Genomic DNA, 57,671 nt, shown 5'->3' with positions numbered 1-57,671 from the left:
TATAAAGAGGGAGATGGCAATAATGAAGATGCTGACCCTCCACTAGCAACTCCCGTATTTGTTAAACCAGTTCCACTACCCAATTTTTGCTGCTGTATAGAATTATTTAACTGGCCAATCAACTTAAATTTTCGACTTGGAAAATAAGTCATCGTTGTATTGATGTTATAGCGAGAGTAACCGGTGTTTTGTTGAACACCAGATTCGTTGAAACCGCCCAATGCAACCTTATAGTTAAATGCGATATCGCCACCAGAAATACTTAAATTATGATTCTGATTATAGGTTGGTCGGTAAAAATAAGACTGCCAATTCGTAGAGTTGTTATAGTAAGCATTTAAACTATCCGAAAGAAAATCAATCCCATTTATCGCGTTAAGCGCATGATTTGCAGAGGTATCATTACCCAAAATTTGATTGATACGTGTTAATCTTTCCTCTTTACCGCCAATTACAGACCGTAACTGAGGTACTGTGCTTAAAAAACCAGAACCGTTATAGCGTACTATTGGAACTTTAGAATTACCGCGTTTGGTGGTGATTAAAATTACACCATACGCACCCCTTGAACCATATAATGCCGTGGCAGCGGCATCTTTTAAAACCTGAATGTTGTCAATATCTTCGGCAGGAATTTGCGAAGCTGGAGAGACACCAGGTCCTGCTTGTTGAAAGCCGTAAGAAAAAGTAGCGTTGTCATCAACCGGAATACCATCAATTACATATAATGGTGCAGTAGGCGTTAAAAAAGCATTGTTCCCAGCACCACTTGTATTGATGTTAGAAAGTCCTCTGACAGAGACATTGCCACGAAATCCTGGGGCACCCGTATTGTTCTGAACATTAAGACCCGCTACCCTCCCTTGTAATAAGGATATTACGTCTCCGGTGGGTGCGCCTTGTATATCTTCTCCAGAAATTGTGATAGAGGAACCTGTAGATAGCGTTCTAGTTTTCGAAATATAACCTTGCGTTTTAATTTCTACATCTTTTAAACTCTTAGAATCCACTTGTAAAGTAACATTAATGGTTTTGCGACCTGCAACCTTTATCGTTTGGGAAAGGAGTCCTACAAACGAAAAACTTATTTCAGCATTCGCATCCACCGTTATACGGAAGTTACCCTTAGAATCCGTTTGACCTAAGTAGCCCTCGTTCCCTGGTTTGTTTTGCCTGATAGTTACTCCCGGAACGGTTTCTTTTTTTGCGGTGCTGCCGTCAAACACCTTTCCAGTAACCACAATGCTTTGGGCTGAAGAGGTCTGGTAAAAACCACACACCAAAAGGGTAACGATTACATAAAAATATTTCATCTTAAACATATCTTAATTCCTTTAAAAATCTCGTTTTCATTAATCGTTCTCGAATTTAGGTAGCTCGGTAGTGAACCAAAAAATCACTTCCCAATCCCCCTCCTGATAAATATTATAATTCATACCCAAAATGGCTGACTGCAAAGAATTACCTGCTCCAATTCTATCAAATCTAAAAAGTGATGTTGCCTGGTCGCCCCCTAAAGTGGTATATTTGGTAGGGAATTTTGTTAACGGGATCGGGTAGGCAGCTTGATAGGTGACTTCTGTAGCTGTTTTAACCATATTAAAACCGTGCACAACCTCATTCCATTTAGTTTTGGCAAACTTGTTCGGATCTATCGCATTAAATAAAGTGTCCACAAATCGAAATGTGATACTATGACCTGTATTGCCAACCGCACCTTCGGGCTTAAGCTTAAACAATACTCGAACGTCGCCGCTATTTAAGAACCTGTTCGTTCTTTTTCCACGAATGTTAGATACGACAGCCGCAGGAACAGTGGTAGTGGTTGCTTGGCCAGTGGTAGCATCTAGTGTAGATGGTTCTACCGGACGCTCTCTAAAAGGAGTTAACTTGAAATTTTGAAAATATTTTCTTCCACCAGAGTTAGACATTTCTACATCGAATACATACCCAGAATCTGGTTGTGCTTTTACAAAACTGCTTTTGGCTCCCGCCCACATTACAAATTGGCCTGAGTGCTGACGAATTTCAAATAACTGATGATTCTCAGTCGTTCGCTTAGCTTCAATATCTGCCAATGAAGTTTCTGTACCATCATAAGACTGTTTCCAAACTTTTATAGGAAAAAAATCTCTTAACTCCGGCGCATCTTCTCCGCTAAATCTCCTCATATTAACGATTTTAAAATCGAGCGGAACGGAGGAACTTGCAATGTTAAAATTTCCCGTAAAAACTGTTGTTCTACCTAAAACTGGTTGATAAATATTTTGTGTAAATCGAGAATCAAGACCTAAGGACAATCTATCATCTGGTAGATTCTTTTTACAACCATATAGCGTAAGGGCGAAAGCCAAAAACAAATAAAATTTCTTCACGTTATTTAAATCAAATTTATACATTGGTTATTTGTTTAATCGGGTGGTAAACTCGTTGAAGCCAAAGTTATGTAAGGGGTTGAGCACATAAATAACGGCGTTACTTGTCCTGATATTCACCGCTGCCGTTTCGGTACGATCCCAATAAGCTCTTACGAATCCACTTTTAGTATCAGAATATTTTACCACTTGAGCTCCACCGCCTACATACCCAGACGCATTTTCTTTATTGTATTCTATGTGCATCTGTTCGCCTACTTTTACGCTGCTTACATAAATTCCGTCTAAAAAAGTTTTAAAGTCATCTGTTAAGTATTGCTTTTTCACAATATACTTACAGGTCATGGTATCAAGCTCAGCCAGATTTACATTGGTTAAATTAAGAAGTTGTTTGCCCTGTTGTTGCCGATAAAAATTTAAGCTTTTTAACGCAGCGATAAAGTTTTCATTGGTTGCTGCAAACAAGGTTACTTGCTGGTTCTGCAACGTATCTTTTAAATCTGGCAACCTATCTAACACCTTTAATAAGGAATCATAAGTAGGTGTTTGAGCACGTAAATAGTCGATTGCGTTGCCATTAAATTGTTGTAGCTCATTCTTCTTGTTGTAGAAGGGAGATTCTTTACTACAAGACAGTATGCTGAAAGTTACTAGGAGCAACATTGGCAGTACTAAAATATATTTGTTTTTCCTCATTTTCATATGATTGATGTTAAACTTATTGCCAAAAAGCATTTTGCGTAATAGATGGATTAGCAGTGATAACATCTTGCGAAACAGGCCAGTAAATTGCGCCAGCAGATTGTGCCTGGGCAAATGTTAGAGGAACGCCTTGTTTGTACATGAAGGGCCCAGAAGGTTTTTTGATTCTGTTGTATCGAATAATGTCATACCATCTCCAACCTTCACCCATCAATTCGCGTCTACGTTCAGCAAAAATTGCTGTTAATACATCTTTAGTAGATGATTCTAAGAACGGCGCAGTTCCTCGCAATTGCGCTGCACGGTTTAGCGCATTTATTGCATCGCTACGTTGGCCTAATACTGCTAGGGCTTCCGCACGCAACAACGTAATTTCTTCTAACCTTGTAAATACTATGGAAGAGGAATACATCAAGAAATTATCACTCGCTTTTGATGCACCGACGGATCTAATTTTACTAAAAATTGGTCTTTCTGAAGAGAAACTTGTGAAATAATACGGCTGATAGACGAGCGCTAACTTATCATTTCTCTGTGCGTCTATCGTAGCTACAGAATCTACACTAAACCTCAAATCTCTAGGGTCTGTAAATATAGTTCTGATACTGTCCTTTGGTATAAAAATTTCTGGTTTTGTTTTTGGAATAATAGGCTGTGCTAAAGTCAGTTCCTCTATATGGCCAGTAGTTGTTGCACTGTTGGCTCCATACTCAAAAGAAAAACCGATTAAATTTGTTTGTCTTTGGTAAACGAAAGGGTTCACCTCTTCAGAATCACCATCAGGAAAAGTTGCAGTGAGTTCGTTTATACCAAGATAGCGAATGGTACCATAGCCGCCGTTTCCTAATTTTGGATAGTTGTCGATAACAAATTTGGTGTAAACTTCACAATCTATATAATTCTGCTCCCAAGCGGCAACATGAGCTAACAAAGAATAGGCAGATATTCTTGTAAAAGCCGCACCTTGCCATTGTGCTAAATCAGCGCCGTAGTATAGTCCAGGTAAGATTGCATCTGTATCTCCATACCTAAAAGGTAGCACTTGCGCAGCATCCATTAAATCTGATTTACAAAAAGAAAGCACTCTGCTTTGAGAAGTTCGCGGCACTTTTATAAATTCGCCATCGTTTGATGATATGAGCAACGGAACATCTCCCCACGTACGCACTAAATAAAAATATGCCAGTGCACGGAGTGTTTTAGCTTGTGCAATATCTACCTGATTATTCAATTTTGTATACCTTGCATCGTTGGCTATAATTTCGCCAGAACGCTCTATGAAAATACTGCACGCATTGATTACCGCATAGAACCTTCTCCAATTAGAAAGTCGGTTGATGATTGGGTAAGAAGCATTCAAACGCCCCTCGATAATTGCGTTTAAATCCTGTCTACCTGTCGAAATAAAATCTCCTTTTCTTAAATCACCCATTAGCCACTGTGTATTGTCTGATGCGAGCGCCGACCTCATCAACCCGTACGCACCGAATAAATTTGTTCTACCATCTGCCGTGGTCTTCCAGTTTTGCACTTCAGTTTGTAAATGTGCTGACTGAACGTTGTCTATCTTTTTACAAGAAAAGCCCAATATCCCAGCTAATAATATTGCTACAGCTACACTGGTTTTGGCAAATTGATTATTATACATATTCTTATAAATCATAATATTCCTTATATCTATAAATCCAATTTAAAACCGAGCACAAACGTTCTTGGAATAACCATATTCGCCCCGTCGTAAATCCCGTTAAAGCCTACCAATTCTGGATCTACTCCCGAAAACTTTGTTATTGTTAATAAATTCATTGCGGTACCATATAGATAAGCACGCTTTACACCCACTTTCGTAAATACTTTAGTGAAATTGTAACCCAACGTTAGAGACCTTAATTTGGCATATGAGGCATCCTCCAAAAACAAATCTTGATCTTGTCTGTATGGAACTGCTGAACTAAAAGGATTGTATATTGGATAATCTTTAGCGTTATCGAAGGCTTGCCAGGAGGAAATCTCTCTAACGGCAGATATATCATTTGCTGCTTCTCTGTTTATAAAATCGTAACGACTCGCATCAAATTGATTAATGGCTTTCTGTCCGACGGCAAAAAAAACATTAACATTTAAGTCAAAATTCTTGTAGCTAACGGTATTGTTCCACCCTCCGGTTAATTTTGGAAGTCGATCACCCGTTATAACCTTATCATTTTCATCAATTCGATAATCGTTGTTATAATCCACCCACCTTGGATCTCCAGCTTGGAGCGCAATTCCTTTAAAAGTTGTTTTTTGTCCGTTTGATGGATTAGAAGGAATTTGCGCATCCGTATCGTATATACCAACATTTGAATATAGCCAATAACTTCCTACAGATTTACCAACTTGAATTTTATTGCCCTGATAAACCAATTCGTTTAAACCGTCTGGCAGCGCGGTAACTTTGTTTTGATTAAAAGCTAGATTTAGTCCGGTAACCCAGTTTAAGCCACTTTTGGCTTTAATTACATTTGCATTTGTTAACAGCTCTAGACCTTTATTGTTAACAGCTAGACCTGACCGATAGGAATTGGTATAACCAAGTTCTTGTGGTACAGGCGCGTTAACTACCTGCTGCCTATCATCTCTGTTGTATTGCAGTCAATGCCAAACTCAATCTTCCATCTAATAGTGTGGAGGAGAGCGTAATGTTTGTACGGTCTGCATATGGCAAAGGAAGCCCATATCCTACATATCCACTAGAATAGGGTCTATTTGCAGTAACAATGGACGCATAACCTGCTACTGTTGGTTCTGACGGCCAACCACCTTCTGATCGGAATTGTGGTCCGGCGGCAAATCGGTCATCTAAAAACGCACGAACAGTACGTCCCCAGCCAGCGCTCAAATCCAAAGTTTGTAAGGTGTTGTTGGAAGATAAAAACTGATTTCCTAAATGCCAAGCTGCACTAAACGCTGGAGTTGTAACCCAACGGCTATCTGGTTGTCCGTTTGAAGTTCCATCTCTACGTACTATTGCATCAAAATCAAATAAGTTTTTGTATTTATAGTTTGCACTGCCATAGACCGAGAACAAATTGCTCTCCAGATTGTCTAAAAACCTAAAGGCATAAAAATTTGGATAAGAATTTAAGTAACCGGTATTAACACTACCATCGTTATTGTACACGTTTCCTAAAACTTGGATAATCTTGATAAAGTCGTTTGGCCCATTATAACCTCTAGTGTAATTGTATTTATAATTATCGCCTTGAAATTGTTGACCAACCTGGGCTGTTAAGTGGTGGTTGCTATTCTTCAAATCAAAATCGTAACTCGCTACATTACTTATTAAAAGACGCTGATTATAGCCAAAATACGTAGATACAAAACTAGACCCTGCCATTAATGTTGAGGGCACGAAATAATCACGAACTCCTTCAGAATAATCAACAATGAAAGAAGAACTGAGCTTTAACCTACCCAAATTGGCAGCAACCGTTAGATTTCCATTTAATACGGTAGATCTATTTAGATCGGAGCTCTTTCCTACTTCTTTTAAATAATTTGAATAATTAGATGTATTAGGTGAAATAGGCACACGCAAATCAGGAATGTAACGCGCTTCCGCGAAGCGATCTCTTAGACTTCTATTTCTGTCTCTATCTAACCTGGCGGTACTTACAATGGTAGAGACAGTTAACCATTTAAATGGAGCCATATTTACCGAGACAGAAAGGTTGTATTTATCAAACCCAGTATTGTCTGCAGTTCCGGCATTTTTAGTTCCGCCGCCGAAAAAACGAAAATTAGCACGCTCTGTACCGCCTGAAATGCCCAAATTTACATTGTAAGACGGTGCGGCTTCGTAATAGAGGTCATTCCAGTTAGAAGATCCAAAATAGTCGCTATTGGTTTTATCTGATAAAAAAGTAGGATAATTTGCTTTATTTTCTGCTGTTGCGTACTTCTGATAAAATGGGGCCCTAAAATCGTTTTCAAAAGATCCATTTGTGGTATAAACACTTGGGGGCGTTACAAACCCGAAATACGAATTTACGCCAATACTTCTTGCGCCACTTTTGGCCTGCTTGGTAGTTATATATATAGCTCCGTTTACCGCATTAGGTCCTAGTTTAGCCAAGGCTACAGGATCTTTAACAACACTAATAGACTCAATATCATCAATATTTACTTGAGACAATAAGTTATTTGCCGGCCCAATTCTATTGTAATCGTATTGTTGAACGTCATACGCGAATGCATTGTCTTGCGCTAACGGAACACCATTTAAATAAACCACGGGCTGCAAAGCGGTAAAGTCCTTTTTATTGAACATCAAACCAGAAGGCCCTCTAATAATTAAACTCTGCTCGGTACCTGGCTCTCCAGTTGTTTCTTGTACATACACGCCAGCAAGATTCCCTTTAATAATTTGCTGTAGTGATAGGTTAGGAATTTGAGCTGATGTTTTGATATTGATTGTATCTCGCACCGATCTATAATTTTGCAATGCACGAACCATCCGCCCAATCGTATCTATTTTGATTGTGTCTGTTACCGATGGACGTTTCAAAGTGTCTTGGTAAGGAACCACATCCCTATAGGAAGCATAGCGTATATGCACACACTTACTGTGGGCGCAAACGCTAATTAATAGACATAGCAATGACACAAAAAAAACCTTTATAGAATTTTTAACCATTTTTGAAAATTATTAATAATTGATCTTAAAGAAATACCCTAATTTAATCCAGAGCGGGCTAGGTTAGGTATTGGACGGTAAGGTTTAAAAATTTCGGTAGTAGGGAGTAGTAAATTTGCATCATAGTCGTTTGGTTTGAGTTTTGGCAATGTCCTAATTGATAGTCAAATTTTTATTTTCGACCCCTTTTTTAAAACACATTTAGTTATTAGCACAAGATAGCATTTAAAAATTAAAATCAAATATGTTTACGTAAACATTTTTATAAAACGAGCAAGTAGTCGATCGTAATAAACTGTTCTTGCGTAAATTAACTCGATACTGATGCTTTACGACGAGTTTTTCTTGGTTTAAAATTATCAAGAATAAATTTGCTATAAGTGGCTTCAAATCAGACATCCTTTAAAATTTTAACTGCTCACTTAGTAAAACATAGATTTGTAACACCACAGACATTGGAAACAGTATTTTCTCAATCTTTTAGAAAAAAGAGTATGTTACCTAAAAAATAACTAAAGTTCTTTCTAGTTCAAATGTTTAGGAAGTTTAATCCGGTGTTAAGCAAGATATCATTTGTAGCTTTTAAACTAAGGTGATGTGTAGCTTCGCCTTTTGTTTACTATTAAAGAGATTTTGATTGCCATTAAAAACTTCCTTTATCCCAATATTTACAAAAGTTGGAAACATTGCTTCTTCGTGCTTAGCATGCAATCTATCGTCGGTCTATTTTCCACATTCCCAACTTTTAACCTGCCCCTACCGTCTAATTTATATTCTTGCGTATTATAAGATTTTGGAAACGTTAAAGCGTTAACGTTTTGAATGTCCTCGCCTTTTACGAGTATGTCAATCGTTTCACCCTTTTTATATTTTGCTCATCGGAGGTCAGTTTTATTATAATTGCAAATTCAGCTACTTCTTTAACTGACACTTTTATTACACCCTCTAATTGTGTGGAGACAATATGAACATCATATGCATCAATCGATTTATTTTGGTAAATCGCCGTAGTCGATCTATCTACTAGAATATGCATTGCCTATTTCCAGTCTAACATATTTCCTATAAGAAGTGAAGTCTTTCTGTCGATTTTCCTATCGCTGTCTATGAAGCAAGATATGGCACTTATACTTCCATCGATTTTAAGCAGTTAAAACGCTTTTCTACAACTGTAATAACCATAGGACTCTGCAATAGAAAAATTAGCAAAGCCTGCCGCTGAATTTTTTCTTAAAGTGAACGTCTTTCTTTTACTATCTCCTGCCTAATTAAAATCTGCAACATCGGTCCGGTTGGTGTGTATGAACTGTAAAGAGCTACTCCTTTTTTTTGCATACAGCGCTATAAGCATTTAGCGAATACTCAAATTATCCAGTTGAATAATTGCTTGAGGATCCATTAAGACAGCGAATGGGAGAGAATTTTCTCCACAATTGGTAAGCCAAGCTTTTTTCGTCAAATCGAATAACTTTGCCAACATGTGTCAATATTGATAACCTGCAGATGACGTTATTACGATACCTTGAATGGCATACTTTAAAGGACTAGATTTGGTTTTTCTATGGACATCTGCCTAAGCTAGGAGCTATCTTTCGCCACATAGAATCTTCTTTTTGCTAGAAGCGCAAATTTCCATCCAATCGGTTGGTGATCAAAATAATTTTTCTAATTATCTGTGTACCACATTGAGAATTTTTATCGTTAATTCATAGTTTCCAGGAATTTTAATCCTCATTGGAACACGAATTGAATAATCGAACTCTCCTAAAAGATATGTTCCTAAGTAGCGGGGATCGGCAGTACCTTTATAAAATTCGCCATTTGGGTTTGATGTCCAGGCATTTGTACTATCGATTTTTACGGCAGTAGTTTTAATATGGTAATACATGTTAAAACCATTACCTAAAGATGCAATTGGAAATGGAACGAGTGGATACTCTATTTTGATCGCATCATCCGTCGCTTGATATGTATCTGGCGCATAGTCTTGCAGATTCTGCAAAAAAGGCGGTTGAGGATCTAAGCCTGCTGCCGGTCTTTTAATTACTTCGCCTGTTTTCGGATTGAAAGCAACACCATTCCTATCCACAAATTTTAACGAAAATGTATTTGGAGCATCTCCAATTCTGTTAATGGAATATGAAACGAAAGGATTTTTATCTCCGTTAAAAAAGTATGTTACCTTAGAAGTTCCTGCTACAGCTCTTCCTGCAGCAAAGACGCCAGACTCTGGCGCTAGCTCTATGGCCGCTGCATCGACAAATTGTAATGCCATTGCATTTTTCAATAGCTGAGTCCCAACCTGGTTTTTCACCTCGATATCCATGGTATAGCTTCCTGTAGGAATATTAAAGGAGGCACTATTAGCTTCAATTACACCACTCGACGGATTAACTATAATTGGCTGTAAATCAGCAATTGTTCTTTTGGCAGCTATAGCGGCGAAGGTTATATCCGTCTTCGGATCATACGCTTTTGTCCAAACGCCTACTTTATAAGTTTTATTAAAAAAATCATCGACAATTTTTCCGGTTGCATCGTAAATATGCACCCATCTAACTTGTAATGGCAGACTAGACCCATCTGGAACTAAGCCATTCGATGCTCCTGTCTGCCCTTTCTTTATAACTAACAAAGATGGAGAATACTGTATTGTAGGACTAATAAAACCGTCTTGAATCTTTGTACAAGAAACGAATGACCCCATTGTCATTGTTAGAGTTGCGATGTATATGATATATTTTTTCATTTTTTTATCTAAAATTATCTTTCCCCGTAATAAAAAAGATTGTTAAAAGGTCTGAGTGAGTTTACCACCCCTGTTTTAGTAGTTATGAAAGCGCTTTGTACCAAGGTATGAATACCTACATCGTTTGGAACGTCTGCTGCCGTATTGTCCTGATCGATATTGTAGGGTTTCCATAATTGTGTAAAATACACGACTTGTGGCACTCCTGAAACCAAATTCGTGTAGCCAAGATTTCCATCTTTAGTGAATTCGTAAGAGACTGCCACTTTATTACCAGCCAACCCAGATTGATAAACCTTGCCGTTATTACTAAGCTTATCTGCCGTTAACTTTTCACCAGGAATAAAATACATCAGTAGGGAGTCTCTTGTTCCATTCTTATTGGTTTTTATATAATATTTTAAAGAATCTAAGGTAAACTTAGCGTTTGCGTCAAAATTTTCTTGAAGATAAAGTGTCCTTTGGTTTAAATAACTAAAGATTACACTGTTTGAAACGGCAAAAAGTGTTCCTGCCTCATTTATGTTGGCCTGCAAATTTCCGGCCTCGATAATCTGTGCTAGCGTATCAAACTGTTGTGTGCTTTTTAAATAATCAAAGGTAGTCACCTCTTTATATTTATCTACATTAGTAGGTTGCCCTCCTGTAATGTATTCTTTTTTACAGGAAAAAATACAGACTGCAATTATTAGAAAAGCCAAAATGATATTTGCTGAGTAATTCTTTTTTATTTTCATGAAATAAAAGTTAAGTTTCTAAAATTTTGATTTAAGTTAAGTCAATTAGTATCTTCCAGCATTGTTTTTCCACCATGGATTCTGAGTTAACAAATTATCATACGGAAACAAGGTATTCATGTCAATTGGCCAATAATAACCGCGATTTTCTACTGATACTCGATCCCTTGGATAACCTAAAAATTCTAACCACGTATGGGTATGTGGGCCGGCAGGTGGGTTCTCATTTCGGATTAAATCATAGAACCAAATGCCTTCTCCAATAAACTCCCTACCTCTTTCCTTAATTACCTCCTCTTGCATATCAAAAGGATTTGTAGGCACCGTGTAAGTATTTATTCCAGCCCGATCTTGGGTAAAAGCTAAATTCCTTCTTGCTCCTGCCAAGTCTCCTTTGTATGCCAAGGCTTCGGCATCTAAAAGGTACATGTCTGATAATCTAAACAATACTAAATTATTACTTATGTACGGATAAGACTTTGTGTCAGGAGATTGATAATTAAAGGTACTGTATTTTAAAAGCATGTAACCTTTGGGATCGCCGCCAGATGCGTTCATTAATTTTAGGGCCTTTTTGGTTCTTTCGTCTCTTACCGTGTCAAACAAAGTTGTTGCTGGCAAACTGTCTCGCGTTGAAACTGTCTTATCTTTAAAATCAATAAATGTTCCACTTGGTGCTATCCAACAGCTACTTCTAACATTATCTACAGCTGGCCCCTTTAAAAATCCTCCAAAGCCGGCAAAGGTAGCTTCAGCAAAACTACCTCGGTCTTTAAAATTCGGATCGTTTGCACTAAACTGCATAGGCATTTCAAAAATACTTTCTCGAGATACCTGACCTTTCCAAATATTCAAATAACTGCTCATTGGCTCTAGACTATAGCCTCCTTTTGTAATTACTTCTTGTGCATAATAATGAGCACTATCGTAGTTGTGTTTCCATGCGAAAATATGAGCCATTAATGCGCTTACACTTCCTCTATTTCCTCTTGTAGTCTGCTTTGGATCACCTCCGGAAAAAGAAAGAGCCGATTTTGCAGATCTTAAATCTCTTAAACAACTGTCTAAAACGGCAGATTCTAGAGAACGTGGTACAGGAGGAATTTTTCCATAATCTACATCATCGTAAGTAGCACCTACGTAAACAGGATCACCCCAAATTCTGGTAAGCGTAAAATAAGTGTATGCGCGAACGAATTTTGCCTCAGCGACATAGGAGTTTTGTTGGGCTTTACTTTGAAAAAGGGAGGTAGGCATCTCGGGAACTTTCTTCATAATTAGATTACATTGCGCGATCACCCTATAAAACCTAGACCAATTTTGCAGGTCATTCTCCCAATATGGAGTGTAAGAAAAATTCCAAGGTTTAGTACTTACTGAAGGAGTAGATGACAAGCCGTAGCCTAAAAAAGTATCTCCACCTGCCGGCTTAAATAAACCAGCCACAAGATCGCCAAATACAAAATAAGAAGACTCTCCCTGATCGGCTCCTAGAGAACCTCTTAATCCGTACCGCAGCTGCCCGTACATCGCAGCTGTTGCTTGTTCTACCGAGGCTCTCGAAGTCCAAAACTCAGATCCATAGGTAGAATCTATCGGCGGGGCATTCAATGCTTTCTTGCAACTTACTGAACAAATGGTCATAAACCCAATTGCAAGAACATATATCAATTTTTTCATATCGAAGGAACTTTTAAGTTTTTATTTTCATAATTTCCATAAACAGAAATTAAATAATATTGTACTAGTAAACCTTTGTTAAAATTTCACATTTAACCCTAACGTAAGCACTTTTGGTTGCGGATAAACATTGCCACTATAAACTCCAAATTGATCTACCAATTCTGGGTCAGGCATTGTGTTCAATTTATTTTTTATCGTAAGTATATTCGCCATTTGCGCACTTACACTTGCGCTTTTTATTTTAAGTCGCTCAATTAACTTAGCTGGCAATAAATAACTTAATGTTACATATTTAACCTTAAAGTAACTTCCATCAACATTGAACTGATTGGTGAAGGGAAAAAATTGATAGAAATACCCACCATAGGGAGTTAACGATGGGAAATTAGCTTTGTAATTTGGATCTAAAGCTTTTTTTGGTGTCCAATAGTCTAAACCTGTCAGATCTGGCAGTCTATTTGTCGCCAACGGGCTAACACCTCCGCCGTAAAAAATATTATCAATTTGGCTTTGAAAAAACGTATTGACTACCGTTCGTTTCCAACTGAAAACACTGGCAATAGAAAGTGAAAAGTTTTTGTAAGTAAAGTCATTTGAAAAACCGCCTGTAAACTTGGGGTTTGGATCACCGGTTGGCACCCTATCTCCAAACTGATCTCCATTATCCTCGCCGCTCCAAACATCACCATCGCCATTGGCGTCTATCCATTTCGGATAGCCCGGTTGTATCGGATTGTAACCCTTAAAGTAAGTTAGGACATTTCCTGTAATTGGATTAAAGGGAATCTCACTCTGATGATTGTACACGCCGGCATATTGCATTTGAAATAATGCATAGATAGGTTGCCCTACCTGATACAGACGAGAAATGCCATAATAATCATCCTGAGCAAACGTCCGATTCTCATTTGGAAGTTTAGCGATGCGGTTTCTATTAAATGTCAAGATTATTGTTGATCCCCATTGAAGCTTAGATTGCGAAGAAAGATTTCTAGTATTTATAGACAGGTCTATGCCACGATTGTCTATCCATAAATCTCTTGCATTAAACTTAACAGAATTATATCCTGTAAAAAAAGGAAGTTGAAAGTTATATATGCCGTCTCTATCTAACTTATCATAAAATTCTGAAACAATATTGATTCGACTATTAAATAGGTTTAATTCAATACCCAAATTTTTCTGAAGCGATTTTGTCCATGTTAGGTTGTTTTTTGTTAACCCATTATTAAAATCTGGTTGCACTGCTTGCTGACCATTGTAGGTACCAGATACATTGTAGCTGTTATAAGGTGCATAATAATCTGCCGCTTGGGTTCCTGATACCCCATAACTAAATCTAACTTTTAGAAAATTTACCACATTTTTAATTCCAGCCATAAACTTTTCGTCAGATGCTATCCAACCCACTCCAAATGCAGGAAAATAACCCCATTTAGTATTTGCACCGAAACGAGAGGATCCATCCCCCCTATATGACCCGTAGAATAAATATTTGCCATCATAGTCGTATTGTAACTGTCCAATAAAAGACAATAATGCATCTTTTTGATAAGTAGAGAACCCTAATCTATCTGACTGAGGAATACCTGAAACCACTTGAATGTTATTGGATGGCGTGTTGTAACCTCCTAAAACAGCTCCACTTGTTACAATACTATTAAATTGCTGAGTTAAGGTGGCGTTCAAATTATGCTTGTGCCCTGCTCCAGTTTCCAAAAGCTTTGAATAGTTCAACGTGTTTCCCAATAAATAGGTGTCGTAAGAATCCCTATTAGACTCTGCGTACGATGGGGTTGACGCCTCTGCATCTTGAGAAAATGCAACCGCATCTATATTTGATGGTCGAAAATAATCTCTGGATATGGTATGGATAATCGCAGAACCCTGTAATGTATATCTCAAACCCGGCAAAATATCATAATTTGCCATTAAAGAGCCACTGTAATTACTGTCTCCACTTAAATTTCTGAGCTTGCTAGACTGACCTAAATAGTTATTTATGTCGAACTCATTTAATCTATACAACGAACTTGGCTGCCTGTTGCCACTAAATGGGGTAACATTCAAATTATTTGCTTGATCTAGTCGGCTATAAAATTTTTGTCCTAATTGATTGTCTGCTCTACTAAGACCTAGAATTAATTGTGCATTAAATTTGGGATTAATTGTAAAACCGAAATTTCCTCTTACAGAATATCTTTGAAAACCTGTTTGCTTTATAATTCCATCTTCATTATAATAACCCATACTTACTCTATAATTCATAATGTCCGAAGCGGCAGACATGGTGGCGTTAATTTGCTTCGTTTGACCAGTTCTGTAAAATAGCCCCTGCCAATCGGTTGCATTGTTGTAATATGGATTTAGGCTATCTGCTAAAAGCTGCGGCAAATTTGCCAATTGGCTGGGTTGGGTGGCGTATTCTGTTAATAATTTAACTTTAGCTTCTCTTTCTGCAGCACCGGTAAGTGTGGGCAACAAAGGAGGTTTTGTTGTTATTCCGCTCTGCACATCCACATCAAAAATCGGGGTTTTAGAGGTGCCTTTTTTTGTGGTGATGTAAATTACACCATTAGCACCCCTAGATCCCCAAGCAGCAGTTGCCGCTGCGTCTTTTTGGACTAATACCTCTTGAATGTCATTAATATTAATTCCGGCTAAAAAATTTGTGCCCGTGTAAGTGAGAACGTTTGAGATGTCTGCAGGATCTATCGGCACTCCATCTATCACATACAATGGACCACTAATCGACTGGGCTTGAATTAAAGACGGGTCTCTATCGCCGATGTTGGTACCTACTTTCGAATTCCCCCTTACTACTATTGTGGGTGTAGCACCTGGTTGACCACTGTTAACCTGAACGTTCATTCCGGATACGCGCCCCTGAAGCAATACGTCTACACTTGCAACGGGTTTGTCTTCTATATCTTTACTGCTTATTCCCGAGATGGCGGCAACTGTATTTCGCCTGGTTTGGCGTTGCATTCCGATAATGACTACATCGTTCATTTGACTTGTTGACTCTAACAAGCTAACTAAAACAGAAGTTTCACTTTCATTAATCGTAATTGTTTTTCCTTGATAACCTATATAGGAGATCTGTAGACTAACTTTCCCAGCCGGAACCATCATTTCAAACTTTCCATCAGATTTGGTTTGGGTAGTTCGTTTTTCTGCCTTCAACATCACAGTTGCCCCTGGAATGGGAGAATCCGTCTTCGAGTCCTTTACTGTACCCGTTACCCTCCTTTGCGCTACTGCCGCAACAGACAGCAGCAAAATCAGAAATATTAGTTTTGGTTTTTTCATCTGTAATTGAGAATGATTTTGGTACTTTATAGAAAAGCCTTCACTTTTGTTACAGCTAAATTACGTGAGGATGACGAGAAAGAATTGAGCTATATTGGCAATCCTTTGTCCTATTTTAACATTTTTTAACAGATGACTAACTTATTTAATTGAGAAATTTATGTATCACGTAAAAATCTTTAAACCTCAATCAGATTTATTGGGCTATAGAAATTTCCAATTCTCTAAGGCATTGGATTACAGCCCTCTTAGGATAAGGGTAGAATTAAGCCATTTAAATAACTTTGCGGCCAGTGAGCTGTATGTGTGTCGTGTTAGGAGCTACACTTTTTTTAAATATCATGACCTGAGATGAGCCATATGTTTTTAATCGTTTCTATTTAGAAGCCTCTTGCTTAGTTACAATCGGCACATATCCATATTCTAGGCCTTTCGGCGGATTGACAATTATTGCTTTATCCAAAGTGGCAAGTTCACCACTTGTTGGAGCTGCCATATAAGTTTTATCAGAGGTCCATTCTTTATGGATCATTTCTACTCTCTTTTGGATGTCTTGCTTTTCTGCGTCTGTTAATTTTAAGGCTTGCAATGAGGGCTGATCTACAAACTTATACCAGCTGTAAGTAACGATTGATCCATCGCTTAATGTTGTTTTAAATGGACCAGATGTTGGTCCGGGAGCATTCCAGTTATTACCTTTAACCTTTGGAGAAGTATATGGTCTACCAACCCTCGCTGCTTTAAAATTCTGCTCTTGTAATCTTGTTTCTTTCGGTACTTCTGATGCATCAACTGCAATCATATTATTTCCCTCTTTTTTAAAGTATTGTGGAAAATAAGCCAAACCATTTTTCGCCGTCTTTTTCCATTTTAAGCCATAAGAAGACTTGCCTAACATGGTTTCGTTAAAGTAAGAATCTACACCTTTAATTGGTGTTGCGTTTGGTCCTTGATCATAATTTGTTTGATTCGTTTTACACTCAGGCATTAAAGCAGCATCTGTCTTAAATTGTGTTGGAAGTTTACCGCCATCATTAATTGAAGCTTGCAATGGATTGAATAATGCGTCTTTCGTGTAAATGGTAGCGTCTTGCATTAGGGTTGTGACACCTTCTTTGTTTACAGGAAACTGTAATTTTGGTATTTTTGTGTACACCACCCCATTCTTATCTTTGCTTTCGAACTTTGGTACCGAATTTATTTCAATCGCTCCAGCGCCAACAACACCTTCTCTAGTATCTAAAGTTCTGCCTTCTGCTGTAGGATATTTATCGGCTATTCTGCTCCAAACTCTAGGGATATAAAAAGCTATTGGACCTTTAAAATTTGTTGCATTTAAAAAGCACGTCCAGCTTTGATCTCCCGTAGGTGCTTGATCTGGTGTTTTTGCGTGCGCAGGAAGTATTGGCAAGGCCATCCATGCGTTACCCATTAACTGGCCTGATGTACCTTTAACAAAAGTAACTCCATCAGGAGGTATAATTAGATGATTACTAAGTTGTGCTATTCCCATTTTATCACTTTGCAAAGCCACTGGTGTTCCAAAACCCCATCCTGGCGATGAAATTTCGGAATCGTAACAATTAGCGGTACCATTCATTCTATATTTTGCGGTGGTAGAACCAAATTGTGTACTTCCCCAAAAACCTAAACTCCCTTCTATGGTTTGAAAAACATCACGGTAAGACGGACCTCTTTGAGGCCAGTTGTCTCTCGCATAGGTACCTACTGGGCACAGTGGATCCTCGAAACCTCTGTTTTCTGGGGCAATCCAAGTACCAGGAAGACCGATCTGGAAATCTGCAATCGCCTTTTCTACTAATGGCCAAGCGCTCACGTAAAAGCTTACGCCATAACCATAACCTTCTTGTTGTTTAGGCATATTCATAGAAATATACCCATGTAATCCTTCTTGTAATTGCTTTAATGGCACATCACTTTTATTTTGGGCAGAAACCTGAAAAGATTGAGATGCAAAAGAGATCGTTAGGAAGCCAACTATGAGTTTTGAGAGGTTATAATTTTTCATGGTTTAGGATAAGGAAAATAATTTATTAGGATTTAATTGTAGGATGAATCTTGTAGTATTTGCGGATCAATTTGATTGAAACGTGCAGCAGCATTTAAAAAATGAGCGGTTAACCAAAATACGGTCCACTGTTCCACGTAGCCACCTCTAAAAGTGTAGACATTAGATAAATCTCCTCCTTGTGCAAAATTGGTGTGCTGGATTTGTTCACCATGAGAACCGAAGGGATCAATCATTTGTCCGCACGAGCGAAACATTAGTAAAGCCATCTTTTGCAACCGTTCATCTTTCAAATACTTCCCTAATTTATAAACATCCGGACTAAAGAAAACACCAAATGCGTCTAAGTGTTGGTTTTGTGCAGAAACAACTGTCCAACCACTCGACTTAAAATGATGATCTGCAAGTCTAGATGGGGGCATTGTAATGTCCCAATCTACCATGTAACTTAGCGTAACGTAACCTGCGTGGGTAGCGTAATCTAGATATTTTTGCTCTTTAGAAAATTCATACATCGCTAAAAAACCTTGAAAAGCCGCCCAAGCTCCCTCTTTATCTTCGCAACTTGCATCTAAAGTACCTCCCCAATATGGCTCTTTCATAGATAGGTGACGCATAGCATAATAATCTGCTGCTTTACGGGCTGCTAGACCATACTGTTTTCTGTTAAACATTTTACACGCTAACGTTAACGGCGCAATAAAAAAAGCTTCGTTCGTGGAGTTGGGTTTCCAGTCGGCAGACAAAATTCTTTCAGCCTGGATATCGGAAGCTTTCTTTAAAAAGATTTCCCATTTTGCTGTTTTGTAATTTTTATTTTTCCTCGCAGATTCTATTGCCTTTGCAAAATTATACATGGCTTGCCCTTGCGAAACGTTGTCCTGTTCTTCCCACTTAACTTTTTCAGCCACAAAGTTTTGCATAAATCCTCTTTCGTTGAAGGGCGAAGTGCATAGAAAATCTAAAGAACTTTGAACCTGATTATCGATTTTCGTGTCTTTTAAAATCGGTTTTAATTCCTGAAGCGCAAAACCCAGAGAGGCAGCCTGACCGCACCAACCCATTACATATTCTGGGTATTTGCTAAATTGATACATGCCAAACCCAGCACTCTTACTATCTTGAAACCACCTTGTATTTGCAAATTGATATTTAGAAGCTATCACCTCCTTAAAACTCGGCAGATTTGCGCTGTAGAAAGGCTTATAAATATCAATATTGGTATCCATTGCTTTTTTAAATGCAAATCCTTTTTGTGGTGCTGGATGGACTTCTATAAAAAAAATCTTTTCTATGATGGCATTCGGCTTTATATTTAGCCAAGTATTTTCATAAGGGAGCGACTTATCCTGAAGCGCTTTTGAGACACTTTTTTGTCCATTCATCACAATCGGGCCAGACAATAAATCTAATTCTGTTGTATTATTCCTCGCACTAACACCCATAGACCACCATTGATCTGGTACATTGCCGTAGGGAGCAAGTGACGGCATAGTGTGCAAAGAAACTCCGTAATTATTATTGTTGTCCGTTAACTCTGCCGAAACGAATGGCATCGAAAATCTATGCTCTTCAAATAATGCCTCGGGTGCATTTGTATTATTAAAAGTTGCCACGCAAGTGTTGCAATTTTTATAACCTGATGGATTGGCATAATACATAATACCTGGCATAAAAATTTCATTGGTGTAAGATGGCAAAGCCCATCTAATGGATAACGTAATTTTGTCTAAGGCTTCTTTTCCATGCCATTCAAATCTTCTAATACATTTAATTTTATCGCCTTCTTTACGATAACTATCTCTTAAAATCCAACTTCCGGTTGCTAGTTTAATTTTACCGAAAAGCACTGTCCAATCACCAACTTTAAGCATGCTGTCTGCTTGCGCATAATGCCAATCTGCACTCCAATCATTTTGCCATCCCGTGGCAATGGCCCACAATCCTTCTTTTGGACTTTCTAAAAGTGTTTTGTCGCCGTAAGAAAAAGCAGGTTTATAATAACCTTCTTTTTTTACAGAAAAAGTTGTTTGTGCAACACTTAATTGAGCGGACAACAATACAACTGCGCTGATAAAAAGCTTTATTAGTAGCGTTACATTTTTACATATTTGGTGAAATCTCATTTTATTCAATGATTTTTATAGCAAAGGCCGCCGCATAATTTGATGGATAATCTGTCATACTATGGATAATCAACGCATCATTAACTTGTTTCCATTGAATGTGATTTTTATTACCTAAAAGTTTTACTGATGTTATTTTATCTTTAAAAAGTTTCTTACCGAGCGATTTTATAATAATTTCCTTTGTCGGAATTTTTAGTGTAATTGCGTAAAGTACATTTCCTTTTGTAGTAAATCTAATGTCTTCCGCAGTAAACTCTTTCTCTGCTACTTTGTAACTATCGGCATTTTGCTTGATTTTTTCTTCGGCTGCAGCCATTGCCGGTCCTTCACCAAATATCTTCCATGGCCGAGTTCCGTAAATGGCTTCTCCATTAACGTCTAACCATTTTCCCATCTCTAACAAAATATTTTGCTGTACTTCTGGAATCGTTCCATCCGCTTTTGGGCCGATGTTAAGCAGTAGGTTTCCATTTTTGCTTACAATATCTATCAACCCATCTAGCAAAAATTGTGGAGTTTTATAATGGTCATCTTCTATATAACCCCAAGATCTATCTCCCACCGAATCATCAGATTGCCAAGGCAAAGCCCTAATTTGTGTTTCCCCACTGCGTTCGAAATCTAGCACGGCCGCACTGTCTGGAAAAGCGGTATTCTTATAATTAAGCACTACGCCTTTATGCATAGCTAACCCGGCGTTATAGTAGTATGCCGCAAAAGTTTTAAGATATGGTTTGAAGCTTGGGTTGTCTAACCACCAATCAAACCAAAATATTTGTGGTTTGTATTTGTCTACCAATTCTGTATTTCTAAGCAACCAATCATTTAGAAATACGGGGCTAATTTTTGTAGTTTCGAGCGAATCTTCTCCGCTAGCAGCTGGCCCATAGAAGTCCTCAAATTGCGGATCATTCACATCAGATTTTATGTCGCGACCATTGTGAAAAAAATACCAATGTTCCGCTCTGTGCGATGAAAGGCCGAAAATCATCCCTTCCCTACGGATAGAAGTAGACAATTCTCCGATCACATCTCGCTTTGGCCCCATATTTACCGAGTTCCATTTAGAAAGTTTTGTATCGTACATTGCAAAGCCATCGTGGTGTTCTGCCACCGGCACTACGTATTTAGCACCCGCCTTTTTAAACAATTTGGCCCAAGCATCAGCATCAAACTTTTCTGCTTTAAACATCGGAATGAAATCTTTGTAACCAAATTTATCTTGAGTCCCATAAGTGGCTATGTGATGCTTATATGCTGCAGAACCCTTTTGATACATATCGTTGCCGTACCATTCTCCAAATATTCCACCACCACCATACGCAGGTACCGCATAAACACCCCAGTGAATAAAAATGCCAAACTTAGCATCCCTAAACCAATCTGGCACCGTATATTTTTTAAGAGAATTCCAATTGGGTTGATAATGGCTCTGTCCGGATACGCCAACAGTGAAAAATGATAGACTGAGCAACAACAGATAAATCCGGTTCTTTTTCATGAAATTTTGCCTTTATTGAAATACAATTTCACAAATTTATAGGTTGTTGTGCGCTAAACACACCGTGATAGTTACAAATGATTGTGCTATGTTGCTAATTTCTACATTGAAATAAAAGATGCGTTCTTGCGAAGATTAAAAAATATTCTATCAACCTCAAACAGGATAGCCAAACCATTTAGCGCACTAGGAAGAAAACTAGTTCTTAAATAACTCCTTATCTAAGAAATTTATTTCAGGTCGATCTCTCAATATGTTTAAATAGCTTTTTTTAAATGCTAAAGGCGACTTGTTTTTCATCACCTTGAATTGGTGATTGAAATGAGAAATGCTGTTATATCCACAAATATAACCTACTTCGGCACAATGCATATCGTCTTCTATTAAAAACTTACAAGCCTGCCCAATTCTAACCTCCATTAAAAACTGTATGTAGGTTTTATTGGTTTTCTCTTTGAAGAATCTGCAAAAAGAGTGAACGCTCATGCTGACCATCGAAGCAACATCTTCTATCGTTATTTGCTTTTGGTAATTGTAATAGGTATATCTTATAATTAGATCCAATCGGCTGTTATTCATCCGCTCTGTTGGGCCAGAATAGCCTTCGCTTGCGAGTAGCTCATACTCACCACGTTCTACAATTATTTGGAGAATGTTTAGCAGGCTTATCAATTTTCTTCCTTTTTGCGCGCTTTGAATGTCTTCCATCATCTGAGCGACTTCTGTTTTACTCCCCCCCTTAATTTTTATGCCCCTTTTACTTAATTCGAGCAAATTCTTAATTTCCTTAGATTCAGGAAGATTTAAAAAAGAATCTCCAAATATCTCTGGAGAAAACAACGTTACCAAGGCTTGTCCTCGTTCAGCCTCTTTATCGTCTACATATTTGTCTTCATGTTTGTAAGAATGTGGTACCTCAGAACCTAAAAAGATGACATCACCGCTCTCAAACTGCCCTTTATAGTCGCCAACAAACCATGTGCCTTTACTTTTCTTGATGTATAGGAGCTCGCATTCTGTATGAAAATGCCAATTATTAATCATTTTTAGTCCTGAGTCTTCTCTAACTATAAACGAATTTTCTACTTCAGGGATGGCTTTTCTAAGTGTCGGTCTCATGATAATGTAGTTTAGGTTAAGGTGTTGGTTTGAGCACTATTCTCAATCTAATAAAGGAGAGGCGAAAAATTAGGCTGAGAAATGCGCATTTTTACACTTGTAAAAATTTACTTTCCTTTTTACGTGGCTGAAAGAAAAGCGCTTACAATACTAAATTTTGTTCTTGATTACTGACATCTAGGAAATCAAGGTGTTAAAAATTCAACATGGATTCGAAAACCTTTCGCAAATGTTACAACTTTCCAATCCGTGACATCATTTACATCAATTCAAAAATAGGTTACCCAAACGTTAAATTTAGACCCATTATTGACAGATAATGATCGGATATTAACCTGATCATCCGAAATTACCCCTTTATCGGGTTAATCTAGTTAGGCACATCTAAATTAAAATAAAACGCAGATTGATTTTTCTTCAAACTCGTGTGGATGGATGAATTTGCTGATTGTTTTCTTTAATGAAATTTTTTTGCACGTTGAATGCTAAAATTTCTATTGTTATGTGGTGTTAAAAATAACTTAAAAAAGCACTTGCGGCGATAGAGATTTGTTTCCTACGCCCGATTTTTTTCTTGCAAACCGGCATTTTGTTTGCGTAAATCACACTTTATAAGTGCAGATTACAGACTTTTAGAAAGCTACCTTTTGATTAATTAGACAAGGGAGAAAATTTGCTCCATCAATACCCATTTTTCGCCCGGCTTCGCCCAAGGAAGCTGCAGTTGAAATTTCGACATAAGTTTTTCCCATTGTTGAACCTTGGGATTGTCGGCATCCATGATTCGCTTTCTTTCAAAATTAAAACTTTCTGTCGTTTCCATGATCATGAATAATCTGTTACCTGTTCGATAAATCTGCATATCTAAAATCTCTGCATCTAAAATACTTTTCCTAATTTCGGGCCAGCCATTTTCTGTTTGATGCCAATACACATATTCGTTGATTAAATTAGAATCATCAAACAAATCGAGCGCTAGGCAATACCTCTTCATATCTTTTATTTTAACTCAGTATCCGAATTCTACCATTGCTTTTATCACTTCGTTTGCGGGGTCTAAACATTCTCTAAATTCGTCCTTAATTCTGTCGAAAGCAATCCGCTTATTGATATAGGTTGAGGGGTTAATAATCCCGTTTTTCATGCTCGCTATCACATGTTCAAAATCTACACGCGTTGCGTTTCTGCTGCTCATTAGCGTCGCTTCTCTTTTATGAAATTCAGGATGGCTGAAGCTAACGTCTCCTTTTTGAAGTCCGATGAGGACGTAACGCCCGCCGTGGGCAATGTATTTAAATCCATTTTCAATTGCCTTTAAACTTCCTGTAGCATCTATTACTACAGTAGGCATTTCGCCACTAGTGATGTCTTGTAGTTGCCTAATAACATCAGTTTCCGACGCATTAATGGTATGTGCCACTTTAAGTTTTTCTTTACAGAATTCCAAACGTTTGTTATTAATGTCGAGCGCAATTACCTCAGCGCCGGCAATTCTCGCAAACTCCATCGTCCCTAATCCTATTGGTCCGGCCCCAACCACAAGTACATATTCGCCTTTTTTTACCTCCGCTCTTTTTATTCCGTGCGCGCCAATCGCCAATGGCTCTACCAACGCTAGCTCATCAAAGCTTAAGCCGTCTCCATGTATTAGCGCACTTGATGGCACGGAAAGGTATTCCACCATTCCACCATCTATATGCACGCCGCAAACGTTAATATCTATACAACAATTTGCCTTTCCCATACGGCAAGCGATACAAGTACCACAGTTAAAATAAGGAATAAAGGTAACTGCATCTCCAATTTTAAATCCGGGTGCATCGCTAATTTCTACCAGTTCTCCGGCCAATTCATGACCTAAAATTCTTGGATATTTGAAGAAAGGCTGTACGCCTTCAAAAGCATGTAAATCTGTGCCACAAATTCCAATTCTTTTTATTTCAAGAATAGAATTTCCTTTTTTCAATATGGGTTTATTTGCCAATCGATATTCGAAACAACCCGGTTCTACGCATACTAAAGTTTTCATTAAATATTTGGATAAGCGTTCATTTTTATATTTTCTGAGTTTCTTGGAAGCGACTTTCCTAAAACTCGGCTACCGCTAGCCGTAACTACTAAGTCTTCTTCTATTCTAATTCCACCAAAATTCTTGTAGGTTTCCAATTTATCATAATCGATAAACGCTGTAAATTTATTTTCTGATTTCCATAGGTCTATTAACTCTGGAATGATATAAATACCTGGCTCAACTGTTAATACAAATCCTTCTTCTAAAGCTCTGCCCAACCTTAAAGATTTTAAGCCAAACTGCGTACTTTTTTTAAGTTCGTCTGTATAGCCTACGTATTCCTCACCAAGGTCTTCCATATCATGCGTATCTAAACCAAGTAAATGACCAAGTCCACATTGGAAAAAAAGCGCATGTGCGCCTTGCTTTACTGCTTCTTTTACATCACCTCTTATTAGGCCGACAGACTTCAATCCTTCTGCCAACACTTCGCATGCATGTATGTGAACATCCATATATAAAACACCAGGTTTTAACATTGCAATTGCAGCCTCATGCGATGCTAAAACGACATCGTACATTTCCTTTTGCCTCGAAGAAAATTTATCGCTTACAGGAAAAGTTCTGGTAAGATCTCCTGCATAATGCATGGCTGTTTCTGCACCACAATCAACCAGCAACATCTGACCTTTCTTTAAAACATTTCCTTTGCCATGATTGTGCAAAATCTGTCCGTCAGTTGTTACAATGGGTGGAAAGGATAAATTTCCACCTGCACTTACCGCAATCCCTTGGATGCGTCCGGCAATTTCTGTTTCAGAAATGCCTTCTTGAGCCAATCTACCGGCTGCTTTCTGCATTTCTATCGTAACGTTTACAGCTTTTTCTATTTCTATAATTTCTTCGGTAGATTTTATCGAACGTTGTGCAACTACGGCTTTAATTAAGGCTACGCTACTGCCAGCTTTCAATTCTTCAATCGGTATTTTTAGCCAATAGTTTAATTTCTGAATATTATCATACCGATAAGGAGGTAAAAAATGAATAATACGTTTTGCTTTGATGGCTTTTTCTAAATAAGTAGCTATCGCAGAAGACGGTAAAGCTTTGCCAACGCCAACTTGGCTACCTTGTTCGGCAAGCGTAGGCATGGCTCCAGTCCAAACGACATCTTCCACACTAATATCGTCGCCGAATAATATTTCCTCGTTGTTTTCTACATCTATAATCCCAACCAAAGCCGTTCTATCTAACCCAAAGAAATATAGGAAATTACTGTCTTGTCTAAATGGATAATGATTCTCCGAATAGTTCATGCTACTTTCGTCATTTCCCATAAGGAGAATGATTCCGGTGCCTACCTCACGCATTAATCTTCGTCGTCTTTCTATATAAACTTCCTTGTTAAACATATTGGTCAATCTTTTAATTTGTACTTAAATACTGTGTTGGTTTAATTAGAAACATGTTAACGATAAAAATCTTAAAAATCGAACCTTAATTATTTTAAAAGTTAGATTAATTATAAGTTTTGTGCAACAGTTACTTAATCTATTTTTGAGATGGCATTTAATTTTGCCTCTAAAATTTTAGCTGTTTTTGTAGCGCATAACCCGCCTATATTGGTACACTTGTACTCATGTGGTATTGCCATACCAATAATGTACATGGTTTCTATTACTTCATCCAAAGGAAGTAAAGGATCATATCCTGAAAGCGCCATATTGGCAAAAGTTACTGCATTGGTAGCCGCTAAGATATTATTCCCTAAGCATGGAGCTTCTACCCTGTTTGCAATTGGCGTGCAAGACATGCCAAGTGTACTTTGTAACACCATAGAAGCGGCTGCGAGTGATTGATTAAGAGACCCTTTCATCATATACACAATGGCAGCTGCAGCCATACTCCCTCCAGAACCATATTCTACACCACATCCTGCTACTTCGCCAGCAAAGGTAGATTGTGTAGAAATAAATATGCCAATTAAGCCAGAAATTAACATAGCATCAACGACTTCATCTTCTGAGGCTTTTATAAAATCGGCAGTTCCGATAATGGCGCCTGGTAACGTGCCGCATGAACCGGCTGTGGGCGCTGCAACAATAACGCCCATAGAACTTTTTACTTCCATTAGCGCTGACACGTACATTACTACATTGTCTATCGCGCCTGTACGAATGAGTAAATTCTCGTTAAGTTTTTCCTTATAATTAACAGATTGGCTTCCCAGCAATCTATCAACATAGTGCGTGCCTTGCAATCCAGATTTTATAGAATTGTTTAGGATGCGCACAATTTTTCTCATCTTCTCTACCACCTCTTCTTTAGAGATGTTGCCTCTTTTACATTCGTACAAAATAGCCAAATCCAATAAAGAAAGGTCTTTCCCGTTATTGTACGCCAACATTTCGTTGCAAGTAGTAAAAGGCACTTCAATTCCCGCTCTCGACAAAACAGGAAGTACGGGCGATAAATTTTTAATCGACGAAACGCCGGCTAAAGCCAATATTTTTGCTTGAAGTGCATCACTCCCAAATCCCTGTGCCTTAACTTCTATAAAAGTACCGCCATTAGCTATAAGATGATCATGAGACATTTCATTATTGAGCAACTCTAATACGGGTTCCGGAGTTTTGCAATAAATAAGAGTCTCGTAAAAATCTCCCAGCATAGAAACTTCAACGCCATCGATAGCAACAACCTCTATCATACCGCCACCTGTAGAAATTGCGGTTACGGTTTTGGTTTCCTTATCACTATTTAATGTAATGAGATAAGTATTTAGATGTACAGCTTGGATATCTCTCACTGCAAACTGCACGGAAATACCAGCCTCGGGTAGATATTTTGCAGAATCGGGTAATCGTTCATCATCTGCCTCCCATCCTAAAAAGCCTCCAAATAAACCCATGTCAGAACCTTGACCGGTATGCGTATCTGCCAAAGAACCAGTGGGGTCAAATTCTATTAAGACATTGGCAATATTGCCATCCATCAAGTCGCGGCATAGCCTACCTATACGCAAAGAAGCAGCACAGTGAGAACTAGATGGACCGCGCATTACCGGCCCAATTACATCATTAAATATACTCGGATATGTTTTCAATAGTTCTGTTTAAATTTTTGTGATGATGTGTATATTTCAGAAAAGATGCTATATTTTAGTGTTGACTATAAATGCTCTTTCCAATATCTAGCCATCGTTTCGCGCAAATGTAAGGAAGTATTGTCTCGCTCATAAATGCCATGAGATCGCATCGGATATGACATCATATAAAAAAGTTTATTTTCCTTAATTAGCTTATCTGTAAGCATCTCAAAACTTTGATAGTGGACATTATCATCTGCGGTGCCTGCAATAATCATAAGCGTACCTGCTAAATTCTGGGAATAGTTAATTGGAGAACCATCATGATACCCTTTTGCATTTTCGGTCAATAAGCCCATATATCTTTCTTGATAAGTTGCATCATATAATCGCTGATCTGACACGAAAGCGACTGCCAATCCTGTTTTATAAATGTTTGGGTGACGGAACATACAGTTTAAAGTCATTTGACCACCGCCGCTCCAACCCCAAATACCAACCCTAGCTGTATCTATAAAAGAGTAGGTAGAAAAAATTTTCTCTGCTGCCGCCGCCTGATCTTGCGACGCCAAAATTCCAATCTGACCATAAATAGAATTTCGCCAAGCTTTGCCACGTGGCGTTTTTGTACCTCGATTGTCTATGCTCATTACGATATATCCCTGGTTTGCCATGTATTGATCCCATAACGCGCCACCTTCCCAATCATCTTGCACGGTAGAGCCAGCTGGTTCGCCATACACGTAGAAAAGAATAGGATATTTTTTATTTGCATCAAAGTTTTTAGGCTTAATCATCCATGCATCTAACTTTACGTCTCCAATATCAACCTTAACAAATTCTTTCGGGTTTAACTTCAGTGCATCGTAGTTGTCTTTCAACGCACTATTGTCTTCCAATGATCTTATATTTTTATGATCTGGCAAATGCACCAAAGAAATGGCTGGAGGCGTAGTTGCATTTTGATAAGTATAAATTGCCCATTCCGCATTGTTAGATATTTGGTAGCTGTTTTGACCAGTCACCGTCTTTGGCGTAACGCGCTCTACTTTGCCGCTGCCATCTAATTTACTTCTATATAAGTAACGCTGCGTAAAATTATCTGGTGAAGCAATGTAATACACATAGCCATTCTTAGCATCTATGCAGTTAATTTGAACTACGTCAAAATCGCCCTTTGTAATAAGTGTTGATTTTTTACCGTCTCTAGAAATTTTATACAGATGCTTCCAGCCGTCCTTTTCGCTTGTCCAAGTAAAAGACTTCTCTCCTTCTACCCAACGGGTATCGTCATGTAAATCTAAAAAAGATGGATCTTTTTCTGTGTAGATGTTTTTTAAAGACATTGTTTTCACATCTCCTATCCAGATTTTATTGGTGTTTTGTGGCCGATTTAATTGCTGAACCATAACCTCGTTAGAGTTCGGAATAAAATCCATACGGGCGAGGTAATTATTTGTAGGATCGCCGGGAATGTCGAACCAATTTGTTTTACCTCCTGCTGCTGGAATGACGCCAACTTTTACTGCAGAAAGTTTGGTGCCTACTTTTGGATAAGGTAGAGGAATTGGTCTAGAATAAAGCGAATCGATATTATCAATTAAATAAAATGTGCCGATATTTTTAGTGTCTGACTGCCAATACACAATATTTTTTCCATCCGGACTCCATCTAAAACCGTCTCTACAGTCTAATTCTTCTTCATACACCCAATCAAAAGTTCCGTTAATGATGTTGTCGCCGCCATCGTCGGTTAATTGTGTGCTTTTACCAGAGGCTAAATCTTCTACGAAGATATTGTTCTTACTGACGTAACCTACGCGGGTTGCATCTGGAGAAAATTTTGCGAACATAGACGTAGTTGCCGGGACATTCTTGCCAACTTGTTGCAGTGTGCCGGTTTTAATAGTTAAAACCCAATAATCGCCACGGGTATTGTATCGCCAAACTCGTCTTGTATTGGTAAATATGAGGAGCTTACTATCATCTGCAGACCATTCGTAATTATCGATATTTAATGGTTGTTTTTGATCTGCTGGGATCAATTTCTGAGCAGATACTAAAACAGTTCTATTTCCTGTCTTCGCTTCGTATCTAATAATGTCTTTTCCACCGGACTGTTTATTAACTTCTAAAGTAGAATAGCCCTCATTATCCTTCATCCATCGTGCCGGCCCAAAACTCTTTTGACTGTATTTTGAGCTAGAAAAAATGTCTTTTAAGTTAAGTTCGGTTTGTGCAAACGCGGTTGAACTGCTTAAAATTGCTACAACAAAGAGTATCAAAAATGATAAGGTTATTTTGGAGTTCATTTATGTTTTTTTTGATTTGATTTCTAATTAAAATGATTTGGACTGTGGCAGTCTGAGTTAAATTCCTTTTACTGTATATGTTTTACCTTTTACAGTATTGAACTGAACGAGTTGATTTGGAAGTTTTTTAACATTAATTTCTTTCCCGTCTAACAATACTTTTACTTTATTAACGGCCTTAATGCTGCATGGCATTCCCGCTTTTGATCGTATTTGCAATGAAGTAACAGCCTTGTTTTTCCAACTAAAATCTAGTTCAAAATCACCTCTGGCACATATTCCTTTAATTTGACCATCCGTCCATTCTGAAGGAAGTGCCGGAAGAAGATCTATATAGCCCTCTTGAGATTGCAAAAGCATTTCAGATATTGCAGCGGTCATTCCTAAGGTTCCGTCAACTTGCATTGGTTTGAAGCACTTAGCGAAAAGCGATACAAAGCATTCATCTTTTAGGTACCCTTTAAAGATTTTATTTACTCTATCTCCATCTCTCAAACGTGCCCATAAATTTGCTTTCCAAGCTCTTGACCACCCCGATGCCCCATCACCTCTTAATTCCAGTACCTTTTTTACAGGTTCTATGAGTTCTGGAGTACGGCTAACAGAAATTACATTTCCTGGGTACAAACCATATAAATGGGAATTGTGACGATGGTTTGGCTCCATTTGTCCATAATCTTCTGCCCACTCTTGCAAAGTTCCGTCCTTACCAATTTGTGATGGAACCAGTCGTTTTCTAGCCGCCTGAACTTTTTTATTAAAATCTAAATCTTTGTTCAAAATTTTAGTTGCTTCATTATAATTGTTAAATAAATCTTTTAGAATCTGCATATCAATAGTAGACCCTGCTGTAATTGTAGTAAAATAATATCCACCAGTAATCTCATCGAAGAAGTATTTGTAGCCTTTACCTTCTGGCGGATTTTCTGGAGAAGTTGAAGGATTTGTTACCAACCAATCTTTTCCAGGAAAAGGTATCAAAAAGTCCATAAAGAAGTCGACAGATCCTTTCATTACTGGATAAAATTCTTTCAGGAATTCTTTGTCCTGTGTAAACAGGTAATGATCCCATAACTGATTGGTCAGCCATGCGCCTCCTGTTGTAAATGTACCCCAAGTAGGCCCATCCATTGGTGCAGCAACACGCCATATGTCTGTATTTTGATGTAGTACCCAACCTTTAGCGCCATAATGTTCCTTGGCAACCTGCGATCCTTGATCCGTAAGTTCTTGGACCATTTTAAATAAAGGTTGCGTGAGTTCAGAAAGATTGCCAGATTCCACAGCCCAATAATTCATTTCTAAATTGATGTTCGTTGTGTATTTTGAATCCCAAGCAGGGTTCATGTCATTGTTCCAAATGCCCTGTAAGTTGGCTGGCTGTGTACCAGGTCTGGAAGAAGAAATAAGGACATACCTTCCAAAATTATAGCACAATGTAGCCAATTGCGGATCTGGTGATGTTTGTATTTTTTGCATTCTCTCGTCCGTTGGGAGGTAGGAATTTGGCGTTGTTGGTAACGTGAGTGAAACCCTATCAAAATAATTTTTGTAGTCTGCCAGTGCCTTTTTCTTTACTTCAGGAAAAGAGGTATTTTGTAATTTCCCCAAATAATCCTCAACACGTTTGTGCTGATCCGCACTCACATCTTTGTAGTTTACAAAATTTGTTGCGGCAACGAAGTATAAAGTAACTGAATTGGCATTTTTTACAGTAAAAACGGTTTTGGTTTCATTATCCAATTCCATAGTCCCTCCTTCAGGAATTATCTTGACACGTGCCTCATATCTCAGCTTGCCCTCAATACCCATATAGTCAGCAGATTTTCCTGTGAGTTTTAATTCATCTTTTCCTACAGCATCCATTTTGAAGTAATCTGTCGCATAGTTGGAATGCGTTTCATTTCTTACGCCTCTAAGCTGGGCGTCAAAGGAGATACTTCCTGGTTTGTCAGCAGTAATACGTATCGCAATGGTTTGGTCTACTGCTGAGGCTAAAATTTCTCTAGTGTAATTAACGCCATTAGCTGAATATCTAACGGTTGCTATACCTGTTTTCAAATCTAAAGACCTCGTATAGTTTTCAACCTCCTCTTTTTTAAAGTCTAGGTGGAGATTGGATAAAGATTGGTATTTCTGCTGTTCGATAGGATAACCCATTAACGCGCGACCAAAAAGCTTATGCGCATTGATAGGTTCTCCATTAAAGATCATTTTTTGAATGTTAGGCAGCTCTTTGTAGCCATCTTTTACAACCGTAGAGTAAGGTCCTCCCGACCAATACGTCTCTTCATTGAAATTAATGATTTCCTCTATAGGTCTGCCGTAAACCATAGCTCCTATGCGCCCGTTACCTACAGGCAACGCATCTTCCCATACTTTTGCAGGTTTATTGTACCACATCAGTGTAGCCGGATCGAACGTTTTGTTTTCGATACTTTGAGAAGTAGTTACGTTTTGGGCTTTTGATTTTGAAAAGGGTAAAAAGAGCAACAAAAATAAAAGGCTGGAAAATTTCTTCATTAAACTTAAGTATGAGAATGGTTGATAATAATTTAAGAGTTAGGATCAAAGAATGCAGGCTTGACTAAATAAATCAAATTGCGTTTAAAGAAGCTAGCTGTGAAATTAAAATATTCTAACTTATTTTACTAACGCTATTAATACAATTGCTTGTAGTATTTTGATGAGAAAGACTTTTCCGAATTTCATTCGAAAATTTTTTAGGCCACCATTTCTATTGTTATCCATAAAATTGCTAATAAAACTAAAATTGCTACGCCGATTATTCTATAGTCTAAAATACTTTGAATCTTGGTGAAGTAGTCTGAATGGTTGAAGGTGTGACTTCGCTGTGTTTCGGTGGGCTTGGGCGTTAATAAGCTGACTGTGCTGAAAATAGCACAGCACAATACAAATGCCCACCAAGCCTGCATCATAAAGATAATTCCCCAAGTATCTGTTAAGAGTTTGATGCCATTTGCATCTGGAAAATCTAAGCTAAACATGAGAATCCCAATAATTAGTCCAATAGAAAAGGTAACCGTTGCGGCTTGTTTTGTTCCTCGTTTCCAAAAATAACCCATTATAAATACCGCTGAAATGGATGGTGCAATACTAGAGCCTATAGAATTTACGATGCTAATGATTGAACCTCCTTTTGCCCCTGCAACCATAGAAAATAAGATAGAAATAATCATTACGGCAAAGGCGGCAACCTTGCCAATAGTTACCAACTTACGGTCAGAAGTTTTTGGACGCATTCTTTTTACAATATCTAACGAAACTAAAGTCGAAGTGCTGTTCAGGGCTGCCGCAACCGAACTCATTAACGCAGCCAATAGAGAAGCGATAACCAATCCCACCAATCCCACAGGTAGCAGTTCGTGAACTAAGATAGAATAGGTTTGTCCGCCACCAGCAATATCAATTTTATCCTTAAAAAGAATATACGCCAACATACCTGGCAACAACATAAAAAACACAGGTGAAAGTTTTAAAACTGCGGTAAACATTGGCCCCAAACGTGCGTCTTTCTCCGATTTAGAGCCCAAGGCGCGTTGCACAATAGTTTGATCGGTAAACCAATACCAAATCCCTAAAACGGGATAACCTAAAAACACGGCATACCAAGGAATACCTCCAATAGCATTCACGGTATGGTCTGAACGCAACATAGATAAGCTACCGGTTTTAATGTGCGATGCAAAGCCCGCAAAATCATGAATACCGACACTCGGAAGTGCATAAAGACCAAATACGGTGATTAAGATACTTCCGCCGAGTAAAATTACCGATTGGATGGTCTCTGTAACAGCCACAGCTTTCAATCCACCCAAAATGGTGTATAGCGCGGTAAGCAGAGAAATTAGCAATACTCCCCAAATCTGATCTAATCCAAAAAACTCTTTCATAATGGTTGCACCGGCATAAAGACTTATTCCGATGTGGATTAATAATGCTGTTAAGATTGCAAATACCACCATAAAAGTTCTCGCAACTCCATCAAACCTATTTTCGAAGTACTCTGGAATGGTAGAAACCTTATTTCTAAAATAATATGGAGTGATGAATATTCCTAAAAACACGAGACAAGGGATTGCCATCCATTCAAAAATACCATCAGATAGACCAGAAATAAAGCCTGATTCTGCAAAGCCTACAATGTGAATGGTGGAAATGTTAGAAGCAAAAAGCGAAGCGCCAACTACACCCCAGCCAAGCGATCTACCGGCTAGGAAGTATTCGTTTGAGCTTTTGTTTTTCTTAAACCCGTTTCCAACCCAAATACCGATAATTACGATTGCAATTAAGTATATGGCGATGATGGCTAGATCAATATAAGAAAGGTGCATAAGCGTTTTTTTAGTTTATTTCTATGATGGCTTTTACCAAATCACCACTGCAATTGTATAGTTTTTCAAAATCGGTGGTAACCTCATCAAACTTAATTCTGTGGGTGATGAATGCATCTGTGTTAATTTTTCCTGATTCCATTAGGGTGATTATTCTTTTAAAATCAGCACTCATTGCCGCCCTGCTGGCTTTTAGCGTGATTTCTTTTTTGTGAAAGTTTGGGTCGTTAAAGATTACCTCTCCAATAAATAACCCAACAAATACGATTGTTCCGCCTGCCGCCACAAGATTGAAGGTATCCATCATGCTTTTAGAACTTCCGGTGGCATCTAGTATTATTGTTGGCAAATTGCCATCGAGCAAATTATTAAGATCGGTTGCGGTATGGTCAGTTGCCAATAGCGTTTCGGTCACATCAGTAATTTTCTTGCTCTTTGTTAACTTATGTTCATCTATATCCATTACCAAAACTCGGGCGCCGGTTAAATTGGCAAATAGCGCAACGGCTAACCCTATCGGCCCTGCGCCAATAACAAGAACAATATCTTTTGGAGAAATTTGTGCCCTATTAACAGCATGACAACCAATTGCCAAAGGCTCAATTAACACCAATTGATCTGCAGAGAGGGAAGCCGACGGGTGAAGAAATTTAGCAGGGTAAACGAAATATTCTTGCATACCTCCATCCACATGGACTCCTAGAACTTGTAAATGCTCGCCGCAGTTGGTTTTTCCTCTTTTTACTGCCTGTCCTTCAACATTATTGTAGTAAGGCTCTACACAACAAAGATTTCCCACTTGTACATTCTCTACACCCGCGCCAATTTCTACAACTTCTACCGCCAACTCATGGCCTAAAATTCTGGGATAGGAAAAAAGTGGTTGAGTTCCTTTAAATGCATGTAAATCTGTTCCGCAAATACCTATTTTTTTAACCTTAACCAATACTTCGCCAGTTAGCAAAATTTTGTTTGGTATCGGAATATTGGCAGTTTCCCAGTGGCCGGGTTTATTTAGTGTTATAACCTTCATAGTGCGTTAAATGATTATATCAGTAATTTTTTCAAATAATTCTTTAGCTAATTTCCCTTGAGACCAATCGTTTACTGTCGTTTTGATTTGAGCTAAATTTCTAGCTCCCATCACCACTCTATTAGCCTCTTTTATAGAAAAAAGGTAACGTTGCGCCAACGTTGGAAGACTCATGTCTAGCGAATCTGCAAGTGCTTTAACGGCAATTGCATTTTGAAGATCTTTCGTTGTTATCCATTGCCCATCTGGGCCTTCCTTTTTATATTTCTCGAATCTGTTTCCAAGTAAAGAAAAATGTAATGCAGAAGCTGCGTAATACGCAATTTCCTCTTTTTTGTACTGCTGTATTTCTCCATCAAAAACTTCCAAATTACAAGCATCCATCCGTAAATAACCAGAAACTACATCGAATTTATCTCTCGTAATAAAAGGCATAAATGCTGGAGGTGGGTTACCTCCTACGCCTAAACTCTTGACTAAACCCAATGCTTTGAACTCTTTTAAATCATCAATAATTCTTTCGGTTTCGTTTGCAGGGACCAAGTGAGGTTCGTGCAGAAAAAGTAAGTCAATTCGATTTAAGCCCAGAGTTTCCAAACTATTTGAAAGGCTTCGTTTTAAGCCCTCACTAGAATAATCTAGATTTATGTCGAAAGCAGTTAAGCCTTTTAATCGGCCAATTTTTGTGCTGATAAAAGGTTTCTGACCTTTCCACTGTTTGAGTGCTTTACCCAAATACAATTCTGCATTTGCATAAGAAGGAGCGGTATCAAAAACCGAAATATTATTTTCTAAGGCAAACATTAAAGCATCTACAGATTCTGATTCTTGCACAGTTCCCCAAACACCACCAAGACCAGAAGTTCCATAAACCAATCGACTCTGATTGTTAAAGGCTGAGCTTTTAGAATAATCTCCTTCAATGTAGGTTGGTCTTTCCATGTCTATTAAAAATTTACGGTTGCGCCACCATCTACAGGAAGAATTACGCCGGTAACATATTTTGCAGCTTCAGAACTTAAAAAAACTGCTGCGTTACCAATGTCTTCAGGTTCGCCAAAATGGTCCATCGCAATTCGATTGGTTATCTTCTCTTTACGCGCCAGATCTTGATCTATTGCTTTTAGAAACATATTAGACTTAATCCACCCAGGCGCGATGGCATTTACCCGAACATTATCTTTCGAATATTCGGTAACGAGCGAATTTACCAATCCCGTGAGGGCAGCTTTAGAAACGCCATAAGCTACAACCCGGTCGATTCCAAACAGAGCTGTCATCGAACTGATCATTATAATAGAACCTCGTCTCCGCCGTAACATGTATTTGGCGCAAGTTCTAGTGAGACTAAATACACTCGTTAAATTCGTTTGAATGATTCTGGCAAAATCTAAATCTGTGGTATCTTGGGCCCAAGCTTTATGGTGGATGCCTGCATTGTTTACCAGAATATCTATCGGACCGATATTATTTTCGATGTTCTCCACTAAGGCAGGAATTCCATCTAAATCTGTAAGGTCGTTTACGATATAATGTGCAAAATTTCCCAGATCTTGCGTGGCTTCCACCAAAACGCTTTTTCTCCTTCCGGTGATCACGACCTTTGCTCCTGCCGCAATGAAAGCTTTAGCAATTCCAAAACCTATTCCTGTTCCTCCACCCGTTACTAAGGCTATTTTTCCGTTTAAAGAAAATGTTTCCAACCCCATAATCTATTTAATTTCTGTTAAATGTTCATCTAAAAAAGTAAAACCCCAACCGGGCAAATCATGCGGTTTTGCATACCCATCTTGAATAACCATTGGATTGTCTATGAGCGGATCTACCCAATCGAAAGATTCTGCACCAACCCCATTTGAGATGGTGCACAACAAAGGCACATCATAATCTTTATAATAGTGGGGCAATACCGGAAGATGAAAACTCTTGGCCAACGCTGCACTTTCTCGCCAAGCTTCTACTCCGCCAATTCGCAAAATATCTGGCTGCCAGATGTCTAGCGCATTTCTGCTTACCAACTCTCTTAAAAGCAGTGTATCAAATTCTCGCTCTCCCATTGCTAGGGAAATGCCTGTCTGTTTTTTTAATATTTCATACGCTTGAAAATTTTGATGATGAACTGGTTCTTCAAACCAATGAATGTTTAAATCTTTTGCTGCATTTGCCAACTTTATCGCCGCAGGCAATTCCATCCCTTGGTTGGCATCCATCATAATATCGACTTTATTGCCTACAGCTTTACGCACAATTTTAAGTCGGTCTATATCTGTTGCCACCTTTGGCGAACCAACTTTTATCTTAACTGCTTTAAATCCTCTGTCGATATATCCTGTCACCTCTTCAACAAGCTCATCAACTGAATAAGACAACCAACCGCCGCTGCCATAAATGGCAACTTGTTCTTTATGCGTTCCTAAAATTTTGTGGATTGGTAATTTTAGATATTTCCCCCAGGCATCCCACATAGCAATATTTACCGCAGCTTGTGCCCATCTTAACAGACCTTGGTTTCCAAAATATTCGGCTAAATCATCTAATTTTTTATAAACAGCACCCGTTTCGTTTGCCTTGTATCCATTAATAACAGGCAGCACATCTTTTAGCGCCCCAATTATGGCATTGGGAGAATATTGAAATGACAAGAGATATGATTCGCCAACAATGCCGTTTTCTAATTCTATGCGAAGTATTACAAATGAGATTTCAGAAAGCGTATGTGTTGCATCAGAAATTGGTTTTTTTAAGGCTGTGGAAGCCTTGTAAATTTTTGCTCCGCGGATAGCGAGTTCATTATTCATAATTAAGACTTGAGGTAATTTAGAAGGTCAAAGGTTAGATTGATGAGTACACCTTCCAATAGTTTTTTAAATTAATACCCCAAGTTAAAGCAACCAAACAACTTTAACCTGAGGTATTATATTTTTGTAGGGAAGTGAAATTTACTACAAAGCTCTGCAGGTACGCTACTTATTTTACCCCTGTTCTAGTATCCCACCACATTTGGTCTCCCCAAAAAATGTCTACAACTTTTACATAAGACGGGAAATTATCTGGGTTTAATGTTCTTTCTTGATCTGCATAACTCATTCTAAAAGGCGGACGGTTGTGGCTCGCTGCATAGTTTTGCGATACACCTGTCATTAAAGGAATATCTGTTCTCCTGGCTTCTGACCAAGCTTCTACGCTTTGCTTAAACAATGAAATGTATTTTTGGGTGCCAATTTTCGTTAGATGCGTAGCTGTTCCTGTCGTGTAACTGACTTCGGGCATCGCTAAAAAAGTTGTTATGGCTGCATCAGAAACTTTATTTTCTTTCATAGAATTGGTAATACCTGCAACATAGGCCGCTTGGGCATTACCAGAAATTAGGCTCTTCTCATAAGCTTCTGCTAAAATAAAATAAACTTCGGCACAATTCATATAGGGCGAAAAGCCTTTCGGGTCGTTGGCAAATCTATCGCCAATTTGAGAGACATTATCGCTCGTATTAAGCGGGTTTTCGCGTTGTGTGCTAGAAAACTTATAACCATTATAAACTCCGAATTTATTAGGTAATGCATAAACCGGTAGGCGAGGATCGGCATTTGCTTTCAGCGCAGAGATCAACACATCGCCCATTCGGAAAGTTTGTAACGCTCTGTTTCCAACACCTGGATCTTCATACCAGAGTTCCTGATCTGGAGCAGTGCCTGGGTAATAGAAGTATGCGTTATCATCATTGCTGGTCATTATTGGATAATCTGCCGGACTCGTTAAAATTTCACCCATCACCTGTTTAGCGGTTGCTGGATCGATATTGGATACCCGAATAGCCAAACGCAACCTTAACGAATTACAAAATTTTTGCCACTTCTTTACATCCCCTTTAAATAGAAAATCTCCTGCTCCAAGCGCACCTGTTCCTGTTTTAAAAAGATCTGCAGCTGTTTTAAGCTCCGCAAACATGGCGGTATATACGTCCTTTTGTTTATCGTATTTTGGATAAAGAACTTCCTCTTTTAGCTTAAAGGCTTCAGAGTAAGGCATATCTCCAAACATATCGGTTGCCTTTTGCGCTGCATATACTTTCATGGTTAACGCAGCAGCTTGAAGGTTTGTGTTTCCATCTTTACTAGCCTTTTCACTTGCATCTACAAAAACACTCATACCCGTAAAAAGACCATTCCACATGCTGTTATTGATATCCACACGATATTCATAATCGCCCGTAGAAATTGAAGCCAGCATACCAGAATAAGAACCGGCATAGTATATATCCAGCCTCGTTCCAAATAAAGTGTTGCCTGTTGCAATTAAACCATTGGCCAGAATATTAGTTGCCGGAGCAGAAGTTGGCGCATTTGGATTTTGATTGATTTCATCGAAATTTTTCTTGCAAGATGTAATTGCTAATATTGCGCTAATGGCAAGTAAACAATGTATTCTATATATTTTTTTCATAATCTTTAAAATTAGGGTAAACTTTTTTTTAGAAACTTACATTTAATTTAAGTCCGAAGCTTCTGGTGCCCGGTAACTGGAAATCTTCAAATCCAACACCATTATTGCCACCTCCAAAACCAGTTTCTGGATCAATTCCATTTACCCTTGCCAGTTTAGATCTGTATAACATGGCGACATTACGAGCCAATAAAGTAAGCCTCAATGATTGAATTCCTTTAATTTTAGTAACGTTAAATGGATAAGAAAGAGAAACCTCTCTTAATTTAACAAACGAACCATCTACAATTGGGAATTCTAAATTATTCCATAACCAATCTCCACCATAATAATCTTGAGCGGAAACTCGTTTGGCATTTGGCGTACCATCTGCCAATACACCTGGAACAATTAAGCCCGTTTCTCTCACATTATTAGCAACAGTAGCAGGACCACTTCCATTTCCATACCCATGCCATAGTGTAGTGCTAAAGAAATCGCTACCCCATCTTGCATCAACCAAGAAACTCAATTGTACTTTTTTGTAGCTGATGGTGTTTTGTAAGCCACCGGTCCACTTCGGAGTTACGTTTCCAAGTTCTTTAACACTTGTAGAAGTCACGGGAACGCCATTACCATCTATCACAATGTTATTATCAGCATCTCTAACAAAACCTAAACCGTATAAAGTGCCCCAAGCTTTACCCGGAACTGCAATTGTTTGAATTCCACCCGGGCCAGTGCCAATAATATAAGATTCTAATTTACCATAAAGCTTATTTACGGTATTCTTATTTTTAGCAAAGTTCAAGGTTACATCGTAAGAAAAACCAGAGGTGTTTTTTACAACACCGGCATTAATCTGTAACTCAACACCGTTGTTGGTAATTTCTCCCGCATTTAACAATGCCGAACTATAACCTGTAGGCGATGAAACTGGAACTGATAAGATTTGATTAACTGTTTTTTGGCTGTAATAAGAAAAATCTAAATTAATTCTATTTTTAAGAAAGGCCAAGTTGGTACCAATCTCAAAAGACCTTGTTTCTTCTGGTTTTAAATTTGAGGGAGGTAATGTACGGCCCTGATTGAACAAGGACACACCACCAAAACTACTTCCACTATAGGTATTTTGAAGACGATAAGGATCTGTATCACCACCTACATTTGCAAAACTAGCCCGTATTTTTCCATAAGTTAGTATATCAGATTGCAATTTAAAAGCATCGGTAAAAATGAAACCTAAATTAACTGAAGGATAGAAGTAAGATCTTTTATCTTCTGGTAAAGTTGAACTCCAATCATTACGAGCAGTCACGCCTAAAAATATATAGTTTTTATAAGAAAAATCTGCCGAAGCGTAAACGCTCTCCGTCCTTTTTTGTGAGTCGTAATTGCCTACTCCAGGTGTACCTTTAACGTTAGAAATGTTGAACACATCAGCCACTGTTAAATCTGGGGCACTTAAAGACATACTCTTGTATTGCAGGTCTCGATAATTTCCGCCAACAAGACCAGAAATTCTGAAGTCCTTGATTTGCTTATCAAAATTCAAAATTAAATCAGCATTCGTTTCAAGATTAAACATTTGGCTTTGGTTAAACTGACCACCTCTACTTTTTGCAACGTTATTTGCACTTCCTGCCTGCGTGATTCCTTTTCGGTACTCATTATAAAAATCTGTACCTCCTCTTGCAAGAATATTTAACCAATCGTTAATCTGATATTTGGCTGTTGTGTTGCCATAAAACCTATTTCTACTTAACTTATTTGTATTGGTTAACTTGTAATACATATTGTCTAGAAAAGGAGAAATGTTTCCTACATTTCCCTGTTTATCAAATTGTTGGCGCATGTATGGAATATCAATATCTCGTTGATACCATTGAAGATATTGCATTGATCCATCATATCCATTTTGAGAAACATCAAGGTCTTTTGTTAAATAATTAACATTAGTTTCGATAGAGAATTTTGACGAAGGAGTTAAAGTAATGCTTCCGCTCAACGTATTTTGGTTTTGACCGGTATTGTATTCTAAACCTTTATTATCCGATCTTGTAAAACCCAATCTTCCAAAAGCTTTTTCTCCTTTTGAATACACGGACACATTCTGTTCTAGGTTGTTTCCATTTTGATAGAAATCAGCGATACTATTTGGTCTCGAAATCCATGGGCTGTTTGACCCAGTTGACCATTGATCTAACAATAAACCTGCATCCATTCTGGGCCCATAACTTACTGGATTGGCATCATTTACACCTCCACCATTACCATCTACCCAATTATAAGAATATTGCTTTGCATAGTCTTGATAAGAAAGCTCTGGATGAAGTTGTTTCCAATCATACTCACTTCCCCTATTTCCACCTCCATATAGATTTTGAGTTTTTATAAAATAAGTAGGTTTATTAGACATAAAAGAACTGCTTACATCTACGCCGAAGTTCTTAGCTCCAGCATTTCCTTTTTTTGTAGTGATTAAAATTACACCATTTGCAGCTCTACTACCGTAAAGCGCTGCTGCCGCAGAACCTTTCAAAACAGTTACAGAAGCAATGTTGTTGGCGTCAATATCAGAAGTTACGTTACCATAATCTAATCCACCCTGTCCATCTAAACTGGCCGCCGAATTGTTAATCGGTGTGCCATCTACAACAAATAAAGGTGTGTTATTTCCTAATGATGCATTACCTCGAATGGTAATTCGTGCAGATGAACCAACAGAACTACCTCCGCTTGTTACCTGAATACCCGAAATTTTTCCCGAAAGAGAATTAACAAGGTTTGGATCTTTAGCTTCATTTACTTGATCGCCTTTAATTTCTTGAACAGCATAGCCCAGAGACCTTTTCTCTCTCTTTATGCCTAAGGCAGTTACTACAACTTCGTTGAGGTCTTTACTACTAGATTGTAAGGTAACTTTCAAATCATTAGAATCTCCAATCACGATAGAAGCAGGCAAATACCCAATGGAGCTTATCTCTAAATGTTGACCAGATGACACTTTGATAGAAAATTTTCCTTGATTGTCGGTAGTGGTTGTTTGTTTTGTCTCCTTAATTGTTACTGTTGCAGAAGGAATGTTGTCTCCCTCTTGATTTGAGACAGTTCCCGTTGTTTGTCTTTGTTGAGCATTTACAGAAATCTCCAGGGTTAGTAAAAATAAGGCGATACAAAAGGATGTTATATACTTTTTCATAAAGCAGTGGTTGGTTTAAATCAATTGTAAAACTACCGCTCCAAAAACTGGAAAAATAAAGGTATTCGCTCAAATCATTGTGTTATTTTGGCATAGATTTTTATTTTGAACGCTAACTTCTAAGTAGGATATCCTAATTGCAAAGTGCCACGAAAAACGAGCAGTTTCACAGGTATCAATTGCGAATTTGAAACGACGATATTTAGAAACAGCATTCGATGAAAATATTATAAATTAACGGGAATCGTTTTGGGGAATAAGAGAAGCTGTTACGGGAAAGATAACATACAATAGAAAATTATTGACGTATTAATCTTTCTAAAAAAGCGTATGAGGCGTAAAAACCTGTTTAGAGCAAATATGTTATTGTGTCAAATATGAAAATGATTATTCTATTCATCAACTTACGAAGACCAATTTACTGGTAATAGCCTTTGCGGTTTTCGGAGGCAAACAACTCCAATGATTCCTTGAAGCTAGGCAGTAGCAAAATGGAAAGAACAAATTTTGAGCGTACTGGTGGCACATCTACCCGAAAACCACGTCAGTCAAAAATATAGCTTAAATAAGTCAAAAGAACCTAAGTATCGTAGATAAATTATGGAAAATAATAATAAAATAACCAGACGGCAGGTAGTTGCCGGACTCGGAACCACTTTGGCAGCAGTTGCCGTTGCTCCAATCATTTGTGGCGCAGCAAATTCCACTAAAATTACAGGTGATGCAGTCAAAATTAGCGATCCTACTACATTGTATCCAAAGCCACCTTTTGTTAGCCAGCCGCAACAATGGCCCGGGCTCTAGAGCAAAATGAACCCTGTTCCTGACTGCGGTGAAAATAGCTATAAAGGTTCTGGAAGACTTATGGGCCGGAAGGCGTTGATTACCGGAGGAGATTCTGGAATGGGCAGGGCAGCTGCGATTGCCTATGCCCGTGAAGGTGCGGATGTAGCGATCAATTATTACCCTAGCGAGGAAGCTGACGCACGGGAAGTAATCGTTCTGATCAAAAAAGAAGGGCGTAAAGCGGTAGCCATTCCTGGGGATCTCAGAGATCGTGCTTTTTGCAAAAAACTTGTGCAGACTGCGCTGATTGAACTTGGAGGTTTGGATATCATAGTAAGCAATGCCGGTAGGCAACAGTCTATGAACTCAATTTTGGATGTAACGGACGAGGAGTTTGATGCTACCATGAAAACAAATATATACGCGCCTTTCTGGATCATTAAAGAGGCTTTGCCACACCTTCCTCCCGGATCTTGCATTATAGGCACAACTTCAGAACAAGCTTATGATCCGTCGCCAGATCTATATGCGTACGCTCAGACTAAGGCAGCGACAATGAATTATGTCAAATCGCTGGCCAAACAGCTGGGTCCAAAAGGTATCCGAGTGAACGGCGTGGCCCCGGGCCCTGTGTGGACTGCATTGCAGATAAGTGGAGGTGCACAACCAGAGAAGCAACAAATGTTTGGCAGCTGGACACCGCTAGGAAGGCCTGGTCAACCGGCAGAGCTTGCTTCTATATATGTACAACTCGCTGCATCCGATGCAAGTTTTGCAAACGGACAAGTATATGGATCATCTGGTGGTTCCGGCCAACCTTAAATCTAACGAAATGAAAAATGCAATTCTTATAACTGTTTTTGCGGTAGTCAGCTTTGTCGCAAAGGCCCAAATTCCACAGCCAGATCCTGATACTACTGCCAAACATTTTTTGATTGTAGCTAGTATAGGCAATCTTCAAGAAATAAGTGCTGGACAATTAGCAAGTCAGCTATCCAAAAATACTGCTGTTCGAACCTTCGGCAAGCTGATGGCTACAGATCATGAAAAAGCGGAATACGAACTGCTTCAACTTTCGAAAACGATTGGGATCAGCTTACCCGATGCTTCAATCGGAGGAATCAGGCCAGATCTGACGTTAAAGAATGCAGGCGATAATTTCGACAAAAGATATATTCATAGATTGGTAAATACCCACCGAAATGCAGTTGCCACCTTTCAGAAATACGCGACAACAGGTAAAGATGCTGCCGTTCGCAACTTCGCGCAGCAGATGCTTCCAACATTAAAATCTCATCTTGGCGAAATTACAAGGCTTGAAAAGCAATTCGACAATTAGGCGTAACCAATGCATAGTTGTTGTTTAGAATTAGCATTATTTTTTGACTGCCTTGATTAAATGTAACTCAATAATTGGGTCTAATGTCCAAGTTGCCTTTGCATGCATTGGTTCGACGTGGGATTTATTGGGTGCCTTTTATTTTTATGTCTTTTGTGTAATTCGCACAGGAATCACATACATAACCAACTTGGAGAAGAATAGGCCGCCAATAGTACCATGTATTTGCTTTGAAACTTCCTTAAATGAACAGAGCTGTTAGCGCAGTCTTTTTTTTAAACCCTCACAAATTAGTTACAATTTACACATAATCATCAACCTAAAACAGCGTTTAAAAAAGCATCCACATTAAAGATACCGAATATGCGCTATCAACTTATATTAACTTCAAATGGAATCAAGATGGCCTTTGAAATCATCTCAGAAACTTTCAAGAATATGAAAGTATGGAAAATTGTTTTCCTCGGAGGTAAGAGTGCTGTGCTTATCAAAATTGGAAACAGCTGGCTTCAGAGGAATGAAGATAGCTTGGATAACGACCTTCTGACTGCAATTGGTAACCAAATTGATAAAATTTGCCTGCAACAGTCGTTATCGATATCCTGACCTTCAATTCATTGAATTTACTAAAAAATGCGCTTTTTGATCTTTTTAAATATTTATAGTAGTGTCTATTACTTCAATCGAAATAACGTCTTTCATGTGGAGGTTATGGCACTGGGTCATGATGTTGAAGGGTATCGTTAGAAGAAACTTCATCTAAATTTTCAACAAAAGAGCAATTACGGCCCCCGGTGAATCCTATAGTAACCTATTTGCATAACTTTGTACCATACGATAAAAAAATTACTTTTATTTATTTTGATACTTTAGCATGCTCAGGGCTTTGTTGGTGCCTTGGTGTCTGGTTACATCTCCAAGACATGGCCGATGGAAAATTTGTTTGTTGTCAAACTTAAATTGTGGTAGCACCTTGTTGAATTCTCTTCCACCATTTCCTTAATTTTTTTAGTCATGCATACAATGCTGTCTGACTTTCTCATTATGAAAATGTTTTCCATTGCACGGTGCTTGTGGGGAATGCTTTCCAAATCAGTATAGCCGATCAAATTAATTAAAGAATTCCCAGGGTTATGATGCTAGATTTAGACGGTGTTTTCATTAAAAAGCTATCGAATACCGAGGCGATCTGAGATTTAGAAAAAATCTAATGGTAAACGCTTTACCGCCATTAGATTCAAAGCGACTTGATCATTTTTCGCGCAAACACATCCAATGCGTATTGTCTCTCGCAAAGGTTGCAGAATTCACCAAATTAAATCACAAAACGCAAGCTCGGTACATGTTGTAAGCTCCGCCATTGGGATGGCCGATAAATTAAGTTCTGATAGCGTTTATATTATAGTCGGAATAATTTTTGTCTTGATTCTACTGTTATTTCTATCTATGTGAAAACTCGAAATTAAGCTCGCAAGAAACAAACCAGAGGTAGAAAAAAAGGAGGTATAGTTTCAGTTTTGTCTGTCGTTTTTTGGACACGTCGAAAATGTGGTATTTCTCAGGTTTTAAAGTAAATTCTGACCAGGGAAAGCATACATCCGTCGCCAATCATAAGTGCTAACGAAATTCAAGAAAATCATCTAACCGGCGAATTCAAAATGGTTACAGCTTTCTCCAGTAGTTCGTCTTTTTTGTTAATTATCCCGTGTATTGTTGGTTTTACGACAACATCGATTTTCACTCCGATCCCTTGAGTCGGCGAATTATCTGGATAATATGTACCTCTACCGGATATCATAGTTAAAATACCTCCTGGAAGAACAATAGTGGTAACATCTCCATCTGCACCTGCGGTCTGGCTTCCAATAACCTGGACATTTGCTGAACTCTGGAGTGCCATTGTGGTGAATTCACCCTGGCTCTGCGTGTCAGAGTTGACAATTACAACTACCTTCCCATTATATAAATCGCCTACCTTATTAGATCCGTTGTATGCTGAATCAGTGACGACGAAAGTGCCTGGATTTAAATAATCTACAGTAGACAACTTTACAAATAAACTTTTGGATGATTTAATGTAATTTCCAAAAGTGAAAAACATAAAGTCAGACGGATATTCTCTTAGGTCTACAATTATACCCTTCGTTTTTGCAAACATCTTTTTCATTTCCGGTAACTCCGAATTCTGATATTTACCCGCGTTGACATAGCCAATTTTATGGCCTATCAAATAATAAGCCTCTGTATCCTTATACTCTGGATCTACGTAATTAGATTTACCCTTTAGCGTTTGGATATTTAACTTGATCATCCTGCTGTTTCTTTTAAGGACAAATTGCAATTCGTCGTCATTACTTCTCATCAGATAGTTCCAAGGCAGATCTCTTAATTGTGTCTCATAATTGGAGGCAGACGTTATGGGCAAATATCTTGTCACAAGTTTTTTAATGCTAATGCCGTTGATCGATACAATAATATCTCCTATTTTAACCTTGTCCCGAATATTTAAGGTATCGCTACGAAATCCGCTCACGACCAAATGATTTTCTACAAAATCGGCACGAAAGGGGACGCGATATTTACCCTTGATTGATTCTAAGCTGGGATTATAATTCGAGATGTTTGCATGCGTATCTTTAATTGTCGCTATCAGCCTTAATGTTGAAAGGGTATATTCCTTGGCATTCTTGGCAGCTAAAAATTGCGGTATAAAATTCTTGAGCACTTGGTTCCAGTCGTATTCTGTAATGTTTCTGTAGGGTGAATAGTAATTTATTATTGACCAATATCGAAACAATGAAAGTAACCTATACCCTGTATCGGGAAATACCATCTCATCGTAACTTTTTTCATTAACAAAAAGGGGGTAAGCAAGGCTTGGCTCTTTTTTAACCCAATAATTTTGTTTACTGGATTTGTGTTTCTGGATATACCAGAGTTTGTTGGTTAAGCTTTTTGTTATTATTTTTCCTGTAAACAAATCTCCATAATCTGGAGACAATAACACATTTGAGAGCGATGGGATTATACAATCACCACACGCTTTTACCTTTGGAAGGGAGTTTAGGTAAACCTCTAAAGAATCGCTTAGTTCGCTAACATCCCTGCATTTAAGTGTCTTAGCTAAGATTTTAAATAACTCGGCGTCCCAGTTTACGTCCCCGCTTTTAACATATGGGTGGTGATACTTTAAAAAACCCCAAACCTGTCCAACTATAGCTAGATTGGTTATGTTACTGGCATTTATCGTGATGTCCTTTATTCTGGAGCCAGTCCGATAGGAAGTATCCACCTGTGCCTTCTTTGGCGGAATTCGCTTTAGGCTATTTAGGGGTTTGCCATCCTTGTAAATTTGGAAATTATCGAACCAGACTTTGCCAACTCCATCTAGAATCCCTCCATAAGCTATCTCCCTAATTTTCTTAGTGTAGGGTAGTTTGACACTATACTCTTCCCAATCATGTGTGCCATCATATTTTTTGTCAACTAATTCGCCGAGTTCATCGACTCCGTCAACTCTTAACCATATTGCAGCATACCCACCTCGAACTTCGTCCATTTTCATAAACCCCCTCAATTCAATCGAATCGCCATCCTTGATCGAAGTAACAACTTCCTCTATGTTAAAATAGTTCCCGACTTCTTGCGGGGTATTAAAATCAATCGAATTCTCGATCGACAAGCTATATTTTCCTTCATGTTTGGTAACCGAATCTAATTTAATATTCCTGTAATTTGGGGCCTGGAACGACCATCCGGTAGGAAGTGAGCTGGTCTGATCCACAGATTCAAATCCGCTGTTGTAATCTTGGACTTCATTCAGGCCGAACATTACGGTTAGAAAAAAAAGGAAACCCGGTATAATAGCTTTCATGCTTAGCAATAATTTTCAAATATACAGGCTATATTCATTATCCCTCAAACTGTATTGCTCTCTCAAATAGTTAACAGAATAAATTTAACAGTTTCTTAGCTTGAAAACAACCTTCTTATAATTCCTATCTTTCTGAGATAGCTGAGTTTTAGTTATTGCTCTTCCACCTTTTTGAGAAAAAAATTCCGAAATGTAAATCTTATTGTTCGGATTAAAACAAGATTTAAGCGACAAATTAAAGTATCTTTACAAGTAACAATCACAACTTTCTACCGTTTATTCTTGATTTTTTTACACAAATCCTTTTTTTAATCTATCTTGCAATGAATAAGCTAGTTAGCTTCTTCCTTTTGTTTTTTGGATCTAATTTAGGTTACTCACAAACCTACAAAATAACTTCTTTTGAAGGTAAGTTAGTGGGAATTAACCTGAGCCAAAAACCGTTCACCAAAGTCTTAAATGTATCTTATGCTGGTGATACTTTGCATTTTTCGGATTGTACGGGGACCGGAAATGTAAAAAATTTAGGCAAAAACTTTCTGCAGATTGAATATAATTTACGAGGAGGCACAGGATTAGACTATAGAAACACTATAGTCTTATGTGTTAGCAACCAAAAAATTATTATTTCTCTATTTCTAGAATCTTATGTGGGTGCATTAATTGATACTTCAAAACATTATGTTTATCAGTCTCAATTAAAGCTATTAGGAAATAGTCAAGACAATTTTAAGATGATTGTCCATACTCATGGCGATCGGAGCATTTTAAAGATTTTAGAAGAAAATGTGGACAAGTACTTTCCATTGCGATTTGATAAGAGCCGAAAAATTTTTCTCAGTAATTATAAAACGATATCGAAAGACATATTGATTAAAGACTATGCCAATGTTTCTCAAGCGAAAGACACATTTTTTGTTAACGGTTCTTTACCAGTAATTTCGCTATACAAAGACACTTATTATTACAGAAAAGGTCAATGGTACGAAATCTATGGAAATAAATGGACGAAATATTATTTTAGATAAAGGTACGACTTTAGTCCTTAAAGCCCTATCCAAATCATAAAGCTGAGCTTAAACTCGTAATCGTTGCATCAGCCCTAACAAATTAACACAGAAAAACCTGGGACTATTCGGAAAATACTAACGCTTACTCCTCTAACTTTTAAAGTGTTTTCTGGGCAAGTCCAGGATGTAAACGCACTGACAGCTCCTGAAAAAGAAGTAGGATGGAAACTGCTTTTTAATGGAAAAACGTTCGCTTGCTGGCACAGCTTCTATCAAGCCAAATAACCATATAGCGGATGGTCTATAAAGGACGGCTGTCTCGAAGATCATAAATGAAATGGTAGACCAGGCGGTGGCGGCGGCGATCTGGTAACCGATGAAATGTTCACCAACTTTGATTTTATTTTTGAATGGAATATTTAGCCCAGTGGCAATGGGGAAATTTCTTACCTTTTTCAGGAACGTCAGCAAAGCCCTGGTTTTTTGATGTTTCGAGGTGACAACGGTACAAACCCTATTGGCTTTGAATGTCAACTGGTCGATGACGAAAGGCATCAAGATGTAATTCAAAATGGGCCAATTAGCTCCACAATCTCACTTTATTCACTTTTTTCCTCCAAACAATTCCAAAATATTAAATCCGGCCGGCACATTTAATCAATCTACTATCATTGTGAAAGAAAATCATATCGAGCATTGGCTTAAAAGTAGAATGATCCTCAGTTATTACCTTGAAAGCCCAATCTTATTAGCTGCAATTGCCAAAAGTAAATTCAGACAAAGCACAGGTTTCGGTGTGAAACTCCTACCCCCATCCTTTTGCAAGATCATGGCAATGAAATCCAATTCCGAAATTTAAAAATTCGCGCCATGTCAGGGTAACTAAAATCGTAAACAATATTTATAGTTTTAAAAATTATTTCATTGGGATCAGTAGACTAATCTTAATTAAAAGCTGTAGAAAATAATGTTGTTAAGTTGGAATCATATTTGATATCCAACAGGTTACTAATCACCTAAATTAGAGATTTTTATGAAATGTTCGACTAGGAATTATTAAAAGGGTAACCTATAGCCGCTGGAAAATTGGTTTCATTAATCCCAATTAAAAACAAGAATAATGTGTCAAATAACCCTAGTACATTGAGAATCTAAATTCTAGTCAGATAAGTTAAAAATTTACTCCTTTTCGTGTCTTCAAAATACGTCCCATAAAATTATGCTTCGTATGTATACATATATGGGTTTTACGAACGTCGGATATGCAGGGGTGCACCCAAGATCAGCATCTAAATATGTAGATAGATGCGATGAATAAAGTGGAGATTTCGGTGAAGCTGACCACCCCATTCCGTTCTAAAGCATAAGCAATTCTGAAAAGATTAAACATTATAATGGCTTAAATTGAGAAAAATCGATTTTCATCTTGTAAAATTTAAAATGTCCTACCACCTAAACTTATAAGGAATACTTATTTTTACTAAATGAAATCAACAATTCTAGATAATGTAATTTTAAGCAACTTTAAAATTGCTTGTGTAGATATTTTGCCAGGTTTGCTACAAGAAGATTTTGACTTGATTAGAAAAAATTTGTATTTACAGACGTCTAAAAAAGGAGAACTTCTGCTTCGTGAAAATGAGGTTTGCAATAAGATATTCTTCTTAAACAAAGGGTTTGTGCGGATGTACTATCTCGATGATAAAGGAAACGAAATCAACTATAGGTTTACCGATCAAGGGAATTTCTTTGTTGATTTCCAAAGTTTCCTCACTCAAAAACCTTCCCGTTTCTATTGGGAGGCTGTACAAAACGTGGAAGTCATTACCATTTCTTATGAGACCGTTCAAGAAGTTTATCGATTATCAAATCAATGGAATCTTTTCGGCAGATTGATTGCAGAACAAGTTTACCTACAACTCAATCAAAGGGTCGAGATGCTGCTGTTTATGCAACCAGAAGCGCGTTACAAACACATGCTTGCACTTTACCATGACATTATGGACAAGGTGCCCCAGTTACATATTGCGTCCTATTTGGGCATGAAGCCCGAAACACTAAGTCGGATCCGGAAAAGGTTGGTCAAGTGCTGATTTCTTGACTCAAGTCAATGCATCGCAAATGCATAAGAGATAATTTTGAGCCATAAATCATATAAAACAAAATGGTAAAATTTTCAATCTTCTTACGCAAACACCCAGGTATGACCCAGGATGAGTTTGTAAACTATCATCAAACAAAACATGCAAAGCTATTTACATCTCTAAATGCGGTTAAAGAAAATGTGGTAAAATATGTTCAATCCCACCCAGTATCGGCCATCATTCCCGGATTCCCAGAAATGTACTATCACGGAATAACCGAATTATGGTTCAATGACGAAGCTTCGATTGCAAAGGTTTTCGGCGATGAAGAGTACCTTCGATTGGTAAGGCCAGACGAAGAGAAATTTATAGCCATGCAAGAATGTGGTTTTTTAATAACCAGGGAATATCAGGTCTTCTAATCCAATCATCTTCATGGAAAATTTTATTTTTGAAGGCATAGTCAATCTACCACTTGCCCAAATAGATCTTCGTCAATGGCTTATGGAGCTTACGGAAAACGATTATAAGAGTTTCTCTAAAGCCCACAAGGCAATTGGGATAACCAAAATTGATGGGGTAGAAAGTATGATCAATATAGAAAGCATTGGTGGTAACCTGCTCATACAGCATTACAAGATCCAAGAAACAGGCAGACAACATTTATCCCTTTATTCAGCAAAATCAGAAGCTTATCTATTTCATCTGGTAAAGGTAAATGTATCGGTACGATGGAAAATGAAAATCCAAGAACAAACTGAGAAAAGCACCCTGTTTAAATGTGAAATAGGTGTCATTTATCCAAGTAGATTACTTAAAATTGCTTCTATGTTAGTGGCAGGCAATTATTTCCTTCAAAAACATATAGATGAGGAAGGCCCCCTATTCGCCAAACATATCGAAACAAAATTCAAGGATTAATCGCACATTTCATTAAGGTTAAAAAAATAAAAGTCCAATTCCAAAAGGCTATTGCCACCATTCCAGGTGAGCTGAGTTCTTGAGCTATTTTTCAGGTAAGACCTTTCAATTTGCAATATTCTAAATCACCTGCAATAAGCAAAACCTTGATTATAAATTTTTCTGATGTAATGGCAGTGAGGTTGACTTTAAACTTTCATTAGCCCTATGAATGATCACCGCTTTGCAAATTCCATTATATGTTTCGAATGCGATTCCTGCCATGCTATCGTAAATTACTAATACTTCATCTCCATCACTATCATCTGTAAGCTTTGTAACACTATATTTCTGTTTTATTTTTTCTAATGAGGAAGAAGCTCCTATACCTTCCTCAGTTTTAAACTCAGGGGAAGACACCCGAACTTGCTGAATCCTCGCAGCAGGATTATCTGCTGTGTCGCGCACCGTATAAATAGCTATTGCAAATGATTCTGGATCGTGGTTTTTATACCAGATTGAAACGGATTTTTGCATAGCTGCGTCGCCAGCATCGGCTTTGCCGAGTAGCGCATAGACTTCTTTCGCATCTTGCCCCAATTTAACCTTGCCCGCAGCCACCCCCGGCAATAATAATAACTCCTGATTTATTTCAGTCTTCTCGTCTTTCACTGTTTCGACACGGTCTTTACTTGATAAATGTTGGGTTACACTCTTAACATCGCCGTTTGAACAGGCGCTAAACATAATTGATATTAAAACCGTAGGAATAACTTTTCTAAATTTTTTCATAATTATCGGTTTTAATTAGGGCAGGAAATTTATGATTTACATACAAAAACTTGCGCTTGCGAACGACTATTCAAAAATTGAGCCAGATGACGGCAGATTACGCAACCACGTAAACTGGAGTCTAAAGAAAACCTGAGTGAATTGGAGCGGATTTTTACAAAAACGAGGTTGACGGAAATTTGCACCTTTTACAAGAACGTTAGCAACAAATGAGTGGATCATGAGAAAAAATGTGTATCGGAAGAGGGTTTCCCTGCCTGTGATAAACCCACAAATCCGTCCACATTAAGGGTGAGTTATAATTAAGATATCATTATCTATTCAGTTCAAATGGCTAACGAGGTTGGTAAATTTCCGTTCTTTCAGCTGAAGCTTATTGGATTGTGTACCTAGCTGGCAAAATGGGCGAAGGACATAAGCTGTCTGCCAACGACTTTGCAATGGGATAATTCCAAAGATGGTGTAAAAATAAACGGCAACCGAATGCTTGAAATTGTCTACTAAAAGAATTCTGGACTAGAAAGCGCTTGAATTGCTGCCTAAAAAAGGATTTGATGTAAATGAAGATGAGGCTCAAGACATTATGTAGTTTCTTTACATTATTACAAAAAAACGCTAAAAGAATTCTTTTTAATTTCAATGATTAATCCTGCGAAGATAGAAGTGAAATTACAGTATTTCCCAACCGTTCCAACTTGAAACATATTATCCTAAATACCCTTCATCGATATTCTATTACTATCAATCCAATAACTCCAATGAAAGTCGAATAATAAACTTTCTTGCAAGAAATGCATTGATAGATTGCTCCCACGATTATTTAACTAAGATTTTTTGAAAATAAAGCAAAAGGCATTTGTCTGTAAAAGCACCGTTTTATGAGCATACAAATAGCTGTGTAAATTTCTTTTCTGCATTAATGTTTCTTTATAAGGCAATTTTAATCCATTCAGCGTCGGGCATACTTAGAGATAGCATGTCTCCAATTTATTTAAGCTTTTATGCCCAATTAGCTAGCAACATATCCGTTTATAAACGGATATAATCGTTTATAAACGGATAAGTCCGACTAACATTTTTTAACTTTTTACTTTAGCTTAAACTTTATCTATGATGGCGCTATCAATAAACATATCAGAAATCGAATTTCAGGGTAAAAAGGTATATCGATATACTTTTTCTAGAAACCCCCTTTTATTCAAATGGCTCCTGAAATTTTCTTTCTTTCATTATGATGCGAATGGTAAAATACTCTATACCGATGCAACAGAGAATATTTTGGAAACTATTATTGCCGCTGCAAAAGGGAAACTTATCATCAACAGAAGCCAACTGCATACAGAATTTATAAGAAAAGCGCAACAAGATTCTAAATCCAGCGCCACCCATTTTGAAATCCCAAAGTACGATTATAAGAAGCTAAAAATTTTAGTTAAAACGGCGATTATTGAAGATGTGAACTATTATTTATTGGCCACCGAACAGATTAATGTGTGCAAAGCGATACTGGAAAAGCTTGACTTTGTAAAGTACAACAGAAAACTTTCGGTCTTTTTAATCCCCTACAAAGAAAAGCATCTGTTAACATTATTGCAGACCGTTAAAGGAATAATATTTATATCTTTTCACCAACATGTAAAAATTAGCAGCCTTTACCTCTACGCTGTTATCTGGAGTCAAAGCTATGCTACAGAAGTTTCAGTTCAGGATGCATACCTTATACATCTTAAAGCTAACAATTACAGTTTGAATACCATCCAGAATTATTATGTCTCTTTCTTCAATTTTAAATGCTATTGTTATAGCCTAAAAAAAGAGATAGATCTGCTTAGTGCCGAGGAGGTGAACGCACTTGTTGTTCGTTTAGGGATGCAGAATAATTTTGGGACAAGCACCTCTCATGCATTGATAAATGCGGTGATCTATTATTACAGGCATATCTTGGGATTCAGTTCTTATAAAAATCAGATTATCAGGCCACAGAAAGAAAGGGTGTTACCTAAAGTGTTAGACGCCACGATTATTGCGTCAATTATAAGGAGTTGTGAAAACGTAAAGCATAAAACGATGCTAAGTCTTATTTATGGATGTGGACTACGGGCAGGCGAACTCATCAACCTGAAAATCGAAGATATAGACAGTAAGCGTATGCTCGTTTCTATCTGCAAAGCCAAGGGAGGAAAAGACCGCATAGTCATGTTATCAGCAAAGCTTTTGGCTCAGCTAAAAACCTATTACATAGCCTATAAGCCTACCAGCTATCTTTTTGAGGGCCAGTATGGCGATAAATATTCGGTCAGTTCGCTCCGGCAGGTACTTGGAAATGCTTGTAAAAAGGCAGGTTTGAAACAGAAGCCAACGCTACATTGGCTTAGGCATTCATTTGCGACGCACCTATTGGAAGCCGGAACAGACATCAGATATATTCAACAATTGTTGGGCCACAGCAGTACGAAAACAACTGAGATTTATACCTATGTAAGTACAAAGCAAATAAGTTTGATAAAAAGTCCCCTAGATAGTTTAAATATTTAAAATCTTATGATAGATTTGGTTAACTTAAATGAAAAATATACGCTATAGCATAGCGCATATTTACTAGTTACAGGTAATGCTAAGAACGACCGAAGTGCTTAATTAAAGTATTCCGACACTTGTAATTTGTTATCTAATTAGCTAACTTTGTTCTGTGCAAGAAAAATTCATACGGGAAATATTTTATTACAAGAACTACTATCTCGACTTCTTCGAAACACTGAAACCAGAAGTTAAGAAGAAAATGAACTGGACTTTACAGCTCATTTCTACTATCGACCGAGTTCCGAAGAAATATTTTGACCATATGACGGGTTCATCAGGAATCTTTGAAATTCGTGTAGAAGTTGGCTCTGACATTTTTAGGGTTTTTTCATTCTTCGACAAAGGGAAATTGATAATTCTCTTGAACGGGTTTCAGAAGAAAACTCAAAAGACTCCAAAAAACGAACTTGAACTTGCAGAAAAACTTAAAAAACAATATTTCGATGAAAAAGAAAAATAATAATCTGACTTCCTTTACCGACCATTTGGACGAACAATATGGAAACGTAGGAACAAACACCAGAGAAGCTTATGAAGAAGGTTTTGAAGCTTTTAAATTAGGTGTTATGATTCAAGGACTTCGTAAAGAACAAGGTTTGACACAGGAACAGTTAGCCGAAAAATGTGGAACTACAAAGACCTACATTTCCAGAATTGAAAACAACGCAAGCGACATCCGACTTTCGACTTTGATGAGAATTGTTCGTGAAGGTTTGGGCGGACACCTTAGACTTAGCGTTAGTATTTAAAAATGGCAAACAGCACTACCTGTAACAGCAAATTCCTATGTAAAGCAGTTTACAGTTCTAATTTATTAATTTTATTCCAATAAGATGCCATAAAGTGTCTAAATTAATGCTACTCAAACACCG

The 57,671-nt window shown here is 37.9% G+C and carries 41 protein-coding genes (1 of these 41 running past the window's edge); 11 read left to right on the top strand and 30 right to left on the bottom strand.

Annotated elements, in window-relative coordinates:
- The 27 genes from ACVWYG_RS05790 to ACVWYG_RS05660 form a co-directional block, all read right to left on the bottom strand.
- A protein-coding gene (locus ACVWYG_RS05790) for a SusC/RagA family TonB-linked outer membrane protein (RefSeq protein ID WP_457269217.1) crosses the window boundary here: on the bottom strand, positions 1-1,322 show its 5' portion. Its footprint begins 1,906 nt before the window's first position; the window shows 1,322 of its 3,228 coding nt (coding positions 1-1,322); the start codon lies at positions 1,320-1,322; the stop codon falls past the left edge of the window.
- A gap of 30 nt (positions 1,323-1,352) precedes the next feature.
- Complete coding sequence (locus ACVWYG_RS05785) at positions 1,353-2,399, bottom strand: DUF5007 domain-containing protein (protein WP_457269216.1); 1,047 nt, start codon at positions 2,397-2,399, stop codon at positions 1,353-1,355.
- Positions 2,400-2,402: 3 nt separating this feature from the next.
- Positions 2,403-3,071, bottom strand: coding sequence for a hypothetical protein (locus tag ACVWYG_RS05780; RefSeq protein WP_457269215.1), 669 nt, complete (start codon positions 3,069-3,071; stop codon positions 2,403-2,405).
- A 22-nt stretch (positions 3,072-3,093) separates the two neighbouring features.
- Positions 3,094-4,725: a RagB/SusD family nutrient uptake outer membrane protein gene (locus ACVWYG_RS05775; protein ID WP_457269214.1), complete on the bottom strand. Its 1,632-nt coding sequence runs from the start codon at positions 4,723-4,725 to the stop codon at positions 3,094-3,096.
- A gap of 29 nt (positions 4,726-4,754) precedes the next feature.
- Positions 4,755-5,483, bottom strand: a complete 729-nt coding sequence (locus ACVWYG_RS05770; RefSeq protein WP_457269213.1) for a hypothetical protein — start codon at positions 5,481-5,483, stop codon at positions 4,755-4,757.
- A 208-nt stretch (positions 5,484-5,691) separates the two neighbouring features.
- Positions 5,692-7,677 carry a TonB-dependent receptor plug domain-containing protein gene (locus ACVWYG_RS05765; protein WP_457269212.1) on the bottom strand — a complete coding sequence of 662 codons (1,986 nt, stop codon included), beginning with the start codon at positions 7,675-7,677 and terminating at the stop codon, positions 5,692-5,694.
- A gap of 1,747 nt (positions 7,678-9,424) precedes the next feature.
- Positions 9,425-10,504 carry a hypothetical protein gene (locus ACVWYG_RS05760; protein WP_457269211.1) on the bottom strand — a complete coding sequence of 360 codons (1,080 nt, stop codon included), beginning with the start codon at positions 10,502-10,504 and terminating at the stop codon, positions 9,425-9,427.
- Positions 10,505-10,518: 14 nt separating this feature from the next.
- Positions 10,519-11,241: a hypothetical protein gene (locus ACVWYG_RS05755; protein WP_457269210.1), complete on the bottom strand. Its 723-nt coding sequence runs from the start codon at positions 11,239-11,241 to the stop codon at positions 10,519-10,521.
- A gap of 45 nt (positions 11,242-11,286) precedes the next feature.
- On the bottom strand, positions 11,287-12,921 hold the full coding sequence (locus tag ACVWYG_RS05750; protein WP_457269209.1) for a RagB/SusD family nutrient uptake outer membrane protein: 1,635 nt from the start codon (positions 12,919-12,921) through the stop codon (positions 11,287-11,289).
- 78 nt (positions 12,922-12,999) lie between these two features.
- A complete protein-coding gene (locus ACVWYG_RS05745) occupies positions 13,000-16,236 on the bottom strand; it encodes a SusC/RagA family TonB-linked outer membrane protein (RefSeq protein WP_457269208.1) in 3,237 nt (1,078 codons plus the stop codon).
- A gap of 376 nt (positions 16,237-16,612) precedes the next feature.
- Positions 16,613-18,265, bottom strand: a complete 1,653-nt coding sequence (locus tag ACVWYG_RS05740; RefSeq protein WP_457269207.1) for a hypothetical protein — start codon at positions 18,263-18,265, stop codon at positions 16,613-16,615.
- 32 nt (positions 18,266-18,297) lie between these two features.
- Positions 18,298-20,391, bottom strand: a complete 2,094-nt coding sequence (locus ACVWYG_RS05735) for a hypothetical protein (protein ID WP_457269205.1) — start codon at positions 20,389-20,391, stop codon at positions 18,298-18,300.
- A 1-nt stretch (position 20,392) separates the two neighbouring features.
- A complete protein-coding gene (locus ACVWYG_RS05730) occupies positions 20,393-21,895 on the bottom strand; it encodes an alpha-L-fucosidase (RefSeq protein WP_457269204.1) in 1,503 nt (500 codons plus the stop codon).
- Positions 21,896-22,093: 198 nt separating this feature from the next.
- Positions 22,094-23,014: an AraC family transcriptional regulator gene (locus tag ACVWYG_RS05725; RefSeq protein WP_457269203.1), complete on the bottom strand. Its 921-nt coding sequence runs from the start codon at positions 23,012-23,014 to the stop codon at positions 22,094-22,096.
- Positions 23,015-23,669: 655 nt separating this feature from the next.
- A complete protein-coding gene (locus ACVWYG_RS05720) occupies positions 23,670-24,008 on the bottom strand; it encodes an L-rhamnose mutarotase (RefSeq protein ID WP_457269202.1) in 339 nt (112 codons plus the stop codon).
- Positions 24,009-24,023: 15 nt separating this feature from the next.
- Complete coding sequence (locus tag ACVWYG_RS05715; RefSeq protein WP_457269201.1) at positions 24,024-25,043, bottom strand: zinc-binding alcohol dehydrogenase family protein; 1,020 nt, start codon at positions 25,041-25,043, stop codon at positions 24,024-24,026.
- A complete protein-coding gene (locus ACVWYG_RS05710; protein WP_457269200.1) occupies positions 25,043-26,437 on the bottom strand; it encodes an aminopeptidase P family protein in 1,395 nt (464 codons plus the stop codon). The genes ACVWYG_RS05715 and ACVWYG_RS05710 overlap by 1 nt, the downstream gene beginning before the upstream one ends.
- A gap of 134 nt (positions 26,438-26,571) precedes the next feature.
- Positions 26,572-28,131 carry an L-serine ammonia-lyase, iron-sulfur-dependent, subunit alpha gene (locus tag ACVWYG_RS05705; protein WP_457269199.1) on the bottom strand — a complete coding sequence of 520 codons (1,560 nt, stop codon included), beginning with the start codon at positions 28,129-28,131 and terminating at the stop codon, positions 26,572-26,574.
- A gap of 65 nt (positions 28,132-28,196) precedes the next feature.
- On the bottom strand, positions 28,197-30,425 hold the full coding sequence (locus ACVWYG_RS05700; protein WP_457269198.1) for a S9 family peptidase: 2,229 nt from the start codon (positions 30,423-30,425) through the stop codon (positions 28,197-28,199).
- A 57-nt stretch (positions 30,426-30,482) separates the two neighbouring features.
- The gene (locus ACVWYG_RS05695; RefSeq protein WP_457269197.1) at positions 30,483-32,948 is read right to left on the bottom strand and encodes a glycoside hydrolase family 95 protein; all 2,466 of its coding nucleotides are present in this window, start codon (positions 32,946-32,948) and stop codon (positions 30,483-30,485) included.
- 200 nt (positions 32,949-33,148) lie between these two features.
- Positions 33,149-34,780 carry a sodium:solute symporter family transporter gene (locus ACVWYG_RS05690; protein WP_457269195.1) on the bottom strand — a complete coding sequence of 544 codons (1,632 nt, stop codon included), beginning with the start codon at positions 34,778-34,780 and terminating at the stop codon, positions 33,149-33,151.
- A gap of 10 nt (positions 34,781-34,790) precedes the next feature.
- On the bottom strand, positions 34,791-35,813 hold the full coding sequence (locus ACVWYG_RS05685; RefSeq protein WP_457269194.1) for a zinc-binding alcohol dehydrogenase family protein: 1,023 nt from the start codon (positions 35,811-35,813) through the stop codon (positions 34,791-34,793).
- Between the two features lie 6 nt (positions 35,814-35,819).
- On the bottom strand, positions 35,820-36,755 hold the full coding sequence (locus tag ACVWYG_RS05680) for an aldo/keto reductase (protein ID WP_457269193.1): 936 nt from the start codon (positions 36,753-36,755) through the stop codon (positions 35,820-35,822).
- Between the two features lie 5 nt (positions 36,756-36,760).
- The gene (locus tag ACVWYG_RS05675) at positions 36,761-37,522 is read right to left on the bottom strand and encodes an SDR family NAD(P)-dependent oxidoreductase (protein WP_457269192.1); all 762 of its coding nucleotides are present in this window, start codon (positions 37,520-37,522) and stop codon (positions 36,761-36,763) included.
- Positions 37,523-37,525: 3 nt separating this feature from the next.
- Positions 37,526-38,611, bottom strand: coding sequence for a mandelate racemase/muconate lactonizing enzyme family protein (locus ACVWYG_RS05670; protein WP_457269191.1), 1,086 nt, complete (start codon positions 38,609-38,611; stop codon positions 37,526-37,528).
- A 169-nt stretch (positions 38,612-38,780) separates the two neighbouring features.
- The gene (locus ACVWYG_RS05665; protein ID WP_457269190.1) at positions 38,781-40,253 is read right to left on the bottom strand and encodes a SusD/RagB family nutrient-binding outer membrane lipoprotein; all 1,473 of its coding nucleotides are present in this window, start codon (positions 40,251-40,253) and stop codon (positions 38,781-38,783) included.
- 28 nt (positions 40,254-40,281) lie between these two features.
- A complete protein-coding gene (locus tag ACVWYG_RS05660) occupies positions 40,282-43,434 on the bottom strand; it encodes a SusC/RagA family TonB-linked outer membrane protein (protein WP_457269189.1) in 3,153 nt (1,050 codons plus the stop codon).
- A 600-nt stretch (positions 43,435-44,034) separates the two neighbouring features.
- Between ACVWYG_RS05660 and ACVWYG_RS05655 the strand changes: the two genes are divergently transcribed.
- The 4 genes from ACVWYG_RS05655 to ACVWYG_RS05640 all read left to right on the top strand — a co-directional run bounded on the left by ACVWYG_RS05655 (position 44,035) and on the right by ACVWYG_RS05640 (position 46,165).
- On the top strand, positions 44,035-44,238 hold the full coding sequence (locus ACVWYG_RS05655; RefSeq protein WP_457269188.1) for a hypothetical protein: 204 nt from the start codon (positions 44,035-44,037) through the stop codon (positions 44,236-44,238).
- 6 nt (positions 44,239-44,244) lie between these two features.
- Positions 44,245-45,042, top strand: a complete 798-nt coding sequence (locus ACVWYG_RS05650) for an SDR family oxidoreductase (protein ID WP_457269187.1) — start codon at positions 44,245-44,247, stop codon at positions 45,040-45,042.
- Between the two features lie 10 nt (positions 45,043-45,052).
- On the top strand, positions 45,053-45,559 hold the full coding sequence (locus tag ACVWYG_RS05645; RefSeq protein WP_457269185.1) for a DUF4142 domain-containing protein: 507 nt from the start codon (positions 45,053-45,055) through the stop codon (positions 45,557-45,559).
- Positions 45,560-45,922: 363 nt separating this feature from the next.
- Entirely contained in the window at positions 45,923-46,165 is a 243-nt protein-coding gene (locus ACVWYG_RS05640) for a hypothetical protein (protein WP_457269184.1), read from the top strand.
- A 1,030-nt stretch (positions 46,166-47,195) separates the two neighbouring features.
- On the opposite strand, the gene ACVWYG_RS05635 is transcribed toward ACVWYG_RS05640, so the two are convergent.
- Positions 47,196-49,433 (bottom strand): S41 family peptidase, encoded by a 2,238-nt coding sequence (locus ACVWYG_RS05635; protein ID WP_457269183.1) that lies wholly within the window; start codon positions 49,431-49,433, stop codon positions 47,196-47,198.
- A 323-nt stretch (positions 49,434-49,756) separates the two neighbouring features.
- Here ACVWYG_RS05635 and ACVWYG_RS05630 point away from each other — a divergent pair, with 323 nt between their 5' ends.
- Positions 49,757-50,461, top strand: coding sequence for a hypothetical protein (locus tag ACVWYG_RS05630; RefSeq protein WP_457269182.1), 705 nt, complete (start codon positions 49,757-49,759; stop codon positions 50,459-50,461).
- Between the two features lie 132 nt (positions 50,462-50,593).
- Here ACVWYG_RS05630 and ACVWYG_RS05625 read toward each other — a convergent pair whose 3' ends face one another.
- Positions 50,594-50,998: a hypothetical protein gene (locus ACVWYG_RS05625; protein WP_457269181.1), complete on the bottom strand. Its 405-nt coding sequence runs from the start codon at positions 50,996-50,998 to the stop codon at positions 50,594-50,596.
- A 929-nt stretch (positions 50,999-51,927) separates the two neighbouring features.
- Between ACVWYG_RS05625 and ACVWYG_RS05620 the strand changes: the two genes are divergently transcribed.
- From ACVWYG_RS05620 to ACVWYG_RS05610, 3 genes are all read left to right on the top strand, one after another.
- A complete protein-coding gene (locus ACVWYG_RS05620) occupies positions 51,928-52,536 on the top strand; it encodes a Crp/Fnr family transcriptional regulator (protein WP_457269180.1) in 609 nt (202 codons plus the stop codon).
- Positions 52,537-52,607: 71 nt separating this feature from the next.
- Positions 52,608-52,949, top strand: coding sequence for an EthD domain-containing protein (locus ACVWYG_RS05615; protein WP_457269179.1), 342 nt, complete (start codon positions 52,608-52,610; stop codon positions 52,947-52,949).
- A gap of 13 nt (positions 52,950-52,962) precedes the next feature.
- Entirely contained in the window at positions 52,963-53,448 is a 486-nt protein-coding gene (locus ACVWYG_RS05610) for a hypothetical protein (protein ID WP_457269178.1), read from the top strand.
- Between the two features lie 150 nt (positions 53,449-53,598).
- Here the strand turns inward: ACVWYG_RS05610 and ACVWYG_RS05605 are convergent, their stop codons facing one another.
- The gene (locus tag ACVWYG_RS05605; protein ID WP_457269177.1) at positions 53,599-54,219 is read right to left on the bottom strand and encodes a hypothetical protein; all 621 of its coding nucleotides are present in this window, start codon (positions 54,217-54,219) and stop codon (positions 53,599-53,601) included.
- Between the two features lie 1,110 nt (positions 54,220-55,329).
- Between ACVWYG_RS05605 and ACVWYG_RS05600 the strand changes: the two genes are divergently transcribed.
- The 3 genes from ACVWYG_RS05600 to ACVWYG_RS05590 all read left to right on the top strand — a co-directional run bounded on the left by ACVWYG_RS05600 (position 55,330) and on the right by ACVWYG_RS05590 (position 57,548).
- Positions 55,330-56,754: a tyrosine-type recombinase/integrase gene (locus ACVWYG_RS05600; protein ID WP_457269176.1), complete on the top strand. Its 1,425-nt coding sequence runs from the start codon at positions 55,330-55,332 to the stop codon at positions 56,752-56,754.
- Between the two features lie 154 nt (positions 56,755-56,908).
- Positions 56,909-57,259, top strand: coding sequence for a type II toxin-antitoxin system RelE/ParE family toxin (locus ACVWYG_RS05595; RefSeq protein WP_457269175.1), 351 nt, complete (start codon positions 56,909-56,911; stop codon positions 57,257-57,259).
- Positions 57,243-57,548 (top strand): helix-turn-helix domain-containing protein, encoded by a 306-nt coding sequence (locus tag ACVWYG_RS05590; RefSeq protein WP_457269174.1) that lies wholly within the window; start codon positions 57,243-57,245, stop codon positions 57,546-57,548. Before ACVWYG_RS05595 ends, ACVWYG_RS05590 begins: the two co-directional genes overlap by 17 nt.
- Positions 57,549-57,671: the final 123 nt, after the last annotated feature.

Source organism: Pedobacter sp. UYEF25 (assembly GCF_054061655.1).
This window is presented reverse-complemented; position numbering and strand designations above follow the sequence as displayed.

Excerpts from the sequence above, each read along its gene's own strand:
- ACVWYG_RS05785 (WP_457269216.1), bottom strand. The coding sequence starts at position 2,399 with ATGTATAAATTTGATTTAAATAACGTGAAGAAATTTTATTTGTTTTTG.
- ACVWYG_RS05780 (WP_457269215.1), bottom strand. The coding sequence starts at position 3,071 with ATGAGGAAAAACAAATATATTTTAGTACTGCCAATGTTGCTCCTAGTA.
- ACVWYG_RS05775 (WP_457269214.1), bottom strand. The coding sequence starts at position 4,725 with ATGTATAATAATCAATTTGCCAAAACCAGTGTAGCTGTAGCAATATTA.
- ACVWYG_RS05760 (WP_457269211.1), bottom strand. The coding sequence starts at position 10,504 with ATGAAAAAATATATCATATACATCGCAACTCTAACAATGACAATGGGG.
- ACVWYG_RS05755 (WP_457269210.1), bottom strand. The coding sequence starts at position 11,241 with ATGAAAATAAAAAAGAATTACTCAGCAAATATCATTTTGGCTTTTCTA.
- ACVWYG_RS05750 (WP_457269209.1), bottom strand. The coding sequence starts at position 12,921 with ATGAAAAAATTGATATATGTTCTTGCAATTGGGTTTATGACCATTTGT.
- ACVWYG_RS05745 (WP_457269208.1), bottom strand. The coding sequence starts at position 16,236 with ATGAAAAAACCAAAACTAATATTTCTGATTTTGCTGCTGTCTGTTGCG.
- ACVWYG_RS05740 (WP_457269207.1), bottom strand. The coding sequence starts at position 18,265 with ATGAAAAATTATAACCTCTCAAAACTCATAGTTGGCTTCCTAACGATC.
- ACVWYG_RS05735 (WP_457269205.1), bottom strand. The coding sequence starts at position 20,391 with ATGAGATTTCACCAAATATGTAAAAATGTAACGCTACTAATAAAGCTT.
- ACVWYG_RS05730 (WP_457269204.1), bottom strand. The coding sequence starts at position 21,895 with ATGAAAAAGAACCGGATTTATCTGTTGTTGCTCAGTCTATCATTTTTC.
- ACVWYG_RS05725 (WP_457269203.1), bottom strand. The coding sequence starts at position 23,014 with ATGAGACCGACACTTAGAAAAGCCATCCCTGAAGTAGAAAATTCGTTT.
- ACVWYG_RS05720 (WP_457269202.1), bottom strand. The coding sequence starts at position 24,008 with ATGAAGAGGTATTGCCTAGCGCTCGATTTGTTTGATGATTCTAATTTA.
- ACVWYG_RS05715 (WP_457269201.1), bottom strand. The coding sequence starts at position 25,043 with ATGAAAACTTTAGTATGCGTAGAACCGGGTTGTTTCGAATATCGATTG.
- ACVWYG_RS05710 (WP_457269200.1), bottom strand. The coding sequence starts at position 26,437 with ATGTTTAACAAGGAAGTTTATATAGAAAGACGACGAAGATTAATGCGT.
- ACVWYG_RS05700 (WP_457269198.1), bottom strand. The coding sequence starts at position 30,425 with ATGAACTCCAAAATAACCTTATCATTTTTGATACTCTTTGTTGTAGCA.
- ACVWYG_RS05695 (WP_457269197.1), bottom strand. The coding sequence starts at position 32,948 with ATGAAGAAATTTTCCAGCCTTTTATTTTTGTTGCTCTTTTTACCCTTT.
- ACVWYG_RS05690 (WP_457269195.1), bottom strand. The coding sequence starts at position 34,780 with ATGCACCTTTCTTATATTGATCTAGCCATCATCGCCATATACTTAATT.
- ACVWYG_RS05685 (WP_457269194.1), bottom strand. The coding sequence starts at position 35,813 with ATGAAGGTTATAACACTAAATAAACCCGGCCACTGGGAAACTGCCAAT.
- ACVWYG_RS05680 (WP_457269193.1), bottom strand. The coding sequence starts at position 36,755 with ATGGAAAGACCAACCTACATTGAAGGAGATTATTCTAAAAGCTCAGCC.
- ACVWYG_RS05675 (WP_457269192.1), bottom strand. The coding sequence starts at position 37,522 with ATGGGGTTGGAAACATTTTCTTTAAACGGAAAAATAGCCTTAGTAACG.
- ACVWYG_RS05670 (WP_457269191.1), bottom strand. The coding sequence starts at position 38,611 with ATGAATAATGAACTCGCTATCCGCGGAGCAAAAATTTACAAGGCTTCC.
- ACVWYG_RS05665 (WP_457269190.1), bottom strand. The coding sequence starts at position 40,253 with ATGAAAAAAATATATAGAATACATTGTTTACTTGCCATTAGCGCAATA.
- ACVWYG_RS05660 (WP_457269189.1), bottom strand. The coding sequence starts at position 43,434 with ATGAAAAAGTATATAACATCCTTTTGTATCGCCTTATTTTTACTAACC.
- ACVWYG_RS05655 (WP_457269188.1), top strand. The coding sequence starts at position 44,035 with ATGGAAAATAATAATAAAATAACCAGACGGCAGGTAGTTGCCGGACTC.
- ACVWYG_RS05650 (WP_457269187.1), top strand. The coding sequence starts at position 44,245 with ATGAACCCTGTTCCTGACTGCGGTGAAAATAGCTATAAAGGTTCTGGA.
- ACVWYG_RS05645 (WP_457269185.1), top strand. The coding sequence starts at position 45,053 with ATGAAAAATGCAATTCTTATAACTGTTTTTGCGGTAGTCAGCTTTGTC.
- ACVWYG_RS05640 (WP_457269184.1), top strand. The coding sequence starts at position 45,923 with ATGCGCTATCAACTTATATTAACTTCAAATGGAATCAAGATGGCCTTT.
- ACVWYG_RS05635 (WP_457269183.1), bottom strand. The coding sequence starts at position 49,433 with ATGAAAGCTATTATACCGGGTTTCCTTTTTTTTCTAACCGTAATGTTC.
- ACVWYG_RS05630 (WP_457269182.1), top strand. The coding sequence starts at position 49,757 with ATGAATAAGCTAGTTAGCTTCTTCCTTTTGTTTTTTGGATCTAATTTA.
- ACVWYG_RS05625 (WP_457269181.1), bottom strand. The coding sequence starts at position 50,998 with ATGCCTTTCGTCATCGACCAGTTGACATTCAAAGCCAATAGGGTTTGT.
- ACVWYG_RS05620 (WP_457269180.1), top strand. The coding sequence starts at position 51,928 with ATGAAATCAACAATTCTAGATAATGTAATTTTAAGCAACTTTAAAATT.
- ACVWYG_RS05615 (WP_457269179.1), top strand. The coding sequence starts at position 52,608 with ATGGTAAAATTTTCAATCTTCTTACGCAAACACCCAGGTATGACCCAG.
- ACVWYG_RS05610 (WP_457269178.1), top strand. The coding sequence starts at position 52,963 with ATGGAAAATTTTATTTTTGAAGGCATAGTCAATCTACCACTTGCCCAA.
- ACVWYG_RS05605 (WP_457269177.1), bottom strand. The coding sequence starts at position 54,219 with ATGAAAAAATTTAGAAAAGTTATTCCTACGGTTTTAATATCAATTATG.
- ACVWYG_RS05600 (WP_457269176.1), top strand. The coding sequence starts at position 55,330 with ATGATGGCGCTATCAATAAACATATCAGAAATCGAATTTCAGGGTAAA.
- ACVWYG_RS05590 (WP_457269174.1), top strand. The coding sequence starts at position 57,243 with ATGAAAAAGAAAAATAATAATCTGACTTCCTTTACCGACCATTTGGAC.